The 55,364-nt window shown below is 73.3% G+C and carries 56 protein-coding genes (2 of these 56 cut by a window edge); 26 read left to right on the top strand and 30 right to left on the bottom strand.

Going from position 1 to position 55,364, the window contains the following annotated elements:
* The 6 genes from ACFHW0_RS18505 to ACFHW0_RS18530 form a co-directional block, all read left to right on the top strand.
* On the top strand, positions 1 to 843 hold the 3' portion of the coding sequence (locus tag ACFHW0_RS18505; protein WP_416609249.1) for a SidA/IucD/PvdA family monooxygenase. 465 nt of this gene lie to the left of the window's left edge; only the last 843 of its 1,308 coding nucleotides appear in the window; its start codon lies off the left edge, out of view; it ends in the stop codon at positions 841 to 843.
* A 2-nt stretch (positions 844 to 845) separates the two neighbouring features.
* Complete coding sequence (locus tag ACFHW0_RS18510) at positions 846 to 1,211, top strand: cupin domain-containing protein (protein ID WP_416609251.1); 366 nt, start codon at positions 846 to 848, stop codon at positions 1,209 to 1,211.
* On the top strand, positions 1,208 to 2,833 hold the full coding sequence (locus ACFHW0_RS18515; RefSeq protein ID WP_416609253.1) for a class I tRNA ligase family protein: 1,626 nt from the start codon (positions 1,208 to 1,210) through the stop codon (positions 2,831 to 2,833). Before ACFHW0_RS18510 ends, ACFHW0_RS18515 begins: the two co-directional genes overlap by 4 nt.
* A 9-nt stretch (positions 2,834 to 2,842) precedes the next feature.
* Complete coding sequence (locus tag ACFHW0_RS18520; protein WP_416609255.1) at positions 2,843 to 4,087, top strand: ATP-grasp domain-containing protein; 1,245 nt, start codon at positions 2,843 to 2,845, stop codon at positions 4,085 to 4,087.
* 59 nt (positions 4,088 to 4,146) lie between these two features.
* The gene (locus ACFHW0_RS18525) at positions 4,147 to 5,238 is read left to right on the top strand and encodes an S-(hydroxymethyl)mycothiol dehydrogenase (RefSeq protein WP_416609257.1); all 1,092 of its coding nucleotides are present in this window, start codon (positions 4,147 to 4,149) and stop codon (positions 5,236 to 5,238) included.
* A 132-nt stretch (positions 5,239 to 5,370) separates the two neighbouring features.
* A complete protein-coding gene (locus ACFHW0_RS18530) occupies positions 5,371 to 5,754 on the top strand; it encodes a hypothetical protein (RefSeq protein ID WP_416609259.1) in 384 nt (127 codons plus the stop codon).
* An 83-nt stretch (positions 5,755 to 5,837) separates the two neighbouring features.
* On the opposite strand, the gene ACFHW0_RS18535 is transcribed toward ACFHW0_RS18530, so the two are convergent.
* The 6 genes from ACFHW0_RS18535 to ACFHW0_RS18560 all read right to left on the bottom strand — a co-directional run bounded on the left by ACFHW0_RS18535 (position 5,838) and on the right by ACFHW0_RS18560 (position 11,675).
* Positions 5,838 to 6,440, bottom strand: coding sequence for a hypothetical protein (locus ACFHW0_RS18535; protein ID WP_416609261.1), 603 nt, complete (start codon positions 6,438 to 6,440; stop codon positions 5,838 to 5,840).
* Positions 6,441 to 6,662: 222 nt separating this feature from the next.
* Positions 6,663 to 7,079, bottom strand: coding sequence for a CBS domain-containing protein (locus tag ACFHW0_RS18540; RefSeq protein WP_132239381.1), 417 nt, complete (start codon positions 7,077 to 7,079; stop codon positions 6,663 to 6,665).
* 76 nt (positions 7,080 to 7,155) lie between these two features.
* Positions 7,156 to 7,596 carry a PPOX class F420-dependent oxidoreductase gene (locus ACFHW0_RS18545; RefSeq protein ID WP_416609263.1) on the bottom strand — a complete coding sequence of 147 codons (441 nt, stop codon included), beginning with the start codon at positions 7,594 to 7,596 and terminating at the stop codon, positions 7,156 to 7,158.
* Between the two features lie 156 nt (positions 7,597 to 7,752).
* Positions 7,753 to 8,778: an aspartate-semialdehyde dehydrogenase gene (locus ACFHW0_RS18550; RefSeq protein ID WP_416609265.1), complete on the bottom strand. Its 1,026-nt coding sequence runs from the start codon at positions 8,776 to 8,778 to the stop codon at positions 7,753 to 7,755.
* 258 nt (positions 8,779 to 9,036) lie between these two features.
* Complete coding sequence (locus ACFHW0_RS18555) at positions 9,037 to 10,383, bottom strand: M16 family metallopeptidase (RefSeq protein WP_416609267.1); 1,347 nt, start codon at positions 10,381 to 10,383, stop codon at positions 9,037 to 9,039.
* On the bottom strand, positions 10,383 to 11,675 hold the full coding sequence (locus tag ACFHW0_RS18560) for a M16 family metallopeptidase (RefSeq protein WP_416609269.1): 1,293 nt from the start codon (positions 11,673 to 11,675) through the stop codon (positions 10,383 to 10,385). The genes ACFHW0_RS18555 and ACFHW0_RS18560 overlap by 1 nt, the downstream gene beginning before the upstream one ends.
* An 89-nt stretch (positions 11,676 to 11,764) precedes the next feature.
* Here ACFHW0_RS18560 and ACFHW0_RS18565 point away from each other — a divergent pair, with 89 nt between their 5' ends.
* Entirely contained in the window at positions 11,765 to 12,505 is a 741-nt protein-coding gene (locus ACFHW0_RS18565; protein WP_416609271.1) for a phosphodiesterase, read from the top strand.
* On the opposite strand, the gene ACFHW0_RS18570 is transcribed toward ACFHW0_RS18565, so the two are convergent.
* A complete protein-coding gene (locus ACFHW0_RS18570; RefSeq protein ID WP_121400099.1) occupies positions 12,472 to 12,687 on the bottom strand; it encodes a hypothetical protein in 216 nt (71 codons plus the stop codon). The genes ACFHW0_RS18565 and ACFHW0_RS18570 overlap by 34 nt on opposite strands.
* A 91-nt stretch (positions 12,688 to 12,778) precedes the next feature.
* On the bottom strand, positions 12,779 to 13,933 hold the full coding sequence (locus ACFHW0_RS18575) for an alkaline phosphatase PhoX (RefSeq protein WP_416609273.1): 1,155 nt from the start codon (positions 13,931 to 13,933) through the stop codon (positions 12,779 to 12,781).
* Positions 13,934 to 14,237: 304 nt separating this feature from the next.
* On the opposite strand from ACFHW0_RS18575, the gene ACFHW0_RS18580 reads away from it, so the two are divergent.
* The 3 genes from ACFHW0_RS18580 (at position 14,238) to ACFHW0_RS18590 (ending at position 16,555) form a co-directional block, all read left to right on the top strand.
* Positions 14,238 to 15,335: a 3-deoxy-7-phosphoheptulonate synthase gene (locus ACFHW0_RS18580; RefSeq protein WP_416609388.1), complete on the top strand. Its 1,098-nt coding sequence runs from the start codon at positions 14,238 to 14,240 to the stop codon at positions 15,333 to 15,335.
* Between the two features lie 552 nt (positions 15,336 to 15,887).
* Positions 15,888 to 16,136 carry a hypothetical protein gene (locus ACFHW0_RS18585; protein ID WP_199729530.1) on the top strand — a complete coding sequence of 83 codons (249 nt, stop codon included), beginning with the start codon at positions 15,888 to 15,890 and terminating at the stop codon, positions 16,134 to 16,136.
* 209 nt (positions 16,137 to 16,345) lie between these two features.
* Entirely contained in the window at positions 16,346 to 16,555 is a 210-nt protein-coding gene (locus ACFHW0_RS18590) for a hypothetical protein (RefSeq protein ID WP_121399515.1), read from the top strand.
* A gap of 201 nt (positions 16,556 to 16,756) precedes the next feature.
* On the opposite strand, the gene ACFHW0_RS18595 is transcribed toward ACFHW0_RS18590, so the two are convergent.
* From ACFHW0_RS18595 to ACFHW0_RS18605, 3 genes are read right to left on the bottom strand one after another with little or no spacing between them, the layout of a single operon-like run.
* Positions 16,757 to 17,293, bottom strand: a complete 537-nt coding sequence (locus ACFHW0_RS18595; RefSeq protein WP_132239401.1) for a DUF1360 domain-containing protein — start codon at positions 17,291 to 17,293, stop codon at positions 16,757 to 16,759.
* A gap of 34 nt (positions 17,294 to 17,327) precedes the next feature.
* Entirely contained in the window at positions 17,328 to 17,648 is a 321-nt protein-coding gene (locus ACFHW0_RS18600) for a hypothetical protein (RefSeq protein ID WP_416609276.1), read from the bottom strand.
* The gene (locus tag ACFHW0_RS18605; protein ID WP_121400100.1) at positions 17,648 to 17,974 is read right to left on the bottom strand and encodes a DUF6158 family protein; all 327 of its coding nucleotides are present in this window, start codon (positions 17,972 to 17,974) and stop codon (positions 17,648 to 17,650) included. Before ACFHW0_RS18605 ends, ACFHW0_RS18600 begins: the two co-directional genes overlap by 1 nt.
* Positions 17,975 to 18,096: 122 nt before the next feature.
* On the opposite strand from ACFHW0_RS18605, the gene ACFHW0_RS18610 reads away from it, so the two are divergent.
* Positions 18,097 to 18,531, top strand: coding sequence for a hypothetical protein (locus ACFHW0_RS18610; protein ID WP_416609278.1), 435 nt, complete (start codon positions 18,097 to 18,099; stop codon positions 18,529 to 18,531).
* Positions 18,532 to 18,557: 26 nt separating this feature from the next.
* Positions 18,558 to 18,887 (top strand): DUF3817 domain-containing protein, encoded by a 330-nt coding sequence (locus ACFHW0_RS18615; RefSeq protein WP_416609280.1) that lies wholly within the window; start codon positions 18,558 to 18,560, stop codon positions 18,885 to 18,887.
* Between the two features lie 5 nt (positions 18,888 to 18,892).
* On the opposite strand, the gene ACFHW0_RS18620 is transcribed toward ACFHW0_RS18615, so the two are convergent.
* Positions 18,893 to 19,417 (bottom strand): DUF6232 family protein, encoded by a 525-nt coding sequence (locus tag ACFHW0_RS18620; RefSeq protein ID WP_416609281.1) that lies wholly within the window; start codon positions 19,415 to 19,417, stop codon positions 18,893 to 18,895.
* A 498-nt stretch (positions 19,418 to 19,915) separates the two neighbouring features.
* Here ACFHW0_RS18620 and ACFHW0_RS18625 point away from each other — a divergent pair, with 498 nt between their 5' ends.
* Entirely contained in the window at positions 19,916 to 20,890 is a 975-nt protein-coding gene (locus ACFHW0_RS18625) for an NlpC/P60 family protein (protein ID WP_416609283.1), read from the top strand.
* 74 nt (positions 20,891 to 20,964) lie between these two features.
* Here ACFHW0_RS18625 and ACFHW0_RS18630 read toward each other — a convergent pair whose 3' ends face one another.
* The 4 genes from ACFHW0_RS18630 to ACFHW0_RS18645 all read right to left on the bottom strand — a co-directional run bounded on the left by ACFHW0_RS18630 (position 20,965) and on the right by ACFHW0_RS18645 (position 25,311).
* Positions 20,965 to 21,954, bottom strand: coding sequence for a sigma-70 family RNA polymerase sigma factor (locus ACFHW0_RS18630; protein ID WP_199729496.1), 990 nt, complete (start codon positions 21,952 to 21,954; stop codon positions 20,965 to 20,967).
* Positions 21,955 to 22,398: 444 nt separating this feature from the next.
* Positions 22,399 to 23,352: an N-acetylmuramic acid 6-phosphate etherase gene (locus ACFHW0_RS18635; RefSeq protein ID WP_416609285.1), complete on the bottom strand. Its 954-nt coding sequence runs from the start codon at positions 23,350 to 23,352 to the stop codon at positions 22,399 to 22,401.
* Entirely contained in the window at positions 23,349 to 24,263 is a 915-nt protein-coding gene (locus tag ACFHW0_RS18640; protein WP_121399525.1) for a MurR/RpiR family transcriptional regulator, read from the bottom strand. Before ACFHW0_RS18640 ends, ACFHW0_RS18635 begins: the two co-directional genes overlap by 4 nt.
* A gap of 307 nt (positions 24,264 to 24,570) precedes the next feature.
* Entirely contained in the window at positions 24,571 to 25,311 is a 741-nt protein-coding gene (locus ACFHW0_RS18645) for a dTMP kinase (RefSeq protein WP_416609287.1), read from the bottom strand.
* Positions 25,312 to 25,412: 101 nt separating this feature from the next.
* Here ACFHW0_RS18645 and ACFHW0_RS18650 point away from each other — a divergent pair, with 101 nt between their 5' ends.
* The 5 genes from ACFHW0_RS18650 to ACFHW0_RS18670 all read left to right on the top strand — a co-directional run bounded on the left by ACFHW0_RS18650 (position 25,413) and on the right by ACFHW0_RS18670 (position 27,896).
* A complete protein-coding gene (locus ACFHW0_RS18650) occupies positions 25,413 to 26,051 on the top strand; it encodes a nucleotidyltransferase (RefSeq protein WP_416609289.1) in 639 nt (212 codons plus the stop codon).
* Positions 26,048 to 26,323: a hypothetical protein gene (locus ACFHW0_RS18655; RefSeq protein WP_121399527.1), complete on the top strand. Its 276-nt coding sequence runs from the start codon at positions 26,048 to 26,050 to the stop codon at positions 26,321 to 26,323. The genes ACFHW0_RS18650 and ACFHW0_RS18655 overlap by 4 nt, the downstream gene beginning before the upstream one ends.
* Before the next feature lie 9 nt (positions 26,324 to 26,332).
* Positions 26,333 to 27,109, top strand: a complete 777-nt coding sequence (locus ACFHW0_RS18660) for a metallophosphoesterase family protein (protein ID WP_416609291.1) — start codon at positions 26,333 to 26,335, stop codon at positions 27,107 to 27,109.
* Complete coding sequence (locus tag ACFHW0_RS18665; protein WP_165947907.1) at positions 27,100 to 27,243, top strand: GPGG-motif small membrane protein; 144 nt, start codon at positions 27,100 to 27,102, stop codon at positions 27,241 to 27,243. The genes ACFHW0_RS18660 and ACFHW0_RS18665 overlap by 10 nt, the downstream gene beginning before the upstream one ends.
* Positions 27,244 to 27,401: 158 nt before the next feature.
* Positions 27,402 to 27,896, top strand: coding sequence for a TspO/MBR family protein (locus ACFHW0_RS18670; RefSeq protein WP_416609294.1), 495 nt, complete (start codon positions 27,402 to 27,404; stop codon positions 27,894 to 27,896).
* A 67-nt stretch (positions 27,897 to 27,963) separates the two neighbouring features.
* On the opposite strand, the gene ACFHW0_RS18675 is transcribed toward ACFHW0_RS18670, so the two are convergent.
* Positions 27,964 to 28,740, bottom strand: coding sequence for a peptidoglycan DD-metalloendopeptidase family protein (locus ACFHW0_RS18675; RefSeq protein WP_416609296.1), 777 nt, complete (start codon positions 28,738 to 28,740; stop codon positions 27,964 to 27,966).
* A gap of 247 nt (positions 28,741 to 28,987) precedes the next feature.
* Here ACFHW0_RS18675 and ACFHW0_RS18680 point away from each other — a divergent pair, with 247 nt between their 5' ends.
* The 5 genes from ACFHW0_RS18680 (at position 28,988) to ACFHW0_RS18700 (ending at position 35,269) form a co-directional block, all read left to right on the top strand.
* Positions 28,988 to 30,328 carry an ABC transporter substrate-binding protein gene (locus ACFHW0_RS18680; protein ID WP_416609297.1) on the top strand — a complete coding sequence of 447 codons (1,341 nt, stop codon included), beginning with the start codon at positions 28,988 to 28,990 and terminating at the stop codon, positions 30,326 to 30,328.
* 75 nt (positions 30,329 to 30,403) lie between these two features.
* The gene (locus ACFHW0_RS18685; RefSeq protein WP_416609299.1) at positions 30,404 to 31,453 is read left to right on the top strand and encodes a carbohydrate ABC transporter permease; all 1,050 of its coding nucleotides are present in this window, start codon (positions 30,404 to 30,406) and stop codon (positions 31,451 to 31,453) included.
* A 1-nt stretch (position 31,454) separates the two neighbouring features.
* Entirely contained in the window at positions 31,455 to 32,423 is a 969-nt protein-coding gene (locus tag ACFHW0_RS18690) for a carbohydrate ABC transporter permease (RefSeq protein WP_416609301.1), read from the top strand.
* A gap of 61 nt (positions 32,424 to 32,484) precedes the next feature.
* The gene (locus tag ACFHW0_RS18695; protein ID WP_416609303.1) at positions 32,485 to 33,531 is read left to right on the top strand and encodes a LacI family DNA-binding transcriptional regulator; all 1,047 of its coding nucleotides are present in this window, start codon (positions 32,485 to 32,487) and stop codon (positions 33,529 to 33,531) included.
* 61 nt (positions 33,532 to 33,592) lie between these two features.
* Positions 33,593 to 35,269, top strand: a complete 1,677-nt coding sequence (locus ACFHW0_RS18700) for a glycoside hydrolase family 13 protein (RefSeq protein ID WP_416609391.1) — start codon at positions 33,593 to 33,595, stop codon at positions 35,267 to 35,269.
* A 48-nt stretch (positions 35,270 to 35,317) separates the two neighbouring features.
* On the opposite strand, the gene ACFHW0_RS18705 is transcribed toward ACFHW0_RS18700, so the two are convergent.
* The 4 genes from ACFHW0_RS18705 to xylA all read right to left on the bottom strand — a co-directional run bounded on the left by ACFHW0_RS18705 (position 35,318) and on the right by xylA (position 40,598).
* Positions 35,318 to 36,742, bottom strand: a complete 1,425-nt coding sequence (locus ACFHW0_RS18705) for an MFS transporter (protein WP_416609305.1) — start codon at positions 36,740 to 36,742, stop codon at positions 35,318 to 35,320.
* 62 nt (positions 36,743 to 36,804) lie between these two features.
* Positions 36,805 to 37,908 (bottom strand): DUF5925 domain-containing protein, encoded by a 1,104-nt coding sequence (locus ACFHW0_RS18710; RefSeq protein WP_416609307.1) that lies wholly within the window; start codon positions 37,906 to 37,908, stop codon positions 36,805 to 36,807.
* 40 nt (positions 37,909 to 37,948) lie between these two features.
* Positions 37,949 to 39,400, bottom strand: a complete 1,452-nt coding sequence (gene xylB / locus ACFHW0_RS18715; protein ID WP_416609309.1) for a xylulokinase — start codon at positions 39,398 to 39,400, stop codon at positions 37,949 to 37,951.
* Positions 39,401 to 39,410: 10 nt separating this feature from the next.
* Positions 39,411 to 40,598, bottom strand: a complete 1,188-nt coding sequence (xylA, locus tag ACFHW0_RS18720; RefSeq protein WP_416609311.1) for a xylose isomerase — start codon at positions 40,596 to 40,598, stop codon at positions 39,411 to 39,413.
* Positions 40,599 to 40,673: 75 nt separating this feature from the next.
* Between xylA and ACFHW0_RS18725 the strand changes: the two genes are divergently transcribed.
* Positions 40,674 to 41,912 (top strand): ROK family protein, encoded by a 1,239-nt coding sequence (locus ACFHW0_RS18725; protein WP_416609313.1) that lies wholly within the window; start codon positions 40,674 to 40,676, stop codon positions 41,910 to 41,912.
* Between the two features lie 235 nt (positions 41,913 to 42,147).
* Complete coding sequence (locus ACFHW0_RS18730) at positions 42,148 to 43,824, top strand: PP2C family protein-serine/threonine phosphatase (RefSeq protein ID WP_416609315.1); 1,677 nt, start codon at positions 42,148 to 42,150, stop codon at positions 43,822 to 43,824.
* Here ACFHW0_RS18730 and ACFHW0_RS18735 read toward each other — a convergent pair.
* Entirely contained in the window at positions 43,771 to 44,304 is a 534-nt protein-coding gene (locus ACFHW0_RS18735) for a MarR family winged helix-turn-helix transcriptional regulator (RefSeq protein WP_416609317.1), read from the bottom strand. The two genes, ACFHW0_RS18730 and ACFHW0_RS18735, sit on opposite strands and share 54 nt — an antisense overlap.
* Before the next feature lie 96 nt (positions 44,305 to 44,400).
* On the opposite strand from ACFHW0_RS18735, the gene ACFHW0_RS18740 reads away from it, so the two are divergent.
* Positions 44,401 to 45,531, top strand: coding sequence for a PP2C family protein-serine/threonine phosphatase (locus ACFHW0_RS18740; protein WP_416609318.1), 1,131 nt, complete (start codon positions 44,401 to 44,403; stop codon positions 45,529 to 45,531).
* Positions 45,532 to 45,573: 42 nt separating this feature from the next.
* Here ACFHW0_RS18740 and ACFHW0_RS18745 read toward each other — a convergent pair whose 3' ends face one another.
* The 8 genes from ACFHW0_RS18745 to ACFHW0_RS18780 all read right to left on the bottom strand — a co-directional run.
* Positions 45,574 to 47,055 carry a sugar transferase gene (locus ACFHW0_RS18745; protein WP_416609320.1) on the bottom strand — a complete coding sequence of 494 codons (1,482 nt, stop codon included), beginning with the start codon at positions 47,053 to 47,055 and terminating at the stop codon, positions 45,574 to 45,576.
* 213 nt (positions 47,056 to 47,268) lie between these two features.
* Entirely contained in the window at positions 47,269 to 49,029 is a 1,761-nt protein-coding gene (locus ACFHW0_RS18750; protein WP_416609322.1) for a VWA domain-containing protein, read from the bottom strand.
* Positions 49,030 to 49,172: 143 nt separating this feature from the next.
* Positions 49,173 to 50,210 (bottom strand): lactonase family protein, encoded by a 1,038-nt coding sequence (locus tag ACFHW0_RS18755; RefSeq protein WP_416609324.1) that lies wholly within the window; start codon positions 50,208 to 50,210, stop codon positions 49,173 to 49,175.
* 132 nt (positions 50,211 to 50,342) lie between these two features.
* Positions 50,343 to 50,945 (bottom strand): GTP-binding protein, encoded by a 603-nt coding sequence (locus tag ACFHW0_RS18760; protein ID WP_416609326.1) that lies wholly within the window; start codon positions 50,943 to 50,945, stop codon positions 50,343 to 50,345.
* Complete coding sequence (locus ACFHW0_RS18765; RefSeq protein ID WP_366644250.1) at positions 50,926 to 51,315, bottom strand: DUF742 domain-containing protein; 390 nt, start codon at positions 51,313 to 51,315, stop codon at positions 50,926 to 50,928. The genes ACFHW0_RS18760 and ACFHW0_RS18765 overlap by 20 nt, the downstream gene beginning before the upstream one ends.
* Positions 51,305 to 51,724, bottom strand: coding sequence for a roadblock/LC7 domain-containing protein (locus ACFHW0_RS18770; RefSeq protein WP_121399545.1), 420 nt, complete (start codon positions 51,722 to 51,724; stop codon positions 51,305 to 51,307). Before ACFHW0_RS18770 ends, ACFHW0_RS18765 begins: the two co-directional genes overlap by 11 nt.
* Positions 51,724 to 54,309 (bottom strand): nitrate- and nitrite sensing domain-containing protein, encoded by a 2,586-nt coding sequence (locus ACFHW0_RS18775; RefSeq protein WP_416609329.1) that lies wholly within the window; start codon positions 54,307 to 54,309, stop codon positions 51,724 to 51,726. Before ACFHW0_RS18775 ends, ACFHW0_RS18770 begins: the two co-directional genes overlap by 1 nt.
* Before the next feature lie 230 nt (positions 54,310 to 54,539).
* Positions 54,540 to 55,364, bottom strand: partial view of a catalase gene (locus ACFHW0_RS18780; RefSeq protein WP_416609331.1) — the 3' portion only. The gene runs 678 nt beyond the window's last position; the window shows 825 of its 1,503 coding nt (coding positions 679–1,503); its start codon lies off the right edge, out of view; the stop codon is at positions 54,540 to 54,542.

Raw genomic sequence — 55,364 nt, forward strand, 5'->3', positions numbered from 1 at the left:
GTCGGCCGGGCTCCCGAGATTCCCGCCGCGTTCAGGAGTCTGCCCGGCGACCGGGTGGTCCACAGCACCGAGTTCACCAGCCGGATAGCCCAGCTTACCCCGGAGGCGGTACGCCGGGTCGTGATCGTCGGCGGGGCGCAGAGCGCCGCCGAGATGCTGTGGACGATGTACCAGCGCTTTCCGGCCGCCGAGTGCCGGATGCTGATGAGGTCGGCCGGGCTCCGCGGCTACGAGAGCAGCGCCTTCACCAACGAGCTGTACTACCCGTCGTTCGTCGACCGGTTCCACGCCAGCTCCGCCGAGAACCGGGCACAGTTGTTGCAGGAGATGCACCGGACGAACTACGCCGGGCTGGCCCCCGGCATGCTCGACATGTTGTACCGCCAGATGTACCAGGACCGGCTGACCGGTAGCGGGCGGATCGTCATGCACACGCTCACCGACGTGTTCGACGCCCGGATGGAAGGCGACGAGGTCGTGCTGACCGTGCACGACCGGCTGCGGGCGACGACCGAAGAGCTGCGCACCGATCTGGTGCTCCTGGGCACCGGCTTCCAGCAGGACAAGCCGGCGCTGATCAGGCAGACCGCCGTCGCCGCGGGTGTGCAGGAGATCAAGGTCGACCGCAACTACCGCATGGTGACGCCGGCCTCGGTGACCGCCGGCTGCTATCTGCAGGGCGTCAACCAGGAGACCCATGGCATCGCGGACTCGCTGATCAGCGTGCTGGCGGTCCGGGCCGGCGAGCTGGTGACCGACCTGCTCGCCCGCCGTCCCGGCGGACAGGCGCCGGCCGCCACGGGAACGGCCGATGGCACGTACATCGAGGGAAGGGACGACTGAACATGAAGATCCGCAAGCTCGACCGCGAGGGCCTCAAGCCCGACAACGGGCTGCAGGCTCAGCGGCTGATGCCCTGGGCGGCGTTGAACGCCCCGTTCGAGGGCTCCTGGTGTGTGGTGCCGCCCGGGGCCGAGTCCGGGGCGCACGGTCACCACGAGTACGAGATCTGGATCGCGATGACGGGCCAGGCGGAACTCGTCACCGACGCCGGCACCACGCCGTTCGTCGCGGGGGACATCGTGCACTTCCCGCCGCACGAGCGGCACCAGGTGGTCAACCGCGGCGAGGAGCCGTTCCAGATGTACGCCGTCTGGTGGGACCAGGAGCTCGCGGACCGGTTCGTCGAGCACCACCGGGCCGCCTCGTGAGCCTGGACGCATCTCCGGTGATCGTGGTCCCGGCCACCCCCACCTCCAACGGGGGCCTGCACGTCGGGCACCTGGCGGGGCCGTACCTGGCTGCCGACGTCTACGCCCGGTACCAGCACGCGCGGGGCCGGTCCGTCATCCACACCACCTGCACCGACGACAGCCAGTCCTACGTCGCGACCCGCGCGGCGAATCTGGGGGTGGCCCCGGCGGACCTGGTGCGTCACTCCACCGCCCAGATCGCACAGGCGTTCAGCGTCCTGGGTGCCACCCTGGTCGGGCTGCCGCCGGTCGACGAGACCTACCGGCGCACCGTGCTCGACTTCGTCACCGCCCAGCACGAGGCGGGCGTCTTCGAGCTGCGTACCGTCCGGTTTCCGTTCGCCCGAAAGGCCGGGGTCTGCCTCTACGACGCGCTGATCTCCGGCAGCTGTCCGACCTGCCTCGCGCAGAGCTCGGGCGGCGCCTGCGAGGCGTGTGGACACCCGAACAACTTCGACGAACTGCTCGACCCGTACTACCCGCTCGACCCCACGGACGACATCGAGTACCGCGAGGTGGAGATCCTCGTGCTGCCGCTGGAGCGGCTGCGCGACCAACTCGCCGACCACTACGCCCGACACACGCCGCGGTGGCGGCCAAACGCCCGTGACCTGATCACGGAACTGATGGCCGGCCCGCTGCCGGACGTGCCGGTCACCGTGCCCGGCGACTGGGGGCTACCGGCGCCGTTCCCGGAGACCCCCGGGCAACGGTTGTACCCGTGGATCGAGGCGATGCCGGCGATCATCTACAGCACGTGGTGGTCGGCCGGGAAGCTCGGCCGGCCGGCCGAGCGCACCGACCAGTTCTGGCTCGCCGACAACCATCCCACGGTCGTCTACTTCCACGGGTACGACAACGTCTTCCACTGGGGAATGCTCGACCTGGCCATGCTGCTGTCGCACCCGCAGCGGTACGCCACCCCGACGGTGACCGTGACGAACGAGTTCTACGAGCTGGATCGCTCGAAATTCTCCACCAGCCGCGGCCACCTGATCTCCGCCACCGACCTGCTCGACCGCGTGCCCCGCGACCTGGCGCGGTTCTACCTGACCCTTACCGCCCCGGAGTTCCAGCGCACCAACTTCACCGAGGCCGATCTCCAGATCGTGGTGGACACCCGGCTGGTGCAGCCCTGGAACCGGCTGGCCGCGGCGCTGGCGGAGCTGAGCGTCCCGGACGGGACAGTGCTGCCCGTGAGCGGGGCTGGGCGCGATCGAACCCAGGCGATGGCCGGTCGGCTGCGCCGGCACTACGACGACGAACGGTTCAGCCCGAGTGCGATCGCCGACACGATCGCCACCCAGCTGGACCGACTGGCGCGTCACCGGATCGACCCGGACACCGTGGCCGACGTGCTGGCCCAGGCGCAGATCCTGCTCGCGTACGCCGCGCCCATCCTGATCGACGTCACCGACACGCTGGCCGGTGCGGGGGTACGGCTGCGGGTCGACGACGGGGCGGTGGACAAGGTAACGATGTTCCGGTTGCCGATGCTGCCGGCCACGTTCGGCCAGTCAGGCCCCGTCGCCGTCAGCGCCGCCGAGGCCGCGGGTCCCGCCGCCGCACGAGCATCGTAGGAGAACCGGATGAAGTTGCTTGCCATCGAGACCAGCCAGTATCTGGGGTACTACCTGTCGCGCTACGCGCAGGTGGAGGCCTTGGGCGCGACCCTGTACGTGCTCAACGGTGAAGGTGAGCCGGACTTCTGGCCCGTCGAGCGCTACCAGGTGGTGGGCTCCCGCCACGTCGATGAGATCATCGCCGCCGCCAAGCAGTGGCACCAGGCTGAGAACTTCGACGGCGTGTTGACGTTCTCAGAGTCCTCGGTCATCACCGTGGCGGCCGTGGCCGAGGCCCTCGGCCTGCCCGGCATCGGAGTCGAGACCGCGGTCAACTGCCGCAACAAGTACCTGATGCGGCAGGCGTACCAGCGGGTCGGCGCGCCCTCTCCGCGGTTCCGGCTGACCGGCACCCTGGCCGAGGCGCAGGCCGCTGCGGAGGAGTTCGGTTATCCGGTCATCGTCAAGCCCACGCACGGCGCCGGCAGCAACTTCGTGTTCAAGGTCGGTTCCCCGACGGAGTTGGCCGAACGGTACGCGCAGGCGCAGGAGGGCAGCCGGAACATGTTCTGGGCGCGGTCCGAGCCGGAGGGGGTGGACCTCGGGCCGAGCGGCCTGCTCGTGGAGTCGTTCCTGGACGGCTCGGAGCACCTGATGGAGGTCGTCGTCTGGGACGACGAGGTGTACCTGGGCTCGGTGGTCGACCGGATCACCGTGGAGGGTGAGACCTTCGACGACGACGTTCACCACGCGCCGACTTCGCTGAGCCCGCAGGACCTGACAGCGGTGCACGAGGTGGTCGCGGCCGGGATGCGGGCACAGGGGCTGCGGCGCGGCGTGGGGCATGCGGAGGTGCGGTTCCACGACGGCAGGCCGCACCTCCTGGAGATCGCCGCGCGGGTGGGCGGCGGCGGGCTGGACATGATCGCCCGGCTGACCGCCGACCACGACCCGATCGCTGCGGCCGTCGACATCGCCTGCGGCGTCCGGCCCCGGGTGCGGCACTTCCAGCCCACGGGTAGGCACACCGCGTCGATGTGTCTGATCTGCGCGGCCGGCACCGTCGCCGGCGTGCGCGTGCCGACCGAGGTCAGCGATTCGGAACGGACGTTCGACCTGAAGATCACCGCACGACCGGGGGACGTCATCAAGCGCCCGCCGCACGGCAACACGATCCTGGGGTTTCTCGGCGTCACCGGAACCTCGGAGGAGGACGCCTTCGCCACGATGGTCCGCTTCGCGAACCTGATCGAGGTGGATTTCGCCGACTGACCCGGCCCGTCCACCGGCCATCCCACCACAAGCATCAGACAGACAAGGACGACGTGTACATGGCGCAGACAGTCGAGGCCGTGGTGTCGCTCGGCCCGGGCCAGCCGGTGCGGACCCGCGACATCGTGGTCCCGGACCCGGGACCGGGCGAGGCGACCGTACGAGTGCTGGCTTGCGGGGTCTGCCACACCGACCTGCACTACCGCGACGGCGTCATCGGCTCCGGGTACCCCTACCTGTTGGGGCACGAGGCGGCCGGGATCGTCGAGCAGGTGGGGGACAACGTGACGAACGTGGCTCCGGGCGACCTCGTCGTCCTCAACTGGCGGGCGGTCTGCGGACGCTGTCGCCCCTGCCGGCGCGGTACACCGGAGGCGTGCCTGCACGAGCTCACCGCCAGTCAACCGATGACGCTGACCACCGGGGAGCCGCTCGGGGCGGCATTGGGTATCGGCGCCTTCGCCCGGCTCACCCTGGTGCACGCCGGCCAGTGCACCCTCGTCGACAAGGCCGTGGACCCGGCCGTCGCCTGCCTGCTCGGCTGCGGTGTGATGTCCGGGCTCGGGGCGACGATGCGCACCGGGGGCGTCGGTCCCGGCGACACCGTCGCGGTGATCGGCTGCGGAGGGGTGGGCTGCGCGGCCGTGGCCGGCGCACGACTGGCCGGGGCGACGACCATCGTCGCTGTCGACATCGATCCACGAAAGCTGCCGATGGCCACCCAACTGGGCGCCACGCATGTCGTCGACGCCAGCCGCGATTCCGACGTGGTCGGCACCGTCCGACAGCTCACCGGCGGGCTCGGCGCCGACGTGACCATTGACGCGGCCGGGTTTCCCGAGACGTGGCGCCAGGCCTTCCACGCACGCTCCGTCGGCGGCACCTTCGTGCTGGTGGCCCGGCCCGATTCGTCGATGCGACTGGACATGCCGCTGCTGGACCTGTTCCTGCACGGCGGCACCTACAAGACCTCCTGGTACGGCGACTGCCTGCCCTCCAGGGACATGCCGATGCTGGTCGACCTGCACCTGCAGGGCCGGCTGCCGCTCGACCTGTTCGTCACCGAGCGGATCGGCATGGACGACGTCGAGGTGGCGTTCGAGCGTATGCGCCGCGGCGACGTGCTGCGCAGCGTCGTCCTACTCGACTGACGCCGAGGGGCGCTCGGCCGAGCGCCCCTCGGCCACCGGGTTGCCGACTCGCTGCCCGGCCCACGAGCCACCGTCCGGCGTGCTCAACCCGCCGGTCCACACCATCGACTCGATTCCGCACAAGGAGCAGGAATGCCCGCATCCGACGCGAAAGTTCTCTCGATCGACTATGACGGCCGCCGGTTCCGTCCAGTCGCCGACGGCAGTGGGGAGCACAGCCGCGTCGCGACATACCACCAGGATGGCGACCTGCTCTGGGGTGAATTCACCGGAGGCCACGCACGCCGGGGAACCCTGGTCGGCCGTTGCCAGCCTGACGGCTCGCTCGACTTCGCGTACTGCATGGTGCTGGACGACGGGCGGATCATCGTCGGCGAGTGTCACAGCACCCCCGAGATCCTGCCCGGCGGGCGCGTCCTGCTGCACGAGACCTGGCAGCGCCACGGCGCCCACGCCGCCAGCGGAGTGTCCCAGATCGAGGAGATCCCCACTTCTCCGCCGGACGCAGGTGCCTAAGCGGTACCGTGCCGGAGCCCGCTGTCTCCGATCACCGCCACACCGTGACCTCGACGCGGCCAGCCCCAAACGACGGACACGCCTTAGATGACCAGGATGTCGTAGCGGCCCTTCCACCGGCGGACGTGGCCGCGCCACCCGGCGAGCAGCGCGATGACGGTCCAGCCGACACCGCCGAGGAGCAGTGCCGCCAGCATGCCGCCGGAGTCGACCCGGTCGGCGACCTCGAGGTCGACCACCCCGTCCGGATCGGTGAGCACCGCGATCCTGTCGCCGACCTGGAGGCCGGGGTTGCTGCCCTGGTGGACCAGCGGCTCGTCGAGGCGCCCGTCGGCGCCCCGCAGCGTGAACTCGTGCCGCTTCCCGGCGACCTGCACGTCGACGATGGTCACCTCCTGGCGGACGCCGCGCGCCTCCAGCACCGCCTCCGGGGCGAGCTGCACCGATCCCACGAGGACGAACAGGGCCGGAACCACCGCGAGGAAGGCCAGCCACGCGGCCCGGTGCAGCAGACGTACGGCGAACACGAAGACCAGGCAGAACAGCAGGCCGGTGATGATCGGGACGACCGTCGCGCCCACCGCCACGTACGCGACGGCGGTGTTCAGCGCGATCACGACCAGACCGAGCAGCACCACCAGCATCGTCGTCGTGATCGATTTGCCGGCCGACCAGGCTCCCGCCATGGGTCCGGAACCGGTAGGCGGCGCCCCGGCCGGCGCCGTCATCGTGGATCGGTGCGGGGGCGGCCATCCGCTCGGCTGGTTCCGGCCTGGTGTGGGGGGCTCTACAGACACGGCGAGATCATAGGACCGGCGGTCCACCACGCCGGGGCGACGGCGCCACGTCCACGGTGCGGACGCGACGCCGGCTCCCGCCTCGGGGAGCCGGCGCGCCGCGGCGGACGGTCAGTTGTTCGGTTCGTCGGCGCTGATGTCGGCGAGCACCGACTGCGGTTCCCGCTCCACGGCGAGGTCACCCATCGAGACCAGGCCGACCAGCCGCCCGTCGTCGATGACCGGCAGCCGGCGTACGGCGTACGTCCGCATCAGGTCGGCGGCCGCGACCGCGTCGTCGTACTGGCTCACCGTGATCACGTCCTTGCTGGTGATCCGGTTGAGCGGGGTCGAGTTAGGGTCCATGTTCTCGGCAACGCCCCGGACCGTGATGTCCCGGTCCGTCACGATGCCGATGACGTCGTCGCCGTCGGTCACCACCACGTCGCCGATGGCGCTGTCGCGCATCTCCTGCGCCGCGGCGATCAGTGTGTCGTTGCCGTCCATCGTCACCAACCGGGTCGTCATGAACTCTCCGACCGTTGTCATGGTGCTCCCCTCTCGGTGTCGGCACCGCCGTCTACCCGCCGACCGCACGGGGTAACGCGAGCGACCCCGGCCCGGGTCAGGCGCGCGGCGGGAGGCCGTAGAGGCGCTCGACGTGCAGCCGGAGCACGAGGCGTCCCTCGGCGACCATCGCCCGCCGGTAGTCGGCCCAGTCCGGATGCTCACCCTGGATCGCCCGGTAGAGGTCGACCAGCTCCGCCACGGTCGCGTCGTCCGGGTCGGCGGCCACCGGGGTCAGGTCGGCGCGCCCCTCCGCGACCGCGTACGCCCAGCCGTCGTCGCTGCCGACGTGGAAGGAGGCGCGCGGGTCCCGGCGCAGGTTGGCGGTCTTGGCCCGGCCGTCGGTCACCGAGACGCGGATCAGGGCCGACGTGCTGTCGAAGGCGTAGATGACGGTGGAGAGCTGTGGGCGCCCGTCCCGCTTGAGCGTGGCCAGCACCCCCAGCCGGTGGCCGGCGATCAGCTCCGTCAACGCCCGCTGGGTCTCGTCGTCCGCCACGGCAACCTCCCGCTCGACCGGTCACGGCGTACCCATCGAACCACGGCGGACGCCCCGCCCGCGCCCGCGCCTGCCGTGCGCCGACGGGGCGGGCCGCACCGGCGGACGCGGCGGGCCCCCGCCGCAGCCGGCGGGGGCCCGGGAGAGGCGCGACGGTCAGCGGCGCTCGGCGGCGACCAGCTCGGCGAGCTGCACCGCGTTGAGCGCGGCGCCCTTGCGCAGGTTGTCGTTGGAGCAGAACAGGGCGAGGCCGTGCTCGACGGTCTCGTCGGCGCGGATCCGCCCGACGTAGGTCGGGTCCTGGCCGGCGGCCTGCAACGGGGTCGGCACCTCGGCGAGCGCCACGCCGGCGGCGCCGTCGAGCAGCTCGCGGGCCCGCTGCGGGCTGATCGGGCGGGCGAAGCGGGCGTTGATCTGGAGCGAGTGGCCGGTGAACACGGGCACCCGCACGCACGTGCCGGAGACGCGCAGCCCGGGGATCTCCAGGATGCGGCGGCTCTCGTTGCGCAGCTTCTGCTCCTCGTCGGTCTCGAAGCTGCCGTCGTCGACGATCGAGCCGGCGAGCGGGAGCACGTTGAACGCGATCGGCCGGGCGAACGAGCGGGGGGCCGGGAACTCCACGGCCGCGCCGTCGAAGGCGAGGCCGGCGGCGTGCTCGGCGACCTTGCGGACCTGCTCGTCGAGTTCGGCGACGCCGGCCAGGCCGGCGCCGGAGACCGCCTGGTACGTCGAGACGACCAGGCTGACCAGCTCCGCCTCGGCGTGCAGCGGGCGCAGCACGGGCATCGCGGCCATCGTCGTGCAGTTCGGGTTGGCGATGATCCCCTTGGGGCGTACGGCGGCGGCGTGCGGGTTGACCTCGGCGACGACCAGCGGCACCTCCGGGTCCATGCGGAACGCCGAGGAGTTGTCGATGACGACGGCGCCGGCGGCGGCGACCCGGGGCGCGAGTTCCTTCGCGGTGCCCTTGCCGGCGGAGAAGAGCACGATGTCGAGCCCGGAGTAGTCGGCGGTGGCGGCGTCCTCCACGGTCACCTCGCCGTCCCGCCAGGGCAGGGTGCGCCCGGCCGACCGCGCCGAGGCGAACAACCGCACCTGCTCCGCCGGGAACTCCCGCTCCGCCAGCACCTGCCGCATCACGCCACCGACCTGGCCGGTGGCCCCCACAATGCCGATCCTCATGCCCGCGAGGCTACCCAGCCCGGCGACCCGACCGGGAACGCTTTCCCACCCACCGGGGCCGGCGGCGCTCCCGCCCGGCGGCGGCCGTGGTGACCCGGGCCGCGACCGGGACGGAACGACACCGCCGGAGGGGCCGGTGGGACGGGAGGATCGCCAGCCGGCGGGGCGGCTGGCCGAAGCATCCACGCCGGCCGCCCCGGACCGGACCACCCGCACCGGCGGGGGCGGCGCGACCGATGTCACACCGCCCCGGGCCGGTCAGGAGTCGTGCTCGACCAGTTCGCCCAGGCCGGTGGCGACGAGTTCGTCGCGGATCGCCGCGGCGTCGCCCTCCACGACGAGGGTGAGATCCTCCGGGCGCAGGTGCGTGGCGGCCGCCGCGGAGACCTCCGCCACGTCGGCGGCGAGCAGCGACTCGCGCAACCGGGCGTGGTAGTCGTCCGGCAGGTCGTGCACGACCAGGGTGGTCAGCGCGGAGGCGATCGCCCGAGGGCTCTGCAACTCGACCGAGAGCTGCCCGGCCCGCCAGGAGCGCGCGACCGCCAGCTCCTCCTCGGTCACCCCGGTCTCCCGGGTACGGGTGATCTCGCCGACCGCCTCGACGACGGCCGGGGCGGTGACCGCCGTCTGCACGCTGGAGCTGACCCCGAAGCGGCCGAAGCGGCGGGACGAGGCGAAGTCGCCCCGGATGCCGTACGTGTAGCCGCGCACCTCGCGGATCAGGTGGTTGAGCCGGGAGGTGAACGCTCCGCCGAGCACCGTGCCGGCGAGCGTCATCGGCACGTGGTCGGGGTGGGAGCGGTGCGGCGACGGGTGGCCCAGCCGCAGCGTGGACTGCACCGAGCCGGGCCGGTCCACCAGGATGATCCGCCGGCCGGGGCGGGTCGGCACCTCGATCGGGCCGCCCCGGTCGACCGGCCCGCCGCCGGTGCCGGCGAACGCCGCCGCGCCGAGCGCGTCCAGGTCCAGCCGGTCCAGGTCGCCGGCGACGACCAGCGTGCCGGGACGGATGAACCACTCGGAGTGGAAGACCGTGACGTCCTCGACGTCCAGCGCCGCCACCGACTCCGGGTCGCCGTACAGGGGGCGGCCCCAGCGGTTCCCGGCGCCGAACAGGTCCGCGCGCAGTGCCGCGTCGGCCCGCGGGCCGGGGTTGGCCCAGTCCATCCGCAGCGCGGTCGCCTCGTCGTCGCGGACCCGCCGGACGTCGTCCGGGTCCAGCTTCGGGGTGCGCACCGCCTCGGCGAGCAGCTCCACGGCGGCGTTCAGCCGCTCCACCGGCACCTGCACGCTGACCTGGAACGAGTCCCAGTCCAGCCCGATCACCAGCTCGGTGCCGAGCCCTTCGATGGCCAGCGCGTACGCCGTCGCGTCGCGCTGCGCGGTCCCCTCCTCCAGGGCCTTGGCGAGCACCGCGCCGAGCCCCTCCTTGCCGGTCGGCTCGCGGCCGGCGCCCGCGTCGAGCAGCAGCAGCGCCACGGCCAGGTTCTGCCCGGGCAGGTGCGCGGCGACCACCTGACCACCCGCCACGGTGCGGCGGACCACCTGCGGGAACCGGTACGGGCGGGCGGCGCCGGGCCCGGGACGGTCGGCGATCAGCGTCATCAGGGCTTCTCCTCGGGCAGGTAGGTCAGGGTCACCCGGTCGTCGGCGGCGAGCACCTCGGCGGCGGCCTCGGCGATCTGCTCGGCGGTCACCGCGAGCCAGGCCGGCAGCCGCTCCGCGGCCTTCGCCGGGTCGCCGAACTGGGTGGCGTAGCGCCCGAGCGTGTCCGCCCGGCCGTCCACCGTGGACATCTGCCGCCACCACGAGGTGCTCAGCAGGGACTTGGCCCGGTCCAGCTCGGTGGTGGTGACCGGGACGGTGGTCAGCTCGTCGACCACCTCGGCCAGCCCGGCGCCCAGCCGTTCGGCGCTGACCCCGGGGCGGGCCGTCGCGGTGGCGATCAGTGGCGCGGGGGCGTGCGCCAGGTCCACGCCGTACGCCCCGACCAGGTCGGGCTGGGCGATCCGCTCGCCGTCGGCGAGGCGTTGGTAGAGGCGGCTGCCCCGGCCACTGCCCAGCACGGTGGCGAGCACCGTCATCACGTCGTAGCCGGAGCTGCCGAAGGGATGGGTGCGGTGCGCGACGTAGACGCGGGGCGCCGGCACCTCGGCGGTGACCGTCTCCACGGCGGGTCGGCCGGTGGCCGGGACGGTCCGGCCGTCCGGCGCGGGCGGAATCTCCGCGCGGGGCGGGATCGCGCCGAAGTACTTGTCGGCCAGCGCGAACACCTCGGCGGCCGAGGCGTCGCCCACGACGGTGAGCACGGCGTTGTTCGGCGCGTAGTACGTCCGGTGGAACGCCTGGAAGGTGCCCAGGTCGGCGGCGTTCAGGTCGGCCATCGACCCGATCGTGGCGTGGTGGTAGGGGTGCCCGGGCGGGTAGAGCAGCGGCAGCAGCCGCAGCCAGGCGTCGCCGTAGGGCACGTTGTCGTAGCGCTGGCGCCGCTCGTTCTTGACCACGTCCCGCTGGTTGTCCAGCGTCTCCTGGGTCAGCGCGGGGACCAGGCCGCCCATCCGGTCCGCCTCCAGCCACAGCGCCAGTTCCAGGTGCTCGGCCGGCACGGTCTCGAAGTAGTTGGTGCGGTCCGGGTTGGTGGTGGCGTTGAGCGAACCGCCCGCGCCCTGCACCAGCTTCATGTGCTCGGTCTTCGCCACGTTGACCGAGCCCTCGAACATCAGGTGCTCGAAGAGGTGCGCGAAACCGGTCTGCCCCTCGGGCTCGTGCCGGGAGCCGACGTCGTACCAGAGGTTCACGGCGACCGCGGGGGCGGTGCGGTCCTCACTCACCACCACGCGCAGGCCGTTGTCCAGTCGGGTGGTCTCGATGGGCCAGGGGTAACCGCTGTCGGGCATGGCACGACGCTATCCGATCAGGTGCGCGGTAAGGGGACGCGCCGCACGCGGCGAGGCATCGACCGCCGGCGGCCGGGTACCGGGGAGGCATGCCGCCTGCCGCCACCGTGACCGACCGGGCCGCCGTCGCGGTCGACCGCGCGACCGCCGCCCTGACCCGGCTGCGCCGGGCCCGCCTGCTGCACCCCGCAGGCCGCTCGTTCGCGGGCGAGGTCGTCGTCTGGGGTACGCCGGGACCGCCGACCGGGGTGCCGCTGCTGGACGGCCCGGGTCGCTTCCGGGCGACCGTCCGGCTCTCCAAGGGCGTGCCCACGCCGGGCGGCTGGCCGGACGTGCTGGGGCTGGCCGTGCGGCTGCACCGCGACGGTGGCCGGCCGTTCGACCTGCTGGTCAGCTCCAGCGGGGCCGCGCCGCTGCTGCGGAACCTGCCGCTGCCCCGGCGACGCTTCGCGGGGACGTACAGCACGATCATGCCGTTGCGCGCGGGCCGGCGGCGGCTCTTCCTGGCCGCGCTGGCCGACCCGGAGTCGCCCGACCTGGGCCGCAGCCTGGCCGAGGTGGCCGCCGCGGCCCGGTCGGACGCGCCGCGCCTGGTGCTCGCGGTCGCGTCCGCCGTCGGGCCGTGGCGGCCGTTCGGCCAGGTCGGCCTCGGTGCCCAGCTCAGCGCCCGGGAGGACGCCGCGCTGGCCTTCGACCCGATCGGCAACCTGCCGCCGGGGCTGCGGGCGGTCGGTCCGATCGCCTGGCTGCGGGAGCACACCTACCGGGGCTCGCGACGGGCCCGGGGTGCCGTGGCTCAGTCGGGGGGCTCGATGGGGGTCACCGTCTGATCGGAGGTGCGTCGTTCCAGCACGGTGTCGGGGGCGGCGTTGCGGTCCTCCTCCCGGATGTCGGACTCGGCGAGGATCGCTTCCGCCTGGGCCTGGGGGTCGTCGCTGCCGACCGCCGCCTCCTCGGGCAGCAGGTGCGCGCGGGACTCCACCCGTTCCTGGTCGCTCTGCTCGTGACTCATGACCGCCCACATACCCCGCCGCCGCCTCCGGCACGCCGCATGATCGCGACCGACCCGGCGGGGGCGCGGGCGGGCTGCGGAGGCGGGCCGCTCAGGAGCGGAACGGGCCGCGCACCTCGTAGGTGATGCCGCCCGAGGACGAGCCGGAGGTGCCGCGCTGCGACGAGAGGTAGAACCGGCTGCCGTCGGGCGAGAACGCCGGCCCGCAGATCTCCGACGAGGACTGGCCGGTGATCCGCAGGAACGGGGCGACCACCCCCGCCGGCGTGATCACGTTGATCTCCATGTTGCCGCCGTCCTCGGCGACGTAGAGGTCGCCCGAACGGGCCCCGGTGATGTTGTCCACCCCGGTCAGCGGCGCCGTCCCGGAGACCAGCGAGTCGTCGTACGCCAGGTCGACGCGCTGGTTGACCGCGTCGTAGGCCCACACCCGGTTGTCGCCCTTGGTGGTGAACCAGCAGGTGCCGTCGGCGTACCAGCAGCCCTCCCCGCCGTTGAACCTCTTCGCCCCGGAGACCTGGTTGCGGGTGAGCGTGGGCGAGCCGTCGGGGTCGGGCACCCGCGCCCAGCTCACCGGGCCACTGGTGCCCGTCCCGGCGACCAGCACCTCCAGCGTGCCGGCCGAGAGGTCGCCCCAGGTGGTCGGCCGGAACCGGTAGAAGCAGCCGCTCGTCTCGTCCTCGGTGAGGTAGACCACCCGGCGGTCCGGGTCGCAGGCGGCGGCCTCGTGGTTGAACCGGCCCATCGCCGCCCGCCGGACGCCGGCCCGGCCGCCCTCGGGGTACGTCTCGTAGACGTACCCCCGGCTGACCTCCTCGCCGGAGAGCCAGGTCCCCCACGGGGTCGCGCCGCCCGCGCAGTTGCGGTTGGTGTTCGACAGGATGCGGTACGCCGAGGCGATGCTGCCGTCGGCGTTGAAGCGCACCGCCGAGGCCCCGCCGGTGGTCAGGATCTCGGAGTTCGAGACGTAGATCCATCCGGTGCCGGCGACGAAACAGGCGCCGCCGTCGGGCGCGTCGTGCCAGGTGTACGACGTGCCGGGCACCGTCTGCCGGGACCGGGCGATCACCCGGCTGGTGAAGCCCGCGGGCAGTTGGATGCCGTTGGCGTCGGCCACGCCGAGCGGCCCGTACGGGCTGGCACCCGGCTGAGCAGGGGCGGCTTGGGCGGCGCCGGCCCAGAGACTGCCGGCGAAGGCGGCGGCGCCGCCGACGACGGTGGCACGCAGGACGGTACGACGGTCCATCGGGAACCTCCGGAGGAGCAGCGATCGGCGTCGATGAAACTACCGTCGCAGGCATCGACGAAGGTGAACGCAAAGCGAGGCTTTCCCGACGACCGGGTGGACCTTCCCACACTCTCGGGTACGCTGGGCCGCGTGACGCGTTCGTATCGATGGTTTAGGCAGCCGGCTCGCACGCCGGTGACTTCACCATGATCTGACGTCACCACATTCGAGCCGGCCGGGCAGGAGCTCTCGTTCCTGCCCTTTTGCGTACGAGCAGCCGGCTCGACCCGGGCACCGGCCCCGGGGCACGGTCGGCGGAAGGATTCCCACCGTGACGACCCCGGAGACCGATCGGGTCAGCGATCAGCGGATCGACCGTGTCGTGCCGTTGACCACCCCGGCCCTGCTGCACCACGAGCTGCCCCTCGACGACACGCTCGCCTCGGCCGTGCTGGCCGGGCGACGCGCGGTCGGCCGGGTGCTGGACGGCGCCGACGACCGCCTGCTGGTGGTGGTCGGCCCGTGCTCGGTGCACGACCCGGCCGCCGCCCTGGAGTACGCCCACCTGCTGCGCGACGCCGCCGCCCGGGTGGCCGACGACCTGCTGGTGGTGATGCGGGTCTACTTCGAGAAGCCGCGCTCGACGGTGGGCTGGAAGGGCCTGATCAACGACCCCGGGCTGGACGGTTCCGGCGACGTCAACACCGGCCTGCGTACCGCCCGCGCGCTCCTGCTCGACGTGCTGCGCCTGGGGCTCCCCGTCGGCTGCGAGTTCCTCGACCCGATCACCCCGCAGTACATCGCCGACACGGTGGTGTGGGGCGCGATCGGCGCGCGGACGGTGGAGAGCCAGGTGCACCGGCAGCTCGCCTCCGGCCTGTCGATGCCGATCGGCATGAAGAACCGCCCGGACGGCAGCATCGGCACCGCCGTCGACGCCATCCGGGCCGCGGGCGTACCGCACGTCTTCCCCGGTATCGACGTCTCCGGCACGCCGGCGATCCTGCACACCCGGGGCAACGCGGACGGGCACCTGGTGCTGCGTGGCGGCGGCGGACGGCCGAACTACGACGCGGAGTCGGTGGCCGGCGCCCTGGAACTGCTGCGGGCGGCGGGCCTGCCCGAGCGCGTGGTGATTGACGCGAGCCACGCCAACAGCGGCAAGGACCACCGCAACCAGCCGAGGGTGGCGGCCGACGTGGCGGCCCAGCTCGACGCCGGCCAGCGCGGCATCGTCGGGATCATGCTGGAGAGCTTCCTGCTCGCCGGTCGCCAGGATCTCGACCCGACCCGCGAGCTGACGTACGGCCAGTCGGTCACGGACGCCTGCATCGGCTGGGACACCACCGAGGAGGTCCTCAGCCACCTGGCCGCCGCCGTCCGCACCCGCCGCCGCACCCCGGCCCCCACCCCCGCCTGACCCCCGCCCCGCCCCCGGCGATCATGAGGTTAGCGGCGAAGTCGATCTTCATCGCTGCCGCCAACCTCATGATCGCCGGGAGGTCGGCGGGCGGGAGGCGGTCGGGCGGGAGGCGGAAGCGTGGCGGGAGGGCGGCGGGAGGACGGGGCGGGGTGGCGCGGGAGGTGGAGACGGACAGTGCCGCCCCCGGGCCCTGAGGGCTCGGGGGCGGCACCGGTGTCGGTGTGCAGGTCGCCTCTCGGCGAGTGGCACGACGCGGCTCCAGCCGAACGGTATTCCGCGAAGGCAATTAGGTGAGGCCCGGGGACACTGGACACACCGACACCTCACTCAACCGGCGACCCGCCGCCGGTGTTCCGGCCCCCGCCATGACCGCCGTCACAGGCCCCGGGTGGCACTCCCGTCGGGCCGGGCGCGGGACGGGTTCGCGGTCCGGGCACGGTCCGAGCACGGGACGGGCCATCGGCACGGTGGCGCGGACCCACGAAGGCGAGGCGGCGCGGACCCACGGAAGGCGAGGCGGTGACGTTTGACCGATTCGGACGCGGGTAGCTGACGGTCGTGACCGACGACGCACCCGTGACGGACGCGCCCGTGACCGAGGAGCCGGACATCCGGCGCCTCGACGACCTCCTTGAGGATCTCTACCACGGCCAGGAGCGGATCAGTCAGGCGGACATCTACCGCCGGGCCGTCGCCGCCGAGCTTCCCGCGCAGCTCCTCACCCGCATGGCCGCCCTGCCCGAGGGCGAGTACGCCGTGGACGAGGTGGCCGACCTGCTCGGCGGTTCGGTCACCTGACGCCCGGCGGCCCGGGACTGGCACGGCCCCGGCGGCCCGGGACTGGCACGGCCCCGGCGGCCCGGGACTGGCACGGCCCCGGCGGCCCGGGACTGGCACGGCCCCGGCGGGTCGTGGCGACCCGTCGCGGGGCGATACCGCCGCCCACCCGTCCCCCGGGGGCGGACGGCCTTCCGCACCGGAGGCCGACGAGCAGTGAGGAGAGCGAGATGTCCCACCACGAGGAAGAGCACGAGAAGCTGCCGGCGCTCGGTCAGCCCCCCGAGGGCCGGGACACCCTGCCGGAGCCCGACTTCGCCAACGAGCACGACCGCACCGCGGTCGACCGGGACATCATCACCGGGGCGGACGCCGACGAGCGCGAGCCGGAGGCCTCCCGCGGCTGGGCCGGCGAGGACCACGGCACGACCCCGACCTGACCGGCGGCGACCACCGCGACACGACCCCGGCCTGACGCGGCGACCACCGCGGCGGCACGCCGACCCGGCGCTCCGGTCAAGGCCACGACAGCATCGCGGGCCACCGGGCGGAGCCGAGACAGCCGGGCCGACGGCACGACGAAGGACAGGCAGCGACGAAGGGGGCCGGCACAAGTGCCGGCCCCCTTCGTCGTACGGTCCTCAGTCCTCGTCGTGGTCGCCGCCCTCGGCGGCCTGCTGCGCCACCGCGTACGCCATCTGGAGGAAGTCCGAGGCGGCCACGGCGGTCAGCGCGGTCGCCACCAGGCGGGTGAGCCGGGGGGCGAGCACCAGCCCGCCCGTGAACCCGGTGGCGACCCAGACGGCCAGACAGAACGGGCAGCTCAGCAGCTCCCCGATCGCGTGCCGGGTGGAGCTGCCCTGGTCGCGGACCTGCTCCATCACCTCGCCGCTGCCGATCGGCTTGTCGTACCGGGTGAACGGCGCCCGCAGTGGGCTCGTCACCGCGTCCTTCGTCAGCAGCCGGCTCAGCTTGTGGGTGGCGATGCTCAGCAGCACCACATCGGCCGGGGCGGGACGCTCGGGCACCGGGCGGCCGGTCGCCCGGACCAGGCCGGCGATGCCGGCGGTCACCCCGGCGTACGTGCCCATCGCCGCCAGGTAGCCGCCCAGCGGCCGGTGTTCGTGCGGCGCGTACGCCTGGCGCAGCCGCGCCACCTTCTCCTTCAGGGCGGTCACCCGGTCTCCTCGATCTTCTCGCATGCGGTCCGGCTCAGCCGGCCTGCAGGTTGTCGGCCACCTCGCGGGCGAGGCTGTCCAGGGCCTCGTCGGCCAGTCGCCCGGCGTCCGGACCGCCCGTGATGTCGAGCCGCGTCCTGGCGCCACCCGCCTGGGCGGGCTCCACCCGGATCTCGGCCGACCACTCCTCGGCGGCGCTCCACCGGGCCCGCAGTTCCTCCGCGCTGACCTCGTCCGCCGGACTGCCGTCGGCCCGCAGCGGCTCGGGCAGCCACGCCGACGCCCGGGCGGGGTCGGTGGCGGTGTTGAACACCACCTCCGGCGGCGCGGACATCCCGCGCTCGGCGGACGCCATCACGCGTCCCGCAGCCGGTTCGGGTCGACCTCGCGGCCGGGGTGCCGGGCGAGGTACTCGGTCTCCAGCTCGGCGGTGCGCCGCAGGTGGTTCGCGAGCGCGGAGTCCGCCGCGTGGCGCAGGGTGTCCAGGCGGGTGCGGTGCAGGCTGTGCATCTCCCGGATCAGGTCCTCGTCGGCCAGCTCGGCGGGGTCGACGCCGAGCAGCTCGCCGTCGGGCGGGTCCGCCTCGCCGGAGGCCCTGTCGTGGACATGGTCGCCGTCCCACTCGGGCATCCGCTGCTCCGGGCTGCCGAAGTCGTCCTGCCGTACCGATCCCGTCATGATCGACCCCCTGCTCTGGTTTGGGCTCGCGTCTAGACGGATGCCCACACCGGAAGGCACCAAACCATCCCCGCGCCTACGACGCCGCGTCGGAGACCCCGGCGGCCCCCGGTACTCTCGATGCCATGAAACGGCTCTGGACCCCGGCGTGGATCGCGCGCCACGTGGCCATGGTCGTGCTCGTCACCGGTTTCCTGGCGTTGGGCTGGTGGCAGGTCAGCCGGGCCGCCGCCGGCAACGCGATCAGCTGGGGCTACGCGGTCGAGTGGCCGATCTTCGCGGGCTTCGTGGTCTTCGTCTGGTGGCGTGAGGTCCGGCACGCGCTGCGCGGGCCGGCGGCGGCCGCCGCGCCCGAGGAGGCGTCGACCGCCGCCGGGACGCGACCGGCCGACGCCCCGCAGGCCGCCGCGACGCGCCCGGTCGTACGCCGACCCGTGCGGGTCGCCCGCGTGCCCGCGGCTGCCGACGGCGGCGAGGACGGCGACCTGGCCGCCTACAACCACTACCTGCAATGGCTGAACGACAACCCGGGCGCCAAGCCCGGTGACTACCCCGGCTGAGGCCGGGCGCGAAAGGACGGACGACGGTGGGCGCAGCCCTGACCCGGTACCGAGTCATCGCCTGGATCGTCGGCGTGGCGCTGATCCTGCTGGTCGTGATCGGCATGCCGATGAAGTACGGCTTCGACGACCCGATCCTGGTGGAGACCGTGGGCCAGGCGCACGGTTTCCTCTACATGCTCTACCTGGTGGCCGCCTTCGACCTGTCCCGCCGGGCCGGCTGGCCGCTGAAGCGGATGGTCCTGGTGATGCTGGCCGGCACGGTGCCGTTCGTCTCCTTCTACGCGGAGCGCCGGGTCAGCTCCTGGGTGACGGCGGAACAGTCCGGGCGCACCCCGGAGCCGGTCGCCGGCTGACCCGGCTACCGGGTGGGCCGCCACGGGTCGACCGAGGCGAGCGGGTCCTCCCAGCCGCCGTACCGGTTCATCTCCCGGGCCCGGCGCAGGGCCCGGGTGACCTGGCCGAACTGCCGCTCGTCGTCGGTGCTGAACAGCAGCACCCGTTCGCCCCGGCGCCGGCCCCACAGCTCGTACGCGGGCGGTCGCCACCGGTCCCCCACCAGCGCGACCAGCACCGGCAGCAGGAACACCAGGCCCAGGACGAGGTACGCCCCCGCGGTGAGCCGTTGCAGCCCGCCGGTGAAGCCGAGCAGCAGGCCGACGCCGCCGATCATGGCGCCGGTGACCAGGACGGCCCGTACCGCGACGCGGTCGTGCGGGCCGCGGCCGGTCTGCAGGTGGGTCAGCTCGGTGACCTGCCAGCTGTTGCGGCCGACGGTGAACCGGTCGACCGTCACGATGATCCCGGGTCGGGCGTAGAGGAGGGTGTTCTTCCGCGCGGTCGTCCGCGATGACCGCGTCTGTCGGGTGGCGCCTTGAGGGTTCACGGTTCTACCTCCCGCGGCTGGTGCCGGGTCGGTTCCCGTCGACGGTCCCGCATCGTGCCGGTCGACGGGATTCCCGGCTGCGCGCTTCATTGTGTGGCGCACGTGCCAGCCCCGACGGCGATTTCGGCTCGCGTCCGAGGGCCGCGGTCGCGTGACACGCCGGTTCCGACCGCCATGTCGGTCTTGTCGGTCATAACGGCTCAGGTTGCGGCGGCATGCGTCGACAACGACGAAAGGCACGGATCGCCCGGTCGCCGACAATAGCCGCCGCCCGCTGCGGCGGGCCGGAGGATTCGATCACGCACCGCGCCCGTCGTGATCAACAATTTCCGTCACTCGGCCCACATTCGACCCTGCTTCAACTGCGCATCACTCCTGCCCCGGGTTAGGTTGTCCGGGCCGGCCCGGTCGATCGCCGTCCACCCGGACAGCACCGGCCCGGTGTCGCCGGGGGCGTCAGCAGCCCGCGGCGGCTGGTGGGAGAGGAGCCTTCCGCTCTTGTCGTCCCTCAGGAACACGCTGCGCGCCCTGGCGGTCGCCGTGGTGTCGGCCACGCTGCTCGCACCGGCGGTGCCCGCCCGGGCCGAACCGTCCCCCGCCGAGCTGACCCGGCGGATCGAGAACTCCTCCGCGAAACTCGAACACGTCGTCGAGGCGTACAACAAGCTCCGGGAGGAGATCAAGGCCAACCAGGCCGCCGTGGCGCGGGTGCAGAGTCGGATCGGTCCGCTGGAGCAGGAGACCGAACGGAGCCGGGCGGACGTCGGCGAGATGGCGGTGACCGCGTACAAGACCGGCAGCAACCTGACCACCGCGGAGGCGCTGCTGCGTCCCGGCGGCGCCGACACCCTGCTCGACCGGCTGGGCATGCTCGACCAGCTCACGCGGCAGCGGCAGGAGAAGATCTCGAACTTCACGGGCAACCAGCGCCGGCTGCTCGACGAGAAGACCCGGCTGGAGGTCACGCTGGGCCGGCAGGCGGCGCAGGCCCGCGAGATGACCGCCGCGAAGAAGCGGATCGAGCGCGACCTGGCCGAGCTCTACGAGCTGCGCAGGCAGGCGTACGGCCGCGCCACCGAGAAGCCGGCGGCCCGACCCGACAGCGTGAAGGAGGCGCCGGCGGTCTCCGGCCGGGCCGGCGTGGCGGTGCGGTACGCGTACGGCGCGCTCGGCAAGCCGTACGTCTGGGGCGCCGACGGGCCGAACGGCTACGACTGCTCGGGCCTGACCTCGGCGGCCTGGCGGGCGGCCGGCAAGTCGCTGCCGCACAACACCCGGATGCAGTGGGGCGCGGTGGCCCACATCAGCCGGAGCGAGCTGCGCCCCGGCGACCTCGTCTTCTACAGCGGGCTCGGGCACGTGGGCCTCTACGTCGGCGGCGGACAGGTGATCGACGCGCCGAGCGCCGGGCGCAACGTGCTCAAACGTGGCATGAACCTGATGCCCATCCAGGGCTACGGTCGGGTCCGCTGACCGCACCCGGCGAAACGGCGAACGGCCGGCGTCCCCCATCGGACGCCGGCCGTTCGCCGTTGTTCCTACCCTGCTCAGGCCGCCTGTAGCCCCTCGGCCCGGGCCAGCTCGCGGAGCCGGCCGAGCGCCTGGATCTCCAGCTGCCGGATCCGCTCCCGGGAGAGCGAGAACCGCGAGGCCACCTCGGTGAGGGAGTGCTCCCGGCCGTCCTCCAGCCCGTAGCGGGCCCGCATGATGCCGGCCGAACGGTCGTCGAGGTGGTTGAGCAGACCCTCGATCCGCTGCCGCTCAAGCCCCGTCAGGACGATCTCCTCCGGCGACGGCGCGTCGCTGTCGGCGACCAGGTCCCCGAGGTTGGTGTCGCCGTCGTCGCCCACCGGGGTGTCCAGCGAGACGGTGTCCTGCGACCAGCGGACCAGCTCGTTGACCCGCTCGACGGTGACCCCGAGGGACGCCGCGATCTGCTCCGGCTCCGGGTCGCTGCCCAGCTCGCGGGTGAGCTGCCGGGCCACGTTGCGCATCCGGTTGACGTCCTCGACCAGGTGCACCGGCAGTCGCACCGTGCGCTCCTGCTGGGCGATCGCCCGGCTGATCGCCTGGCGGATCCACCAGGTCGCGTAGGTGGAGAACTTGTAGCCGCGCACGTAGTCGAACTTCTCGACCGCCCGCACCAGGCCGGTGTTGCCCTCCTGGATCAGGTCCAGCATGGGCATGCCCGAACGCACGTAGCGGCGGGCGATCGACACGACCAGCCGCAGGTTGGCCCGGATGAACAGGTCCTTGGCCCGCTCACCCTCGGCGACCAGCCGCTCCAGGTCGTCCCGGTCGGCGCCGGCGGGGACGCGGTCCTCACCGAGCAGGTGCTCGGCGTAGAGGCCGGCCTCGATGGCCTTGGAGAGGTCCACCTCCTTGGCGGCGTCCAGCAGTGGCGTCCGGGAGATCTCGTGAAGGTAGACGCCGACCAGGTCGCGCTCCTCGGCAACCTCGTCGGTTCGCATGCCGATGTTCTTGTCCACGTTGCCCACGGTCCCCTCGCTCGCGCCGGTTGCCCGGTTCCTTGCCATCCCCACGTCCATCAGCCCTCCCCCGTAACTTCCGCTGTGCCCACCGGTGCTGACACCTACACAACAGTTGAGACGCGCCGGGGATTCCATGTCGTGAGTCGAAAGTGTCACGAATGCCTGATAATCCGCTGAGAGCGCGGTCCATGTTTGCTGTCAGCACCCCGGTGGCGGCTCTCCGATGGGCACCACGCTAGGGGCGGCGGATCGACGTGTCGCCGTGTCCCGGTCCATGGCAGCACCGCCACGCCCGCAGACGCAGCGACCCGGGTCACCGTCGTGCTGCGATCCTGGTCACTGCGGAGTCACGCACGGGTGGACCGGTCGGTTCATCCACGCCCGTGCTAATACCCCACCCCCCGCTGAACAATCCGCGCCGCGGGCCCATGCCCGTACGTGACGGGGGTCGCAGGGCGGGTGGGCGGCGGGTGGCGGGGTGGGGTCGGCTCAGGAGGCGAGCAGGGCCAGGGCGCCGCGGACCTGGTCGGCGGAGCGGGCCAGGGCGGCCCGCGCGGCGGACACCTCCACCCCGGAGACGAGCGAGACCAGCGCCACCTTCATGTCGCCGTCGGCCTCGTGGAGGGCCCGCCGGCAGATCTCCTCCGAGCAGCCGGTCGCCTCGATCAGGATCGAGATCATCCGGCCCCGGAGCTTGGCGTTGGTGGCGACCATGTCGATCATGAGGTTCGAGTAGACCCGGCCCAGGCGGACCATCACGGCCGTGGAGAACGTGTTCAGCACCAGCTTCTGCGCGGTGCCCGCCTTCATCCGGGTCGACCCGGTGACGACCTCCGGCCCGGTGTCCACCCCGATGAAGACGTCCACCGACCGGGCGGCCTCAGCCTCCGGGTTGGCACAGAGCAGCATGGTCGAGGCCCCCTTGGCACTCGACGCGGCGAGCGCCCCCAGGACGTACGGTGTGCGTCCGCTGGCGGCGAGTCCGACCACCAGGTCCCCGGCCCGTACGCAGTCGGCGGCCTCCGCCGCGCCGCCCCGGTCGTCGTCCTCGGCGTCCTCGACCGCCCGCCACATGGCCTCGGGCCCGCCCGCGATGTGGGCGCAGAACCAGTGCCGGGGCGAGTTGAAGGTGGGCGCCAGTTCGGCGGCGTCGAGCACGCCGAGCCGGCCGGAGGTGCCGGCGCCGAAGTAGTGCACCCGGTGCCCGCCGCGCAGGGCGGTCACCGCCAGGTCCACCGTCGCGGCGATCTCGTCGAGGACGGCCGCGACGGCGCCGGGCACCCGCCGGTCCGCCTCGTTGATCACCGTGAGCACGTCCCGGGTCGACATGAGGTCGAGGTCCGCGCTGAGCGGGTTGCGCCGCTCCGTCGGCGCGCCGACCCGGATCACCGGACGGGCCGCCACCGGGGTCACCTCGTGGGGTTCCACCGCGCCCGCCGTCATGCCCGCCTCCGTCCCGGGCCGACCCGGTGTGACCGGACCGCCTCGGCTGTCGCTTCGAGGGCCTTCCTGGCCCGGGACCGGTTGCGCGCCGCCACCCCGACGAAGAGGCAGTCGACGACGGTGAGCTGGGCCAGCCGGCTCGCCATCGCGCCCGAGCGGTAGGTGGTCTCGCGGGCGGCCGTGGTGAGCACGAAGTCGGCCACCTCGGTGATCGGCGACCGGGGGAAGTTGGTGAGCGCCACCGTGGACGCTCCCCGGGCCCGCGCCTGCTCCAGCACCTCGATCACGTCGGAGGTGGTGCCGGTGTGCGAGATGCCGACCGCGACGTCGCCCCGCCCGAGCAGCGCGGCCGACGTCAGCGCGGTGTGCACGTCCGGGAAGTAGAAGGCGATGCGACCGATGCGGTGCAGCTTCTGCTGGAAGTCCGAGGCGACGAAGCCGCTGGCGCCCGCCCCGTAGACGTCGATCCTTCCGGCGCCCGCGATGGCTTCGACGACCTGTTCGCAGATCGCCGGGTCGAGCTGCTCGGCCGTCTCCTCGACGGCCCGCGCGTCGTTGAAGGCGATGGTCGCGATGATCTGGGCGAGGTCGGCCCCGGGTGGGATGTCGCCGCCGACGACCCGCGCGTCCGGCGGCTCGACCCGGCGGGCAGCCTCGGCGGCGAGCCGGATCCGCAGCTGGGGGTAGCCGTCCATGCCGACGGAGCGGCAGAAACGGATGACGGTCGCCTCGGATGTCTCGGCGGCGGTGGCGAGGTCGGTGATGGTCCGCCGCGCGGCGTCGGCCGGGTCGGCGACCACCAACCGGGCGACCCGCTGCTCAGCCGGCGACAACGACGGGAGCAGGCCGCTGATGTGGACGATCAGCCCACCCGGCTCGTGACTCGCAGAAATCTTCGGACTCTTCGCCACGGATGAAACTTACTTTCACGAGGCGTGAGCGTCAACCATGACTCCGCGTATTGAGGAAAGTACCGCCTGCCCGGACGCGCCGTTTCGGCCAGCGTGCCATCCGTACCGCCCAGCGTGCCATTCCCAGGCAGGCGGGCGCCTCCCCCGCCGGACCTGCGCGGAGAGGCCGTACGGTCGCCACCGGCCCGCGCGCCCCTCGTGCAGACGATGCCATCCCGCGGCCTCTCACGGTGCCCCGGCTGCCCGGCCGCGTCCCGGAAAGCCGGCCCGTGGGCCGTCGGCTCAGCCGGCTCGGCGGCCAGCCCGCTCAGGCGGTCAGCCGGCCGATCGCGACCGGCTCCGCGTCCGGCGGCGCGGGGACGACGGCGGGTCGGACGTCGCGCCCGTCGGCCGACCGGCCGTCGCGGCCGTCGGCGGGCGCCAGCCAGCCCGCCATGTGGGCCTGGATCTGCCGGGAGACCTCCTCCGGCGGGCGCCCGGCGTCCACCACGACGAAGGTCGGGTACTCCGGCAGGGTCCGGTACGCGGTGTCCGCGGCGGTCAGGTAGCGCATGCTCTCGTGGTCGGTGCCGCGTTGCTCGATCCGCCGGTACGCCTCGGCGGGATCGACGGTCAGCAGGAAGGTCACCTGCGGGCGCGGGAACATCCGGTAGCCGGCCCGGGCCAGCCGCTCCCAGCGCTGGCCCCCGTGCGCCCGGATGCTCGCGTACTGACAGGCGGAGTAGCGGTCCATCACCGCGACCCGGCCGGTCGCCAGGCAGCTCAGCAGGGCGACGGCGATCGCCAGCCAGCGGAGCACGGACTCCACCGCCAGCATGCCGCTGCGCCCGACGAGCCGCTGGGCGTCCGGGCGGCCGAGGCGGTGCGCGAGGCGGCCCAGCCAGCGCCGCCCGCCGGCGTTGCGGTGGTAGGTGGCGGGGCGGCCCGCCGCGGTGAGCGCGTCGGCGAGCCGGTGCGCCTGGGTGGTCTTGCCCGAGCCGTCGATGCCGATCAGGGCGACGGCGCGCAATCGGGCCCTGCCGCGCCGCGCCCCCGGTGATCTGGACACTCTGCACAGGCTATCCGACCCACGCTCGCGTACCCGGAGATTTGTGCCGTGTCCTCCCGGTTGACCCCGACCGTGCCACCTGCCAGGTGTGGCCCGCCGGGATGCCGGGTACCGGAGTTGGATCAGCCGCCCACCACCATCGACGGGAGACGCCAATGGCAGAGCGCGGGGACGAGAGCCTGGTGCACACGTTGAAGAAGGTCGCCGCCGTGCTCAAGCAGGAAGAGATTCCCTTCGCGCTCGGGGGCAGCTTCGCGGTGTACGCCCACGGCGGTCACTCCAGCGAGCACGACGTCGACTTCCTGATCCGCGAGGTCGACGTGGAACGCTCCCTGGAGGCGCTGGTCGCGGCGGGCTTCACCGCCGAGCGGCCGCCCGAGGACTGGCTGGTCAAGGTCTTCGACGACGGCCGCATGGTGGACCTGATCCACCGGCCGATCGAGACGCCGGTGACCGAGGAGACGTTCGCCGACACGGTCGTCCGGCCGGTCGACGCGATCCACATGCCGGTGCTCTCGGCCACCCAGCTCATGGTGCACAAACTGCTGAGCTTCTCGCAGCACTACTGCGACTTCGCCCGGGGTCTGCCGCTGGCCCGTTCCCTGCGGGAGCAGATCGACTGGGAACGGGTACGCAAGGAGACGCAGCACTCCCCGTACGCGGAGGCGTTCCTGGTGCTGCTGGACCGGCTGGAGGTGGTGCCGCACTCCGGCACCGGCGAGGGAGAGGGGAAACCGTGACCGAGCACCGCGACGTCGCCACCGGACCGCCCGACGAGTACGTCGAGGCGGAGATCCACCGGCTGCTGACCGAGGACCCGGACGTGGCCGAGCAGGGGATCACCGTGGTCCGCCGGGAGCGCGGCCTCGTGCTCTACGGCGAGGTCGAGAGCCCGCACCGGCGGGAGGAGATCCTGCGCCGGGTGGCCGAACGCTTCCCCGACGTGCCGGTCACCAGTGACATCGGGGTGATCCGCGCGCAGGCGCCCACGGAGATCGAGCAACTGCCCTGAGGAGGTTCCATGGTGATCCGGATCGCCGCCGTGGGCGACGTGCATCTGGACGAGGACGTGGTCGGCCGGTTCCGGCCGGCACTGGACGAGCTGCCCGAGCACGCCGACGTGCTGCTGCTCGCCGGCGACCTGACCCGGCACGGGACCGAGTCGGAGGCCCGGTGCGTGGCCACCGAGTTCGGCGGGCTCGGCGTGCCGGTGGTGACCGTGCTGGGCAACCACGACCACCAGTGCGACCAGGTGCCGCAGGTGGTCAAGGTGCTCGAGGACGCCGGGATCACCGTGCTGGAGGGCGACGGCGTCGTGCTGGACTGCGCCGGCGGCCGGCTGGGCGTGGCCGGGGTGAAGGGGTTCGGCGGGGGGTTCGCCGGCCGCTGCGCCAGCGACTTCGGCGAGCCGGAGATGAAGGCCTTCGTCCGGACCACCACGGAGAGCGCCGACGCCCTCGCCGCCGCCCTGCGGGGGCTGGAGTGCGACGTGCTGGTGGCGCTCACCCACTACTCGCCGGTGCCGGACACCCTCGCCGGTGAGCCGTTGGAGATCTACCCGTTCCTGGGCTCGTACCAGCTCGGTCAGGCGATCGACTCGGCACCGACCGCGCTGGCCCTGCACGGGCACGCGCACGCCGGCTCCGAGCGGGGCACCACGCCCGGCGGGGTACGCGTCCGCAACGTCGCCCACCCCGTGATCAAGCAGGCGTACAGCGTCTTCCACCTGGGCGAGCACCTCGATCAGGCACAGGTTTCCGGCATCGGCGGCTCGGGTATTCAGCAATCATGGAGCTGATTCTCTGGATTCTCGCAGTCGTACTCGTGGTCGCCGGCATCCTCGCGCTGTTCCGGCGGCAGATCCTGTGGGGCGTCGTCCTCATCGTGGTCGGCCTGCTCGTCGGGCCGGGTGGTGTGAGCATCTTCAATTGACGAGGCGGCTACAGGCCGCCGTTCAGGACCCACCGGGGTCGTCGTGACCGGAACTCCGTCCTCCCGACAGGAGCCTCCGGCCATGACGACCCCGGTGTCGTGCCGTCCGGAGAGGGACCGTGGGTTTACAGTCCACCTCCGGCGGCAATATCTCGACCATGGAGATGTCTAGGAGCGCTGAACGGGCCGGCGGCGCCCGGCAGTGGTGGACACTGCTCGGCTTCGGGGCGGCGGTGTTCGTCGCGGCGGCGATCGGCGGGCTCGGCGTGCAGGGCACCTCAACCGAGTACGCGAGCCTCGAACAGCCCGCCTGGGCTCCCCCGTCCTGGCTCTTCGGACCGGTCTGGAGCCTCCTCTACGCGATGATCGCGGTGGCCGGCTGGCTGGTCTGGCGGCGGGTGGGCTTCGGCCCGGCCCTCTGGGCGTGGACCGCCCAGCTGGTGCTCAACGCCGTCTGGACGCCGCTCTTCTTCGGCGCCGGCCGCTACGGGCTGGCGTTCGTCGAGATCCTGCTGATGTGGGTGGCGATCGGCGTGACGGTCGCGCTCTTCCGCAAGGTGTCCCGCCCGGCGACACTGCTGATGCTGCCCTACTGGGCGTGGGTCACCTTCGCGGCCGCCCTGAACTTCGCCATCTGGCGCCTGAACAGCTGAGCCGGGGCGGCGGAGGACACGACGACGGAATGGGGCCCCGGCGCGCAGCCGGGGCCCCGTCGCCCGCTCAGCAGCGGGGCACGCCGGGGATGTAGCCGTCGGAGCCGGTGTAGACGTACGCGTCGGCGATGAAGCGGCCGGAGCCGATCCGGTCCCAGATCGTGCTGGTGCCGTAGGTGCCGGTGACGCTGGTGCCGCTGGTCTGGCACTGGATGGTCACCCGGGTGCCGTCGGCGACGGTGCCCACCGCGGCGTAGCCGGTGCCCGGGCCGGAGCGGACGGTCAGCGCCGTGCCGCTGGTGTTGACCGTGCCGGATCCGGCGCTGCTGCCGCAGCCGTTGTCGCTGGTGTAGTTCCTGGTGCCCCAGTAGAGGGCGAGCGCGCCGTTGAACCGCACCTGGATGTCGGCGCCGTTGAGCCGCTGCTCGTAGTGCAGGTGCGGGCCGGTCGAGCCGCCGGTGCTGCCGACCCAGCCGATCACCTTGCCGTAGCCGACGCTCTGGCCAACGGAGACGTTGAAGCCGTTGAGGTGGGCGTAGTAGGTGTGGTAGCCGCCCGCGTGGCTGATCCGGACGTACTTTCCGTAACTGGTTCCGCCGAGATCGGTCACCCGGTCGACCGTGCCGGGGGCGCTCGCCACCACCGGGTCACCGAGGTCGTCGGTGCGGTTGAAGTCGACCGAATACGCCGGGCTGTGGTTGGTCCGGGTCTGCCCGGACCAGGACTGCCCACACGGGAACGGGACCTTGAACGTGGGAGCGGCCATCGCCGGGGCCGCCGGGACCACCAGCGCGCCCACGGCCAGCAGACCGGCCGCCAGCAGGCCCAACCACCGCTTGCCCATCCAGCACCTCCTATGTCGAAATCCTTCGATCACCTGCCCTCAGCGTGTCAGAAAATGACATCGATGGAAAGGGGTCGAATTCCCGTGTGGGAGCGTGCCCAACAGGGGGCCTACGGGTTTCCGGATTGTTACTTGCTCGTGTCCGGATAGGGGTGGACCAGGCCAGATGCAAGCGCTTACATGTGGTGACGCCCATCGGACCGGCGCGGGTTCGATCCCTGACGCGCCGGCAAGGAAGGAGAACGGCATGGCGTTTGCCAGATCACGCCAGGCTCTCGCGATCGCCGGCGTGCTGGGGCTGGCGCTGAGCGCCACCGCCTGCGGCACCGGCAGCGACAAGAAGAGCGACACCGCGGGCTCCGCGGAGTGCGCCGCATATGAGAAGTACGGCGACAACGACGGCAAGAAGGTCACGATCTACTCGTCGATCCGGGACATCGAGGCCGACCGCCTCGCGGAGTCCTGGAAGCAGTTCGAGGACTGCACCGGCATCGAGATCGACCACGAGGGCAGCGGCGAGTTCGAGGCTCAGCTCAACGTCCGGGTCGACGGTGGCAACGCCCCCGACCTCGCGTTCATCCCGCAGCCGGGTCTGCTCAAGCGCTTCGTCGACTCGGGCAAGCTCAAGCCGGTCGGCGCCGACACCAAGAAGATGGCCGAGGAGAACTACCCGGCCGACTGGCTGAAGTACAGCACCGTCAACGGCCAGTTCTACGGCGCCCCGCTCGGCTCCAACGTGAAGTCCTTCGTGTGGTACTCGCCGAAGACCTTCAAGGAGAAGGGCTGGACGGTCCCGACCAGCTGGGACGAGCTGATCAAGCTCAGCGACCAGATCGCGGCCAGCGGCACCAAGCCGTGGTGCGCCGGCATCGAGTCGGGTGAGGCCACCGGTTGGCCGGCCACCGACTGGATCGAGGACCTGATGCTGCGGACGCAGACCCCCGAGGTCTACGACCAGTGGACCACCCACGGCATCCCGTTCAACGACCCGAAGGTCGCCGAGGCCCTCGACAAGGCCGGCACCATCCTCAAGAACGAGAAGTACGTCAACGGCGGCTTCGGCGGCGTGAAGAGCATCGCCACCACCTCCTTCCAGGAGGCCGGCGTGCCGATCACCACCGGCAAGTGCGCGCTGCACCGCCAGGCGTCCTTCTACGCCAACCAGTGGCCGCAGGGCACCAAGGTGGCCGAGGACGGCGACGTCTTCGCGTTCTACTTCCCGGCGATCGACGCCAGCAAGGGCAAGCCGGTGCTGGGTGGCGGCGAGTTCGTCGCGGCCTTCGCCGACCGGCCCGAGGTCCAGGCCGTGCAGACCTACCTCGCCTCGGGTGAGTACACCAACAGCCGCGCCAAGATCGGCGACTGGGTGTCGGCGAACAACAAGCTCGACCTGGCCAACGTCGCCAACCCCATCGACAAGCTCTCCGTCCAGATCCTCCAGGACAAGTCCACCGTCTTCCGCTTCGACGGCTCGGACCTGATGCCGGCGGCCGTCGGCTCCGGGACGTTCTGGAAGGGCATGGTCCAGTGGATCAACGGCAAGGACACCGCCACCGTGCTCCAGGGCATCGAGAGCAGCTGGAAGTGATCTGACCCGGGGGGACCGGTCCGCTGGCGCGGGTCGGTCCCCCCGGTTCGTCACCGAACCCTTGAAGGAGGGTCGATGGAGTTCGACTTCATCGAGGAGAAGGACAAGTTCATCATGCTGGGGTGGGGGCTGTTCGCCTTCGTCCTGGTGGTGGGTGGCCTGCTCCTGCTCCTCGACGTGGTGCCGTCCTGGTTCGCCCGCCGCCGGGAGGCGCAGATCGTCGCCGCGTACGCGAGCGGCGCCCCGCTCCCCCGTCGGCGCAAGCCGCGGGAGGGCATGTTCGCGCTCTTCTTCCTGATGCCGACGCTGCTGCTGCTCACCGTCGGGCTGATCGTCCCGGCCATCCGCACCACGCTGCTGTCGTTCATGGACGGCAACAGCAACGAGTGGGTCGGGCTGCGCAACTACGGCTGGATGTTCTCCGAGGACTCCATCGTCCGGGTGTTGATCAACACCCTGGTGTGGGTGCTCCTCGTCCCGCTGGTGGCCACCTCGTTCGGGCTGCTCTACGCCGTGATGGTGGACAAGGCCCGGTTCGAGGCCGTGGCCAAGTCGCTGATCTTCATGCCGATGGCGATCTCCTTCGTCGGCGCGAGCATCATCTGGAAGTTCGTCTACGCGTACCGGGGCGACGGGCAGGAGCAGATCGGTCTGCTCAACCAGATCGTCGTGAGCCTCGGTGGCGAGCCGAAGCAGTGGCTGCTGGACTCGCCGCTGAACACGCTGCTGCTGATCGTGATCATGATCTGGATCCAGGCGGGCTTCGCCATGGTGGTGCTCTCGGCCGCGATCAAGGCGATCCCCGCCGACATCGTGGAGGCGGCCCGCCTCGACGGGGTCAGCCCGTGGCAGATGTTCTGGCAGATCACCATGCCCAGCATCCGCCCGGCGCTGATCGTGGTCGTGGTGACGCTGTCGATCGCCACGCTCAAGGTCTTCGACATCGTCCGGACGTCCACCAACGGCAACTACGAGACCAGCGTCATCGCGAACGAGATGTACAACCAGGCGTTCCGGTACGGCGAGAACGGGCAGGGCTCGGCGCTGGCGGTGTTCCTGTTCATCCTGGTGATCCCGATCGTGATCTACCAGATCCGCAACATCCGTCAGCAGCGGGAGGGCTGAGATGACCACCGCGACGCCCACCGTCGCCGCCGGCACACAGAAGACCGACGGCCGCTCGACCAGCACCGCCGGACGGGTCCGCAAGCGGCTGAACAGCCGCACCGCGACCCTCGTCTCGATCGTCATCGCGTTGGTCTGGACCATCCCCACCTTCGGCCTGTTCATCTCCTCGTTCCGGCCGGAGGACCAGATCAAGTCCAGCGGGTGGTGGACCTTCTTCACCAACCCGTCGTTCACCTTCGAGAACTACCAGGAGGTGCTGTTCGGGGGCTCCTCGTCGTCCCCGCAGCTCGCCAGCTACTTCATCAACTCGCTGGCGATCACCATCCCGTCGGTGCTCTTCCCGCTCGCCTTCGCGGCCCTGGCCGCGTACGCGCTGGCCTGGATCAACTTCCGGGGCCGGGACTGGATGTACATCGCGATCTTCGCGTTGCAGATCGTGCCGCTGCAGATGGCCCTGGTGCCGCTGCTGAAGTTCTTCTCCACCGGGGTCACCGTCGCCGGGGTCACCGTCATGCCGGCCTGGGACCTGGTCGACGAACAGAAGTTCGCGCAGGTGTGGTTCGCGCACACCTGCTTCGCGCTGCCGTTCGCCGTCTTCCTGCTGCACAACTTCATCTCGCAGCTCCCGGGCGACCTGATGGAGGCCGCCCGGGTCGACGGGGCCACCCACCCGAAGATCTTCCGCAGCATCGTGCTGCCGCTGATCACCCCGGCGCTGGCCGCGTTCGGCATCTTCCAGTTCCTCTGGGTCTGGAACGACCTGCTGGTCGCGCTGATCTTCGCCGGGGGCGGCGACGAGACCGCCCCGCTCACCGTCCGGCTGGCCGAGATGGCCGGCACCCGGGGCAACGAGTGGCAGCGGCTCACCGCCGGCGCGTTCATCTCGATCGTCGTACCGCTGATCGTCTTCCTGTCCCTCCAGCGCTACTTCGTGCGCGGCCTGCTCGCTGGCAGCGTCAAGGGCTGAGGGGTCTCCGCCGCCGCCGGTGTCACCGGCGGCGGCGGAGACGGGCGGAGCGGGGGATAGCGTGACGAAGATCGATGATGTCGCACGCCTGGCCGGGGTCAGCACCGCCACCGTGTCCCGGGCGTTGCGCGGGCTGCCGACCGTCTCGGCCGCGACCCGGCGCCGGGTGCTCGCGGCGGCCGAGCAACTGGAGTACGCCGTCTCGCCGAGCGCCTCGCGGCTGGCCGGCGGGCGCACCGGCACGGTCGCCGTCGTGGTCCCCCGCATCACCCGGTGGTTCTTCGGCACCGTCGTCGAGGCGGTCGAGGACATCCTCCAGCAGGCCGGCTACGACCTGCTGCTCTACAACCTCGGCGGGCGGGAACAGGTCCGTCAGCGGGTGCTGCGCACCGCCAACCTGCACAAGCGCGTCGACGCGATCATGCTGGTCGCCACGCCCCTGCGGCCCGCCGACCTGACCGCCCTGACGAAGCTGAAGCTACCCGGGGTGACCATCAGCTCCGGCACGGTGGTGCCCGGCTGGCCCTGCGTACGCATCGACGACGTGGGTGTCGCGCGGACCGCCACCCGGCACCTGCTCGACCTGGGGCACCGGCGGATCGCCCACATCTCCGGCGACCCGGACGACGAACTGGCCTACACCACCCACCTCGACCGGCGGCGCGGCTACCGGCAGGCACTGCGCGACGCCGGGATGGTCCCCGATCCCGGCCTCGACGTGGAGTCGCAGTTCACCATCAGCGGCGGTACGCGGGCCACCGAGGAACTGCTCCGGCGCGGCGACCCGCCGACGGCGATCTTCGCGGCCTGCGACGAGATGGCGATGGGGGCGATGACCGCGCTGCGCGATGCCAACCTGCGGGTGCCGCAGGACGTCAGCGTGATCGGTGTCGACGACCACGACCTGGCCAGCGTCCTCGGGCTGAGCACGATCGCCCAGCCGGCGGCGGAGCAGGGCCGGCTCGCCACGCGGATCCTGCTCGACCCGCTGCACGGCCGGGCCCTGCCGCCGGGGAGCAACCCCTATCTCGACACGCCGGGGTCACCGGTGATCCTGCCCACTCGGCTGATCGTGCGTGAATCGACAGCACCACCCCGGGCACACTAACGGGAAAACCGCCGACGCCCGGCAGCATCCGACCGTCCGGCTCGACACACGGGAGAAGGCCCTGAACAGCAACCCGACGCACCAGGACACGCCCGCCGGCCCGGCCACCGGTTGGTGGACCAGGGCCACCATCTACCAGGTCTATCCGCGCTCCTTCGCCGACTCCGACGGCGACGGGATCGGTGACCTGCCCGGCATCACCGCCCGCCTGGACCACCTCGTGGAACTGGGCGTGGACGCGCTCTGGCTGTCGCCGTTCTACCCCTCCCCGCAGGCCGACGCCGGGTACGACGTGGCCGACTACCGCGACGTGGACCCGCTCTTCGGCACCCTCGCCGACGCCGACCGGTTGATCACCGAGGCGCACTCGCGCGGGCTGCGGGTCATCGTCGACCTGGTGCCCAACCACACGTCGTCGGCACACCGGTGGTTCGCCGCGGCGCTCGCCGCCGCCCCCGGCAGCCCGGAGCGCGACCGCTACATCTTCCGCGACGGCCGGGGGCCGGACGGCGCGCAGCCCCCGAACGACTGGCAGAGCGTCTTCGGCGGGCCGGCCTGGACCCGCGTCACCGAGGCCGACGGCCGCCCCGGCCAGTGGTACCTGCACCTGTTCGACTCCGGTCAGCCCGACCTCAACTGGGACAACCCCGAGGTCCGCGAGGAGTTCCTGGAGGTGCTCCGGTTCTGGCTGGACCGCGGCGTCGACGGCTTCCGCGTCGACGTGGCGCACGGCCTGATCAAGCAGGCCGACCTGGCCGACTGGCAGGAGCCGCAGGAGATCCTCTCCGGTCAGGAGATCGACAAGCCGCGCCCGCCGATGTGGGACCAGGAGGGCGTGCACGAGATCTACCGGGACTGGCGGCGCGTACTGGACGGCTACCCGGACGAGCGGATCCTGGTCGCCGAGGCGTGGGTCGAGCCGGCCGAGCGGCTGGCCCGCTACGTCCGCCCGGACGAGATGCACCAGGCGTTCAACTTCGAGTACCTGCTGGCCGCGTGGACCGCCCCGGCCCAGTACGCCGTGATCACCCGCTCGCTGGAGGCCACCGACTCCGTCGGCGCCCCGACCACCTGGGTGCTGTCCAACCACGACGTGGTCCGGCACGCCTCCCGGTTGGGGCTGCCGATCACCGGCAAACGGCCCAACGGCATCGGCATCGGCGACCCGCAGCCGGACACCGCGCTCGGCCTGCGCCGGGCCCGGGCGGCCACGCTGCTGATGCTCGCCCTGCCCGGCTCGGCCTACCTCTACCAGGGCGAGGAGCTGGGCCTGCCGGAGCACACCACGATGCCCGACGAGGCCCGGCAGGACCCGACCTGGGCGCGCAGCGGGCACACCGAGCGGGGTCGGGACGGCTGTCGGGTGCCGATCCCGTGGGAGGCCGACGCCCCGTCGTACGGCTTCGGGCCGACCGACGCGAGCTGGCTGCCCCAGCCGTCGCTCTGGGCGGAGTACGCCCTGGACCGGCAGCGCGACACGCCCGGCTCGACGTACGAGCTGTACCGGACGGCCCTGCGGCTGCGCCGCGAGCACCGACTCGGCGAGGGCACCCTGGAGTGGCTCGCCTCCGGCGACGAGGTGCTCTCGTTCCGCAACGGCGCGCTGACCGTACTGGCCAACTTCGGCGACGCCGCCGTGCCGCTGCCCGCCGGGTCCGAGCTGGTGCACGCCAGCGCCCCGCTGGACGCCGACGGCGCCGTGCCCACCGACGTGACCGTCTGGGTCCGCCCCGCCTGACGCGGCAGGGGTCCCTCGGCGGCGCCGCGCCTGCCGAGGGGCCCCTTCCTACAGGCGCTCGGCGCGGTCGTGCAGCAGGTCCCGGACGTCGGCGATGTCACCCGGCGAGGTCCGCGAGGCCAGCCAGTACATGACGCCCGTCGGGATGAAGAAGAGCTGGAAGGCCGCCAGCCCGACGGCGTAGTTCAGCGGCGGCGGGAAGGCCGCCCGCAGGCCGTGGAAGGCCACCCCGACCAGCCCGTTGCCGGCCGCCCGGCCGACGCCGTTGACCAGGTTGCCGAGGCTGTAGACGGTGCCCCGGTGCTCGGGCGGGTTGACGTCGGCGATGAGGGCGAACCAGTTCGGCGAGTTGGCCGAGGTGAGCGCCAGCGCCACCACGGCGGTGAGCAGGCTCAGCCCGACCGTCGGCTCGGTGAACACGCTGCCCAGCACCGCCCGCACCACCGAACCGGCGCCGGCGCCGTCCGGCACGTCGATGCGGACCGGCACGAAGAAGAGCACCAGGTAGAACGGCAGCGCCGCGAGGATGCCGACCGCCGCCACCAGCGCCCGGCCCCGGGGCGTACGCCGTTGCAGCGCGTCGCCGACCAGCCCGCCCACGATGGAGAGCACCCCGCCGAGCTGGAACAGCGTGGCGAAGACGCTGCCCACGATGACGGCGGTGGCGGCGGAGTAGCCCTGGTCCTCGGCCCGCTCGGCGAAGAGCACCGGCAGCCAGACCAGCGACCCGAAGGCCGCCTGGGCGGTGAGCCCCTGGAGGATCAGCCAGCGGTTCGTCCGCCGGCTGAGGATCCTCGGCAGGTCCGCCCGGCTGATCCGGTAGTCGTAATCGGCGCCGGTGGCGAGCGCGTCGGCCAGTTCCGGCTCGCTCTGCCCGCGCCGGATGTCGTAGGTGAACAGGTAGGCGAGGGTCGCCGCGATGCCGACCACGGTCAGCAGCAGGAACGGCCGTCGCCAGTCGGCCGCCCCGAGCAGCCCGCCGACCAGCGTGCCGGCCAGCGTGCCGACGCCCTGGGACAGCCCCCAGAAGCTCATCACCAGCCCCCGGCGGCGGGGCGAGATCAGGTCGGTGACGACCGAGAAGCCGACCGACCCGACCGCGCCCAGCCCGACCGCCGCCAGGATCTGCGCGGCCAGGAAGGCGGGATAGTTCACCGCGACCGCGCTGCCGCCCGTGCCGAGCGCCCAGATCAGGGTGCCGACCATCAGCAGCGGCTTGCGGTTCGCGCGGTCGCCCACGTACGCCCAGCCCACCGCCGCCACCGCGCTGGCCAGGAAGCTCACGGCGGTGACCAGGCCGAGCAGCCGCTGCGGCACGTCGAAGGCGGTGGAGATGGGCCCGTACAGCGGGGGCACCAGACCGATCGCCACGTTGTCCAGCGAGGCGAGCAGCACGAAGACCACGACGCTGTAGAACCGGTGCCCGGGCGTCCCGCCCCGGGCCCGCGCCGGCCCGCCCCTGGTCAAGGTCATGTGCGGCAGCCAACCAGGATCAGGTCACGAGCGGGTGACGACGCGCGGGCTCGCCGGGGCGCTCAGAGGTAGCCGCCGATCGCGGGCGGGGCGGCGGGCGTGGCCGGCGTGCCCGCCCGCAGCGCGTACAGCTCGGCGAGGGTGGCGCCCTGGGGCGGCACCCCCGCCGCCGTGCCCAGCCACCCGGTCGCCTCCTCGTACGACAGCGGGCCCACCTCGATCCGGGCCAGGCAGCGCCCCGGGCGGACCACCGCCGGGTGCAGCCGGGACAGGTCCTCGTTCGTGGTGATCGCGACCAGCACGTCGCGCCCCTGCCCGAGCAGCCCGTCGGTCAGGTTGAGCAGCCGGGACAGGGCCTGCCCGGCGGCCTGCTTCGCCTCGCCCCGGATCAGCTCGTCGCAGTCCTCCAGGATGAGCAGCCGCCACCGGCGGCCCGTCCCCTGCTCACCGTCCTCGTCCCCGACCGCCACCTCGGACAGGTACGCCGTGTCCGCGAAGAGCACGTCCGGGTCGAGCACGGCGTCGACCTGGCACCAGTCGTGCCACTGGCGGGCGAGGGCGCGCAGCGCGGTGGTCTTTCCCGTCCCGGGCGCCCCGTGCAGCAGCACCAGCCGGCCGGAGAGGCGCTCCGGGGTGGTCGCCATCAGCTCGTCGAGCGCGCCGCGGGCCGCAGCGGCGTAGTTCGGCCGGATCGCCGACCACTCCGGCGCGGCGATGGCGCGTACGTCGCGCTGGCTGCCCCGCCGGGGGTTCTGGTGCCAGAAGCCGATCCGGCCGGCGCCCGGATCCTCCGGTTCGGCGGCACCGTCGACGATCCGGTCGAGGGTCGAGCGGCCCACCTCCTCGGAGACCGCCGTGACCGTCACCTCCGCGCCGCGCCCCTTCCAGGTGACCACCCGGGCCGTCCAGCCGTCGCCGGCCAGCAGGCGGGATTTCTGCCGGTTCTCCACCGCCGTGCGCAGCAGCCGCCCGTCCGGGGCGGTCAGCGGCGCGTCGGGGCGCACCCGGGAGAGCCGGACGGTGTGCGACCACGGGTGCCGGCCGGTGACGAAGTCCGCCAGGACGAGCGCGTCGATGACGTCGCAGGGGGTGTCCGCGTCGTCGTACTGGAGCATCGAGGGAATGCCGGTGCCGGGCGCCTCGTCCGCTTCGGGGGTGGTTCGCATCCGTCGATGATCGCGAGCCGGAGCGCGCCCGTACAGTCGTTTACCCCACCACGGCGTCGACCCGGTCGAGGAAGTGCCCGCGGGCGGCGGCGTACCGCTCCCGGATGGCGGGGACCGGGGCGGCGGCGTACTCCTCGGTGCCGTGGACGGACCAGGTGGGGGGCGCCGCGCCGCCCAGGGCGACCCAGGCGGCCTGGCGCGCGGCGCCGTCGGCGACGTACTCGCCGGGCGGCGGGACGACCACCGGCACCCCGAGGACCTGCGGCGCGATCCGCCGTACGGCCGCCGAGCGGGCGCCGCCGCCGACCAGGATCACCCGGCGCACCGTGGCGCCCTGGGAGGTGAGCGCGTCGAGGCCGTCGGCGAGGGCGCAGAGCAGCCCCTCGACGGCGGCGCGCGCCAGGTGGGGCGCCGTCGAGGTGCGCAGGGTCAGCCCGTGCACGGCCCCGGACGCCAGCGGCCGGTCGGGCGTCCGCTCACCCTCCAGGTAGGGCACCATGACCAGCCCGTCCGCGCCGGCGGGGGCGGAGAGCGCCAGGGCGGCCAACTCGTCCAGGTCGACCCGGAGCATCGACGCGGCGGCGTCGAGCACGCGGGCCGCGTTGAGCGTGCAGACCAGGGGCAGGAAGCGGCCGGTGGCGTCGGCGAAGCCGGCGACCGTGCCGCTCGGGTCGGCGGCCGGGGTGTCGGCGACGCTGAACACGGTGCCGGAGGTGCCGATCGAGACGACCACGTCGCCCGGGCCCGCGCCGACGCCGAGCGCGGCGGCGGCGTTGTCCCCGCTGCCGGGGCCGAGCACCGCCCCGCCGGCGGGCAGGCCCCGCAGGGCGTCGGGGCGTACGGCGCCGGCCGGCTCCGCCGGGCCGAGCACGGTCGGCACGTGCGGCCGCCGGCCGAACGCCCGCTCCAGCAGGTCGAGGCGGTAGTCGCCGGTGGCCGGGGACCAGTAGCCGGTGCCGCTGGCGTCGCCCCGGTCGGTGCGCAGCGCCGCCAGTCCCGGCGCGCCGGCCAGCCGCCAGGTCAGCCAGTCATGCGGCAGGCAGACCGCCGCCACCCGGGCCGCGCGCTCCGGCTCGTGCCGGGCCAGCCAGCGCAGCTTCGTGGCGGTGAAGCTGGCGACCGGCACGCTGCCCACCGCCTCCGCCCAGAAACGGCGGCCGGTCTCCCCGCCGCCGGCCTCCTCCACCAGCTCGGCGGCGGCCCCGGCGGAGCGGGTGTCGTTCCACAGCAGCGCGGGCCGGACCACGTCGCCCGCCTCGTCGAGGCAGACCATGCCGTGCTGCTGGCCGGCGACGGAGACCGCCGCCACGTCGGCCAGCCCGCCGGCCGCGTCGACCGCCGCGCCCAGCGCGGCCCACCACGCCGCCGGGTCGACCTCGGTGCCGTCCGGGTGCGGCGCCCGGCCCTGCCGGAGCAGGGCGCCCGTCTCCGCGTCCCGGACGACCACCTTGCAGGACTGGGTCGAGGAGTCGACCCCCGCGACGATCGGCATCGCCGCGGCCTCAGCGGGCGCCGAGCAGGTGCTCGACGGCGAGCTGGTTGAGCCGGACGAAGCCGAAGCCCTTCGCGGCAGCGGTGTCGACGTCGAACTCCTCGAACGCGGAACGGTCGGCGAGCAGGTCGGCGTAGCCCTCTCCCGGTGCCAGCGTCGGCGTGCCCAGGTCGGCCACCCGGCTCGCGGCCAGCGCCTCGGCGACCTCCGGGTCCGCCCGGAACGCCGCCGCCCGCTCCTTGAGCAGGAGGTAGGTGCGCATGTTCGCCTCCGCCGACGCCCAGACGCCGGTCATGTCCTCGGTGCGCGAGGGCTTGTAGTCGAAGTGCCGGGGGCCGTCGTAGGCGGGCACCCCGCCGGGGCCGCCGTGCTCGAGCAGGTCGACCAGGGCGAACGCGTTCAGCAGGTCGCCGTGGCCGAAGACGAGGTCCTGGTCGTACTTGACGCCGCGCTGGCCGTTGAGGTCGATGTGGAACAGCTTGCCCTGCCAGAGCGCCTGGGCGATGCCGTGGGCGAAGTTCAGGCCGGCCATCTGCTCGTGCCCCACCTCCGGGTTGAGCCCGACCAGCTCGGGGCGGGCCAGGGTGGAGATGAAGGCCAGGGCGTGCCCGACGGTGGGCAGGAGGATGTCGCCGCGCGGCTCGTTCGGCTTGGGCTCGATGGCGAAGCGCAGGTCGTAGCCGGAGTCGACGACGTACTGGCAGAGCAGGTCGACGGCCTCCCGGTAGCGGTCCAGCGCGGCCCGGACATCCTTGGCGAGGTCGTACTCGGCGCCCTCCCGGCCGCCCCACATCACGAAGGTGCGGGCACCGAGCTCCGCGGCGAGGTCGACGTTGCGCAGCACCTTGCGCAGCGCGTACCGCCGGACGTCGCGGTCGTTGCTGGTGAAGCCGCCGTCCTTGAAGACCGGGTGGGTGAAGAGGTTGGTGGTCACCATCGGGACCACCAGGCCGGTCTCGTCGAGCGCCTTGCGGAAGCGGGCCACGTGCCGGTCGCGATCGGCGGCGTCCGCGCCGAAGGGCACCAGGTCGTCGTCGTGGAACGTGATCCCGTACGCCCCCAGCTCGGCGAGCCGGTGCACCGCCTCGACCGGGTCCAGCTCGGGACGGGTGGCGTCGCCGAACGGGTCGCGGGCCTGCCAGCCCACCGTCCAGAGGCCGAAGGAGAACTTGTCGGCGGGGGTGGGACGGGGTGCCATGGCAGACCTCCGAGGTGTCGTCCGCTATTTGTTCAGTGGTTGAATTATTTGGTCGGCCTGTGGCAGTGTCAAGGGGTGACCCGCCCCGACGCCCCGCCCGGACCGGTGCGGCAGGGCAGCCTGCGCGAGTGGAACCTCGCCGTGGTGCTCGGCCGGATCGCCGCCGCCGACCGCCCGCCCTCCCGGGCCGAGCTGGCCGCCGGCACCGGCCTCACCAGGGCCACCGTCTCGGCCGTGGTGGAGGACCTGCGCGCCGGCCGGTTGGTCGCCGAGTCGGAGCCGACGCCCCGGACCGGCGCGGGACGGCCCTCGCGGGGCCTGGTGCTCGCCACGGACGGCCCGGCCGGGCTCGGCCTGGAGGTCAACGTCGACTACCTGGCCGCCTGCGTGGTCGACCTCGCCGGCCGGGTCCGCCACCACACCGTGCACCGCGCCGACCTGCGGCCCGTCTCCCCCGCCGAGGCGCTCGCCCGGCTGGCCGACCTGGCCGCCCACGCCCGCGCCGACGCCACCCGCGAGGGGCTCACCCTGGTCGGCGCGGCCCTCGCGGTGCCCGGCCTGGTCGACGACGCCGGCCTGGTCCGGCTCGCGCCGAACCTCGGCTGGCGCGACGTGCCCGTCCCCGCGCTGCTCGGCGGGGGTACCCCGCTGACCGCGCACGTCGACGGCGTACCGCCACTGGTGGTCGACAACGAGGCCAACCTCGCCGCGCTGGCCGAGTTGCACGCCGGGCCGACCGGCCGGGCCAGCTTCCTGCACATCTCCGGCGAGGTCGGCATCGGCGCCGGAATCGTGCTCGACGGATCCCTGTACCGGGGCGCGCGCGGCTGGAGCGGGGAGATCGGTCACCTCCCGATCCGGCCCGACGGACCGCCCTGCCGGTGCGGCGGGCGCGGCTGCCTGGAGACGTACACCGGGCAGGAGGCGATCCTCGCCGCGGCCGGCCTCGCCGGCGCGGACCTTCCGGCGGACACCGCGACGACCCGGCTGGCCGAGCTGGCCGGGGCCGGCGACCCCGGCGCGCTGCGGGCCCTGGCCGGGGCCGGAACCGCCCTGGGGGTCGCCGTCGCCGGCGTGGTGAACCTGCTGGACCTGGACACCGTGGTGCTCGGCGGCGGGTACGCCCCGCTGGCGCCGTGGCTGCGCCCGCCGGTGCTCACCGAGATCTCCCGGCGGGTGCTCACCGCCGCGTGGTCCCCGGTCACCGTCCGCCCGGCGGCCCTCGGCGCCGCCGCCGCGGCCGTCGGCGGGGCCGGTTCGGTGGTACGCCGGATCCTGGCTCGCCCGGCCGGCTGGCTGGCCCGCCCGGCCTGAGCCGGGATTCCACCGATGGCCGCGCAACTGCGCCTCGGTACGCTTGCCCCGAGGCAACGACCCCCATCCGAGGAGTGCACGACCAGCATGCGCACAGGTCGACAGACCGGGGCGCCCGGCGAGCGGCGGTGACCGCCGCTCCCGGGGGCGGTAACACGGGCCCGGCCGACGGCGGGCAGCCCGCCCGCTCCCGCTCCGGCCTCTCCCCCGACCCCGCACGCCCCTCACCCGGGAGGTGCTCGACGGGCTCACCGAGGCGGTCGTGACCGCCGACCGGGCGGGGCTGGTGACCCTGGTCAACGCGATGGCGACCGCGCTCCTCCCCGAGGTCGTGCCCGGCACGGACCTGCACAACTGTCCGATACCGGCCATGGCCCGGTCGGTGGGGGCCGGGGCGGACAGCTTCGACACCGAACACGGCGGTCGCCGGCTGCGCGGCGTACGACGCGACCTGGCCGACGGGCGGCACGCCTGGTATGTGCGGGACGTCACCGAGGAACACTCGCGCGCCGAGGCGCTGAGCGTCGAGCGGTCCCGGACGACGTTCCTCGCCCAGGCCGGCAGCCGCCTCGGGCTGTCCCTCCAGCGCGAGCAGACGCTGCGGACCACCACGACCCTGCCCGTGCCCTACCTGGCCGACCTGGCCATGGTGGTCGACCTGGCGCCCCCGCCCGCGCAGGGCCAGCCGCACTGGATCCGGTACGACGGGGTCGACCCGGCCCCGGTGACCGGGGTGGCGACCTGGTCCCTGACCGGCTCGCTGCCCGGCCTGGCCGAGGCGCTGGCCGGGCACGCGGTCGGCCCTACCCCGTGGCCGGACGGGGAGACGGCCGCCCTGTCCACGGTGCTTCCGCCCGGCTTCGGCCGACCCGGCACCGTGCTGGTCAGTCCCATGCGGGGCGCCGGACGCACCACCGGCGCCCTGGTGCTGGTCCGCCGCGCCGGGCGGGCCGGCTTCGCCCGGCGCGACGTCGAGCTGGCCCGGGAGTTCGCCGCCCGCGCGGGCGCGGCCCTCGGCGCCGCCGAGCTCTACGGCGAACAGGTCCACCTGGCCCGGGTGTTGCAGAACAGCCTGCTCCCGCCCGTCCTGCCGGCCGTGCCGGGCGCCACGCTCGCCGGCGGGTACCGGGCGGCCGGCGACCGGCTGCGCATCGGCGGCGACTTCTACGATGTATTCCCCATCCCCGGGGGCGCGATCTTCGCCCTCGGGGACGTGGCCGGCAAGGGTGTCGGCGCGGCCGTCCTCACCGGGCGGGTCCGCCAGTCCCTGCGGACCCTGCGCCTGGTCGAGCAACGGCCGCTGGAGTTGATGCGGCTGCTCAACCAGGCGCTCTTCGACGCCCCGGACGCGGCCCGCCGCAGCCAGTTCACCACCCTGCTGCTCGGCACCCTCGACGCCGCGCCCGACGGCGGGTGCACCGTCCGGATCGCCGGCGGCGGCCACCCGTCCCCGCTGCTGCTCCGGGCCGACGGTGGGGTCGCCCCCGTCGCGGTCGGCGGGATGCCCGTGGGCGCGCTCGCCGCCGCCCGGTTCGCCGAGGCCGAACTCCGCCTCGTCCCGGGCGAGCTGCTGCTCGCGTACACCGACGGGGTGGTGGAGGCCCGCGGCGGCCCCGGCGGCCAGGAGATGTTCGGCGAGGAACGGCTGCGCGCGGCGCTGGCCTCGGCCGCCGGGCTGGCCCCGGCCGCGCTGGTCGACCGGCTCCTCGGGTCCGTCGACGAGTGGCTGGACGGGCAGAGTCAGGACGACATCGCGATGCTGGCCGTCGCGGCGGCACCCCCCCTGACCGGCCGAACCGTCGCCGCCGGCGCGCGCCGGACCCCGTCGACGCGGGAACGCGTGCTCCCTGCGCCCGGGTCAGGCCGACCTGGCCACCCGCGGGCCGTCCCCCGGCCGCTCCTGCGTCGGTAGACCGACCGGGCGCTCGCACGGCACTGCCGGCCAGGGGCCGGCGGCCTCGACGGACTGCACGGAGGCGTTCCGGTGCCGCGCCGCCTCGTCGAACTCCCGCATGCCCCGCAACAGGGCCCGCCGCCCCTCGTCGGTCATGTCGGCGAGGATCGCCGCGAGCTGCTGACGCCGGTCGTCCCGCAGCTCGGCGAGGAGCCGGCGGGACTCCGGGGTGAGGTGCAGCGAGATCTCCCGCCGGTCGAACCGGCCGGGCTCCCGTTCCAGCATGCCCGCCGCCACCAGGCGGTCGCAGAGCCGGCTGGCGGAGGAGAGCAGCATGTCGAGCCCGGTGGCCAGGCCGCGTAGGTTGATCCCCTCGTGCTGCTCGACCAGCATGATCGCGCGCAACTGCGCGCCGGAGACGCGACTGGTCGTCCGCTCCCGCGCGGCCTCCCAGACCGTCAGCAGGGCGTCGGCCACCGCGTCGAGCTCGACGGCCATACTCGTCTCGGGTCCGGAGGGACCGTGCACATCCGCCATGGTGGGCCCGAGACTACTCCGAATCCACATGTCTGGGCTCGTGACGAGGGAGTGATGATGAGCGAACCGGTCAACCGGGCACGGCAGGTCCTCAACGAGGCGCCCGCCGACCTGCTGCTGGACCGGATCGCCGACGTCCTGGCCGCGGGCTACGGGGTCGCCCGGGTGGAACTGCTCCAGGTCGACTACCGGCTGGCGGCGCTGCTGCCGCTCGTCGGCGACGAGCCCGTCACCGCGCCGGGGCACCCCGCCTGGCGCTGCTTCGACCACCAGGCCCCGATCGTCGCCGACGGCACCGGGTACCTCCCGGTGTCCATGCGAGGGGAACGCCGCGGCGTACTGGTGGTGACCCCCGCGCCGGCCCGCCCGGCCGCGCTCGACGAGCTGACGGAGATCGCCACCGCGCTCGCCCACGAGATCGCCGCGGTCACCCCGGGCACGGACGTGTACCGGTCCGCGCGGCGTAGCAGGCGGCTCACCCTCGCCGCCGAGATGCAGTGGGAGATGCTCCCGGGCCGCAGCCGGACCCGCCCGTCGTTCCGCCTCGCCGGACAGCTGGAACCGGCGTACGCGGTGCGCGGCGACAGCTTCGACTGGTCCGACGACGGCAGCCGGGTCTGGTTGGCGACCATCAACGGCACGGGCGAGGGGGTGGCCGCCGCGATGCTCACCTCGCTCGCCACCCACGCGCTGCGCAACGCCCGCCGGTCCGGGCTCGGCCTCGCCGACCAGGCGGCCCTCGCCGACCAGGCGATCTACGACCTGCACCGGGGAGAGCAGCACCTCGCGGCGTTGCTGATGGAGCTGGACCTGCGCTCGGGGCTGCTCACCGTGGTCGACGCCGGGTCGCCCCGCCTCGTGCTGCTGCGTGACGGGCAGGTCCGGGAGCTGCCGCTGGAGGCGCAGTTCCCGCTCGGCATGTTCGAGGCCACCGACTACCGGGAGCAGCGCTTCGAGCTGTGCCGCGACGACCGGCTCTTCGTGGTCAGCGACGGCGTCATCGACGCCACCGGGCAGGACGTCCGCTACGGCGAGACCGCGCTCGACCGGTTCCTGCGCCGAACCGGACCGATGGAGCCGCTGGACGCCGTCCGCTCGCTGATCGGCGACCTGCGCGCGTTCGTCGCCGGCGACCTGACCGACGACGCGGTGGTGGTGTGCCTGGACTGGACGGGCCCGAAGGACTGAGCGTCCGGCCGGCGACGGCGGGCGGAAGGCGATGCGCGGCGCTCAGTACGCCCCGCGGCTGTTGACCACCGCGCCGAAGGTCTTCCAGAGGATCGTCAGGTCGGCCGCGAGCGACCAGTTCTCCACGTAGTAGAGGTCGAGCCGGATGCCGTCCTCCCAGCTCAGGTCGGAGCGGCCGCTGACCTGCCAGAGCCCGGTCATGCCCGGCTTGACCAGCAGCCGGCGGGCCACGTCGCCGTCGTAGCGGGCCACCTCCGAGGGCAGCGGCGGGCGGGGGCCGACCAGGCTCATGTGCCCGAGCAGGACGTTGACCAGCTGCGGCAGCTCGTCCAGCGACCACTTGCGCAGCAGCCGCCCGATCCGGGTCACCCGCGGGTCGTCGCGCATCTTGAACATCAGGCCGTCGGTCTCGTTGCGGGCGGCCAGCGCGGCCAGCAGGGCGTCGGCGTTGACCACCATCGTGCGGAACTTGTAGACGCCGAACTCCCGCCCGCCCTGCCCGACCCGGATCTGCCGGAACAGCACCGGCCCCCGGCTGTCGACCTTGATCGCCAGCGCGACGACGGCCAGCAGCGGCAGCAGCAGTGTCAGGGCCACCGACGAGACGGCCCGGTCGACGAAGCCCTTGACCAGCTTGCGGGCCCCCCGGAACTCGGGCGCCTCGACGTGGATCAGCGGCAGGCCGGCGACCGGCCGGGTGTGGATGCGCGGGCCGGCGACGTCGGTCAGCGCCGGGGCCACCACCAGGTCGATGCCGGTGCCCTCCAGCTGCCAGCCGAGCCGGCGCAGGCGGGTGGCGGTCAGCTCGCCGGAGGCGGTCACCGCGACGGTGTCCGCGCCGATGGCGGTGGCCGCCTCGGGGATGCCCCGGAACGACCCGACCACCGGCACGTCGCCCAGCCGCTGCGCGACCGGGGCGAGCAGCGCGTCCGGGATGCAGGCGCCGACCACCTGGTAGCCCGCGTACGGCTCGCGCCGCAGGGTGTGCACCAGCTCCAGCACGTGCGCGGTGTCGCCGACCACCAGCACCTTGCGTGACCAGCCGGCGCCCTCGGAGCGCGCCCGGTGCAGCCGTTTGCGGGCGGCGAACCGGGCCAGCTCCAGGCCGAGCATGCCGACGGCGAACGAGATGCCGAGGAATCCCCGGGAGACGCCCACGTCGGCGATGTAGCCGGCGATCGCGATGCCGCCGGCGAGGCGCAGGCTGGCGGTGCCGACCCGCCGGTACTCGTCGGCGCCGTAGCCGAGGACGCGGTCGTCGTAGCAGCGCAGCACCCGCAGCGAGACCAGCCAGGCGAGGACCAGCCCGGGGGCGACCAGGACGTACGGGATCTTCGAGCCGCCGGGGGTGTCGTCGCCGAACCGGGCCACGTATCCGACGAGCACGGCGACGGTCAGGACGGTGGTGTCCAGCACCACCAGCGAGCGGACGTAGGCGCGCTCGCGGGTGCGGGCCGGCCCCGGCCGTGGTTCGTCCGGTCTCGACGACGTGCTGGCGGGGGTCAACAGCGTCGCTGAGGTCACCGGCCCTCCCCACTTCGGTCGCCGACGGCCCGTACGCCGGGCCCGGGTCGCGGGCCGGCCGTAGGGGCACCAGGACATCGTGCCCCGACGACCACGCTCGCCGATTGTTTCGGACGCATTACCGTCACTACTTTCCCCGAGGAACCCCTTGCGGGGAAAGGGCCCACGGCACCGGATCCCGTGCGGCGGGTCCGCCCCGCGCTGCGTTGCGGCTCAGGCCGGGGCCTTGCGCAGCGCGATCGCCTTGAGGAAAATGTCGCCGATCTTGGTCGGGTCCTCAGTGACGAAGGCGCCTCCGCCGGTGACGTCGGTGATCGACTTCAGCTCGGCCTTGCTCACGTCGCTGCCGATACCGATGATCACGACCTGCACCGGCCGCTCCGGATCCTTGATCTTGTTCAGCTCGCCCAGCAGCTTCTGCTGCGAGATGCCGTCGGAGTCCTCGTTCTTGCCGTCGGTGAAAAGCACGATCGAGTTGACCCGGCCCGGCTCCCAGTTCTCCTGCACCTCCTGGTACGCCGCCAGCACGGTGTCGTAGAGGCCGGTGTCGCCGTCCGACGACCGGATCGAGCCCAGGGACTGCTCCAGCTTGCCGCGCTGGCGGGACAGCGGCCCGATGGCGAGCAGTTCCCGGTGGTCGCGGGCGCCCACCAGCTGGGTGGAGAACGTCCAGAGACCGATCGACCAGGAGTCGTCGAAGAGGTTCAACCCCCGCCGGGCCGCCTCGACGGTCACCTGCTGCCGGGTCGCGTTGCCGGCGTTGGCCACCTTCTCCTTCATCGACCCGGAGACGTCGATGACGGCGAGCATCCGGCCGGACTGGGTGGCGATCGACCAGCTGGAGACCGCGCGCTCCATGGCCTGCGGGTCGAGCCCGCCCGGAGCCGATCCGCCGCCGTTGGCCGGCGGGGCCGGCGCGCCGCCAGCCGGGCTGGGCGCGCCCTGCGGCGCGTCGAAGCCCGCGCCCCAGTTGCCGTCCGGCGCGCGCAGCGACCGGCTCGCCAACTGGTCACGGAAGTCGTCGGTGACGAGCACCTCGTAGAGCACCCTCGCCGCCGCCGCCTTGGCCGGTTCGATGCCGGGCAGCACCGCGTACGGGTAGTCCAGCGGCGCGGGCGCCGGTTCCAGGTAGAGCGCGGCCAGCCGCACCGGCGGCTTCTTGCTGTTGTACTGGATCACGTCCACTTCCGAGAGCGCGGCCGCACCGAGGCTGCTCGCGATCGTCGTGGGATCCGAGGCGGTGGGGAACCGGGCGAGCAGGTCCGGCCGCAGCGCCGAGCGGTCGGTGGCCAGCGCCCGCAGCGCGGCGACCTTCTCCTTCTCCGCGTCGGGGCCGCCGGAGGCGCTGGCGGCGGCCGTCAGCGAGAGCAGACCGGACAGGCCGGCGGCGTCGCGGGTCGGTTCGACGATCCCGGTGCGCAACGGCTTGTCGCTCTGCACCTGCTGCAGGAGCTGGGTCCAGCTGAACTTCTTCTGCGGCCACCCCAGCCGCGTGGCGATCGGCTCCGGCATCGCCACGACCACCGGGCTGCGCGCGATGGACGCCCCGTTGCCCGGCTCGAAGGCGGTGGCGCCACCGGTCTTGAGCCGCAGCAGCCAGGTGGAGGAGTCGGGCACCCAGACGTCCGGGCTGACCGACGTGCCGCTGGCCTGCCCCACGCCGGCCAGGGTGACGCCGTGCTTGGCGGCGACCGTCGCGGCCACGTCGACCGGATCGGACGCCGCGACGTTCACCGCGATGCAGGTGCCGCCCACCGCGGCGCCGTCCTTCACCCACCGCGCGGCGGCGGCGTCGACCGCCGGGGCCAGCTCGGCCGCGACCGCGACGGACAGCTCGATCCGCCCCGAGCAGTTCGGTTGCGCCAGCTGCTGGTAGCCGAACCAGCCGCCGGCCGTGACGGCGAGGACGCCCACGGCAGCGGCGGCGGTGGCTGCGTGAAGATTCGTACGCATGCGATGGCGGCCTGCTGACACGGTGACCATCTTGCGGACCCGTCGGGACGACTGCCACGGGCCGTTCGGACGAAAGTTACGCAGGAGAAATAGTTGATCGCCAAATTGCTACGCTGAGTGACCACGCCGCGTCGTCGCGTCAATCTCGCCGAGATGATGCCTGGTCAGGGCACCACACAGGTGGGGCTCGCCACAGCCACCGGCTCCCCGACGGGAGCCGGGACGCCGGTGCCCGGGTCCACCCGGAGCACCCGGATCATGTCGGCCCGTTCGTCGGCGACGTAGAGGTGCTCCCCGACCAGGGCGAAGTGCCGCGGCCACTCCCCGCCCGTGTCCACCTCGGCAACCAGCTCCGGCAGCTCGCCGGCGACGGCGAAGACCGCGACGGTGCCCACCCCCCGGTTGGCGACGTAGAGGAAGCGTCCGTCCGGACCGACCGCGATCTCCGACGGCTGGACGGGCCCGGGCCGGTCGCTGGCCTCGACGCGGCCCCGCTGGTGCAGCGCACCGTCGCCGGTCAGCTCGTAGGCGGTGACGGAACCGTCCAGCTCCCCCGCCACCCAGCAGCGCCGCCCGTCCGGATGCCGGGCCAGGTGCCGGGGACCGACGCCGGCGGCCGTGCGCACCCGGGGTGCCCGGGGCACCAGCCGGCCGGAGGCCGCGTCCAGGTCGTAGCGGTAGATCGAGTCGGTGCCCAGGTCGACCGCGAGCAGCGGGCCCTGGCCCGGGTCGGGGTTCACCATGTGGGCGTGCGCGCGCTCCTGGCGCTCCCGGTCCGGCCCGTGCCCCTCGTGCTCCACCAGGTCGCTGCGCTCGCCGGGCACCCCGTCGGGGTCGAGCGGGAACACCGCCACGCTGCCGCCGCCGTAGTTGGCCGCCACGAGGTGGCCGCCGTCCGGGACGACCGCCAGGTGGCAGGGCTCGGCGCCCCCGGTGGGTCGGGTGCCGAGCGGGGCGAGGTCGCCGCCGGCCCCGACGCGGAAGGCGCTGACCTGCCCGTCGGGCAGCTCGTTCACCGCGTAGAGCACGGGCAGCCGCGGGTGCCGGGCGAGGAAGGAGGGCGAGGGGGTGACCGCGACGGTGCCGAGCGGGGTCAGCTCACCGGAGCCGGGGTCCCGCCGCGCCGCCACGATGCCGGTGGCCCGACCTCCGCTGTGCGCCGTGTAGCCGCCGATGTGGACGATCTCGTGCTGACCTGTCACCGTATCCGCCCTCCGCCGATTCCTCCGTCGATCCCACCAGCCTTCCCACCCGGCCGCCCGCTTAGCCCCGAAAACCCCCCCCGATCGCGGCGGCCCGCCGGGCGACGCCCGCCGCGCCGCCGCCGCGCCGGCTCAGGCCGCCGGCACGGGCTCGCCGCGCTGCCGGGCCACGTGCTCGACCAGTGCGATCAGCACCTCCTTGCCGGACTGCCGCTCCCGCGCGTCGCAGAGCACCAGCGGCACGTCGGGGTCGAGGTCCAGCGCCTGGCGTACGGACTCCAGGTTGAACCGGCGGGCGCCGTCGAAACAGTTCACCCCCACCACGAACGGGACGCCCCGCTGCTCGAAGTAGTCGATGGACGGGAAGCAGTCGGCCAGCCGGCGGGTGTCGGCGAGCACCACCGCCCCGAGCGCGCCGAACGCCAGCTCGTCCCAGAGGAACCAGAACCGGTCCTGGCCCGGGGTGCCGAAGAGGTAGACCTGGAGGTCGTCGTTGATCGTGATCCGGCCGAAGTCCATCGCCACCGTGGTGGTCGACTTCGCCTCGACGCCGGAGAGATCGTCGGTGCCGATGCCGGCACCGGTCAGCACCTCCTCGGTCTGCAACGGCCGGACCTCGCTGAGCGCGCTCACCAGCGTCGTCTTGCCGGCGCCGAACCCCCCGGCGATCAGGATCTTCAGCGCGAGCGGGATCCGGGTGCCGGATCCGGTTCGGTCATAGCGCACGGAGTCCACTGACCACCGCCTTGAGGATGTCGTCGTCGGGCAGGTACGCGGCGGCCGTCGGCTGGTGCACCGCGACCAGCCCCCGCGCCAGCAGGTCGCCGAGGAGCACGCGGACCACGCCCACCGCGAGGTCGAGGTCGGCCGCGAGCTCCGCGACGGGGACCGGTCGGGCGGCCAGCTCCACCAGACGCCGGTGCTCTGGGTGCAGCTCCGGGTGGACGGTCGGGTCGGCGGCCGCCTCGGCCAGCACGTACGCGACCAGGTCGAAGCCGACCGCGCCCGACCGGACCCGGCCGCCGGTGAGGGTGTAGGGCCGCACGACCGGACCGGCGTCGTCGTCCAGCCACTCGTGCTGCGGGCCGGGCGACTCAGCCCGCATCGGCGGCCCCCGCCGTCGTCCGGGCCGGGGCGCTGAGGTTCTCCCCGACCCGCGTGACGAGCATCGCCATCTCGTACGCCACGAGGCCGATGTCCGCGTCCGCTTCGGCGACCACGGCCAGGCAGGCGCCCTGCCCGGCCGCGGTGACGAAGAGGTACGCCGACTCCATCTCCACCACGGTCTGCCGGACCGCCCCGCCGGCCACCTGCCGGCTCGCGCCCCGGGCCAGGCTGGAGAAGCCGGACGCCAGCGCGGACAGGTGCTCGGCGTCGGCACGGTCCATCCCGGCGGAGGAGCCGATCAGCAGCCCGTCCGCCGAGAGCACCACCGCCTGCCGGGCGGGCGGCACCCGTTCCACCAGCTCGTCGAGCAACCAGTCGAGATCGGCGCTCTGCCTCGTCGGATGCATCAGGCGTCCCTCTCAGTCGCGGTCATGGGTTCGGTGTCCACCGGCCGCTCGGCCGGCGTCGTGCTCTGGTCCTCGCGCGGCGGGTCCGGCCGCTCGGCGGCGGCGGGGGCGGCATCCGGCGGGGTCGTCCCGGTGGCCGCCGCGCGGCCACGGGCGGTGCCGGCCTGGAGGGCGGACATGATCCGCCGCGCCTCCTCCGGGCTGCGCGGGGCGGGACTTGCGATCACCGGTTGCCGCAGTGTCGGGCCGTCCAGCGCGGACCGCCCCGTGGCGTCCCCGACGGACGGCTGCTCCCCGGTCGTGTTCGGGTGCCGGGGCCGGACCGCCGGAGGCCGCCGGCGCACCCGACGGGGCAGCCCGTCGATCTGCCCGGCCGCCTCGACGGGGGTGGGACCGCCGGCAGCCGTCCCACCCGGGTCCGGCCCGCCGGAGGCCGCGCCGTCCGGGGCCGGACCTCCCGTGGCCGCGCCGTCCCGGCGGCCCGCGGACGGTACGCCGTCCCGGGCCGGCCGCGCGGAGCCCGTGCCGGCGTGCGCGGCGCGGGAGGAGGCCGGAGCCCCGGTGGAGGGCGCCGTGGCGGGCCCGGCGGAGCGGCCCGGTCGGGGCAGCGTGCCCAGCCGGTTCGCCCGGGCGAGTCGCCGCTCCTCCGGCGTCGCGGCGGACCGGGGCGCCACCGGCGGGCCGCCGGTCGGGGGCAGGGCGGGCTCGTCGGTGACCAGGTCGGCGGGGATGAGCACCACGGCCGTCAGCCCGCCGCCGTCGGACGGGCGCAGCCGCACCCGGACCCCGTGCCGGGCGGCGAGGCGGGCCACCACGAAGTGTCCGAGGCGGGCGGTCTCGGACGGCTCGAAGTCGGGCGAGCGGGCCAGCCGCCGGTTCGTGTCCTCCAGCGCGGCGGCGGACATGCCCAGGCCCCGGTCGGTGATCTCCACCGCGTAGCCGTTCGCCACGTGCTGCCCGGAGACCTCCACGCGGGTCTTCGGCGGCGAGAACGCGGTGGCGTTCTCGATCAGCTCGGCGAGCAGGTGGATCACGTCGCCGACGGCCCGCCCCAGCACGCCGGCGGACGCCACGGCGGTGATGTCGACCCGGTCGTACGACTCGACCTCGGAGATCGCGCCCCGGACCAGGTCGACCGTCGCGACCGGGTTGCGCCAGCCCCGCCCGGGGGCCGCGCCGGCCAGGATGACCAGGTCCTCGGCGTGCCGCCGCAGCCGGGTGGCGAGGTGGTCGACGCGGAACAGCTCCGCCAGTTCGTCCGGGTCCTCGGTGTGCCGCTCCATCCGGTCGAGCAGCGCGAGTTGCCGGTGCACCAGCCCCTGGCTGCGCCGGGCGATGTTGAGGAACACCTCGTTGAGCCCCCGGCGCAGGGTGACCTCGTCGACGGCCGACTGCACGGCCGTGCGCTGCACCTCGGTGAACGCCCGCGCCACCTGGCCGATCTCGTCGCCGCCGTACTCCAGCGGGGGCGCCTCCCGGGCGACGTCGACCTGCTCGCCCCGGCGCAGCCGGGCCACCACGTCCGGCAGCCGGTGCTCGGCGGTCTCCAGGGCGGCCGTGCGTACGCCGCTGAGCCGGTGGGCGAGGTTGCGGCCGACCCGCAGCGCCACGAGGACCGAGACCACGACGGCGGCCAGGCCCAGTACTCCGGCGGCGGCGAGCCGGACCAGGATGCGCACGGCCGACGGCACCGACCGCTCGGCGAGCCCGTCGGCCTGCGCCAGCTCGAACTCCCGCAGCGCCTCGTGCACCGCCTGGTAGCTCTCCTGCCAGGCCGCCGGGTCCACGGCCGGCCGGGTGGCGGAGCCGGGACCCACCAGCGTGTCCTGCATCGCCCGCAACCGGCCGAAGGCCGGCCCCTCGGTCATCCGCTGGAACGCGGCGCGCTCGGCGTCCGGCAGGTCGGCGATCGCCGTCTCGGCGAGGAACCGCTGGTTGGCGACGGTTTGCACCAGCTGGAGGTGCTCGCCGTCGGCGAACCGGCCGGCGGTGAACGCCCCGGCGAGCAGGGCGTCGGTCTGCCCGAGCAGCTCCCGGGAACGGCCCAGCCCGGTGACGGCGAGCGCCTGCCGGTTGAGGTCCCGGTCGGGCAGGTTGGCCATCGCGGAGAACGCCTGGAAGGCCGAGTTGATCATCCCGCTGTAGAGCCCGACCGCGCCGGCCCGGTCCACCGCCCGCCGGTCGATGAACCCCCGCCCGGCGGGCAGCGCCTCCAGCGCGGTGACCAGCTGGTCGAGCCGGGCGTCGAGGATGTCGTCGGCGGCGTCGCGCAGCTCCTCCCCGGCGACCCGCCGGCGCAGCTCCGCGATCGCCCGGTCGGTCCGCTGCCGCTGCTCGGCGAGCCCGGGAGCGGCGTCCTCGCCGGCCAGGTGGACCACCGAGAGCCGGCGCTCCCGTTGCAGCTCGGCCACCACCGTCTCGCCGGGACGGCCGAGGTCGTAGAGGAGCGTCCGGGCGGCGAGCAGATCGAGGGCGGGCCCGAAGGTGAGCGTGGTGGCGAAGATCCAGAGCGCCAGCAGCGCGGTCACCGGCACGACGACCAATGCGGTCAGCTTCGAGCGGATCGGCCAGTCGCGGGTGTTCAATCAGACCTCGCCCGGAAGGTGTGGCTGCGGGGGCGCCGGCGCCGGCCGGGCAGCGTCGCGGTCGGACTGTTCCGGCCCGCGGTGCCGGGCAGGTCCGGCTGACGCCTTGGGCAGGATACGTAATCCTCGCCCGATGCACTACCGTCCGTCGCGCCCGGCCCACCGGACGAACGTCCATCGTCGACGAACGCCCCGCCGGAGGCCGGCGGGGCGTTCGCGGACGGCGCGGATCAGGCGTCGACGGAGATGCCGAGGCCCTCGGCGACCCGGCGGCCGTAGTCGGAGTCGCACTGGCTGAAGTGCCAGACCATCTTCTCCTGGATGTGCTTGTCGCACTGGGCCAGCAGGGTGGTCAGGTTGAGGATCAGGTCGTCGCGCTCCCAGTCGGCCATCTCGCGGTAGCGCCGGCCGGCCTGGGAGTAGTTGTTCTGCCGCTCGATCGGGGCCTTCATGACCTGACCCGAGACGAACGGACGGTACTCCCGGTAGGACTCGTCGGCCTCCCGGAGACCGGCGACCGAGGACGGCTCGAAGTTGATGTGCGGGTTGGCACCGCGGTTGTCCACCCCGTACGACATCTGGCCGCCGGTCTGGTTGGTGCTGACCCGCACGTCCTCGCGCGGCCGGTTGACCGGCAGCTGGAGGTAGTTCGGGCCGACCCGGTAACGCTGGGTGTCCGAGTAGGAGAACGTCCGGCCGACAAGCATCTTGTCGTCGGAGAAGTCGATGCCGTCGACCAGCACGCCGGTGCCGAAGGCGATCTGCTCGTTCTCGTTGTGGTGGTCGGTGATGTTGCGGTTGAGCGTCATCATGCCGACCGGCAGGTAGGGAAAGTCCTCCTCCGGCCAGATCTTGGTGTCGTCGAGCGGGTCGAAGTCCAGCTCCGGGTGCTCGTCGTCGCTCATGATCTGGACGTTGAGCTCCCACTTCGGGTGGTCGCCGCGCTCGATCGCCTCGTAGAGGTCCTTCGAGGCGTGGCCCAGGTCGGTGGCCTGGATGGCGTCCGCCTCGGCCTGGGTGAGGTTGTGCTCACCCTGCTGGGACATCCAGTGGAA

Source organism: Micromonospora sp. LOL_025 (assembly GCF_048060285.1).
Taxonomy (GTDB): domain Bacteria; phylum Actinomycetota; class Actinomycetes; order Mycobacteriales; family Micromonosporaceae; genus Micromonospora.

Excerpts from the sequence above, each read along its gene's own strand:
- ACFHW0_RS18510 (WP_416609251.1), top strand. The coding sequence starts at position 846 with ATGAAGATCCGCAAGCTCGACCGCGAGGGCCTCAAGCCCGACAACGGG.
- ACFHW0_RS18520 (WP_416609255.1), top strand. The coding sequence starts at position 2,843 with ATGAAGTTGCTTGCCATCGAGACCAGCCAGTATCTGGGGTACTACCTG.
- ACFHW0_RS18525 (WP_416609257.1), top strand. The coding sequence starts at position 4,147 with ATGGCGCAGACAGTCGAGGCCGTGGTGTCGCTCGGCCCGGGCCAGCCG.
- ACFHW0_RS18530 (WP_416609259.1), top strand. The coding sequence starts at position 5,371 with ATGCCCGCATCCGACGCGAAAGTTCTCTCGATCGACTATGACGGCCGC.
- ACFHW0_RS18535 (WP_416609261.1), bottom strand. The coding sequence starts at position 6,440 with ATGGCGGGAGCCTGGTCGGCCGGCAAATCGATCACGACGACGATGCTG.
- ACFHW0_RS18540 (WP_132239381.1), bottom strand. The coding sequence starts at position 7,079 with ATGACAACGGTCGGAGAGTTCATGACGACCCGGTTGGTGACGATGGAC.
- ACFHW0_RS18550 (WP_416609265.1), bottom strand. The coding sequence starts at position 8,778 with ATGAGGATCGGCATTGTGGGGGCCACCGGCCAGGTCGGTGGCGTGATG.
- ACFHW0_RS18555 (WP_416609267.1), bottom strand. The coding sequence starts at position 10,383 with ATGACGCTGATCGCCGACCGTCCCGGGCCCGGCGCCGCCCGCCCGTAC.
- ACFHW0_RS18560 (WP_416609269.1), bottom strand. The coding sequence starts at position 11,675 with ATGCCCGACAGCGGTTACCCCTGGCCCATCGAGACCACCCGACTGGAC.
- ACFHW0_RS18565 (WP_416609271.1), top strand. The coding sequence starts at position 11,765 with ATGCCGCCTGCCGCCACCGTGACCGACCGGGCCGCCGTCGCGGTCGAC.
- ACFHW0_RS18570 (WP_121400099.1), bottom strand. The coding sequence starts at position 12,687 with ATGAGTCACGAGCAGAGCGACCAGGAACGGGTGGAGTCCCGCGCGCAC.
- ACFHW0_RS18575 (WP_416609273.1), bottom strand. The coding sequence starts at position 13,933 with ATGGACCGTCGTACCGTCCTGCGTGCCACCGTCGTCGGCGGCGCCGCC.
- ACFHW0_RS18590 (WP_121399515.1), top strand. The coding sequence starts at position 16,346 with ATGTCCCACCACGAGGAAGAGCACGAGAAGCTGCCGGCGCTCGGTCAG.
- ACFHW0_RS18600 (WP_416609276.1), bottom strand. The coding sequence starts at position 17,648 with ATGGCGTCCGCCGAGCGCGGGATGTCCGCGCCGCCGGAGGTGGTGTTC.
- ACFHW0_RS18610 (WP_416609278.1), top strand. The coding sequence starts at position 18,097 with ATGAAACGGCTCTGGACCCCGGCGTGGATCGCGCGCCACGTGGCCATG.
- ACFHW0_RS18630 (WP_199729496.1), bottom strand. The coding sequence starts at position 21,954 with ATGGCAAGGAACCGGGCAACCGGCGCGAGCGAGGGGACCGTGGGCAAC.
- ACFHW0_RS18635 (WP_416609285.1), bottom strand. The coding sequence starts at position 23,352 with ATGACGGCGGGCGCGGTGGAACCCCACGAGGTGACCCCGGTGGCGGCC.
- ACFHW0_RS18650 (WP_416609289.1), top strand. The coding sequence starts at position 25,413 with ATGCCGGGTACCGGAGTTGGATCAGCCGCCCACCACCATCGACGGGAG.
- ACFHW0_RS18660 (WP_416609291.1), top strand. The coding sequence starts at position 26,333 with ATGGTGATCCGGATCGCCGCCGTGGGCGACGTGCATCTGGACGAGGAC.
- ACFHW0_RS18665 (WP_165947907.1), top strand. The coding sequence starts at position 27,100 with ATGGAGCTGATTCTCTGGATTCTCGCAGTCGTACTCGTGGTCGCCGGC.
- ACFHW0_RS18670 (WP_416609294.1), top strand. The coding sequence starts at position 27,402 with ATGGAGATGTCTAGGAGCGCTGAACGGGCCGGCGGCGCCCGGCAGTGG.
- ACFHW0_RS18675 (WP_416609296.1), bottom strand. The coding sequence starts at position 28,740 with ATGGGCAAGCGGTGGTTGGGCCTGCTGGCGGCCGGTCTGCTGGCCGTG.
- ACFHW0_RS18680 (WP_416609297.1), top strand. The coding sequence starts at position 28,988 with ATGGCGTTTGCCAGATCACGCCAGGCTCTCGCGATCGCCGGCGTGCTG.
- ACFHW0_RS18685 (WP_416609299.1), top strand. The coding sequence starts at position 30,404 with ATGGAGTTCGACTTCATCGAGGAGAAGGACAAGTTCATCATGCTGGGG.
- ACFHW0_RS18690 (WP_416609301.1), top strand. The coding sequence starts at position 31,455 with ATGACCACCGCGACGCCCACCGTCGCCGCCGGCACACAGAAGACCGAC.
- ACFHW0_RS18705 (WP_416609305.1), bottom strand. The coding sequence starts at position 36,742 with ATGACCTTGACCAGGGGCGGGCCGGCGCGGGCCCGGGGCGGGACGCCC.
- ACFHW0_RS18710 (WP_416609307.1), bottom strand. The coding sequence starts at position 37,908 with ATGCGAACCACCCCCGAAGCGGACGAGGCGCCCGGCACCGGCATTCCC.
- xylB (WP_416609309.1), bottom strand. The coding sequence starts at position 39,400 with ATGCCGATCGTCGCGGGGGTCGACTCCTCGACCCAGTCCTGCAAGGTG.
- xylA (WP_416609311.1), bottom strand. The coding sequence starts at position 40,598 with ATGGCACCCCGTCCCACCCCCGCCGACAAGTTCTCCTTCGGCCTCTGG.
- ACFHW0_RS18735 (WP_416609317.1), bottom strand. The coding sequence starts at position 44,304 with ATGGCCGTCGAGCTCGACGCGGTGGCCGACGCCCTGCTGACGGTCTGG.
- ACFHW0_RS18740 (WP_416609318.1), top strand. The coding sequence starts at position 44,401 with ATGAGCGAACCGGTCAACCGGGCACGGCAGGTCCTCAACGAGGCGCCC.
- ACFHW0_RS18765 (WP_366644250.1), bottom strand. The coding sequence starts at position 51,315 with ATGCGGGCTGAGTCGCCCGGCCCGCAGCACGAGTGGCTGGACGACGAC.
- ACFHW0_RS18770 (WP_121399545.1), bottom strand. The coding sequence starts at position 51,724 with ATGCATCCGACGAGGCAGAGCGCCGATCTCGACTGGTTGCTCGACGAG.